General features: G+C 73.2%; 53 protein-coding genes and 6 tRNA genes (2 of these 59 running past the window's edge). 32 read left to right on the top strand and 27 right to left on the bottom strand.

Features of this window, described 5'->3' with window-relative positions:
- Positions 1-1428, bottom strand: the 5' portion of a protein-coding gene (locus tag ACH4SE_RS00875; protein WP_398541106.1) for a transglycosylase domain-containing protein. Its footprint begins 858 nt before the window's first position; 1428 of the gene's 2286 nt are visible here — the first part of the coding sequence; it begins with the start codon at positions 1426-1428; its stop codon lies off the left edge, out of view.
- Positions 1429-1790: 362 nt separating this feature from the next.
- On the opposite strand from ACH4SE_RS00875, the gene ACH4SE_RS00870 reads away from it, so the two are divergent.
- The gene (locus tag ACH4SE_RS00870; RefSeq protein ID WP_398175842.1) at positions 1791-2123 is read left to right on the top strand and encodes a WhiB family transcriptional regulator; all 333 of its coding nucleotides are present in this window, start codon (positions 1791-1793) and stop codon (positions 2121-2123) included.
- Positions 2124-2169: 46 nt separating this feature from the next.
- On the opposite strand, the gene ACH4SE_RS00865 is transcribed toward ACH4SE_RS00870, so the two are convergent.
- The gene (locus tag ACH4SE_RS00865; protein ID WP_398541105.1) at positions 2170-3507 is read right to left on the bottom strand and encodes an ArsA family ATPase; all 1338 of its coding nucleotides are present in this window, start codon (positions 3505-3507) and stop codon (positions 2170-2172) included.
- Between the two features lie 13 nt (positions 3508-3520).
- On the bottom strand, positions 3521-4612 hold the full coding sequence (locus ACH4SE_RS00860; RefSeq protein WP_398541104.1) for an ArsA-related P-loop ATPase: 1092 nt from the start codon (positions 4610-4612) through the stop codon (positions 3521-3523).
- Positions 4613-4760: 148 nt separating this feature from the next.
- On the opposite strand from ACH4SE_RS00860, the gene ACH4SE_RS00855 reads away from it, so the two are divergent.
- From ACH4SE_RS00855 to ACH4SE_RS00835, 5 genes are all read left to right on the top strand, one after another.
- Positions 4761-4925 (top strand): DUF4177 domain-containing protein, encoded by a 165-nt coding sequence (locus ACH4SE_RS00855; protein ID WP_398541103.1) that lies wholly within the window; start codon positions 4761-4763, stop codon positions 4923-4925.
- Positions 4922-5389: a RidA family protein gene (locus ACH4SE_RS00850; RefSeq protein ID WP_398541102.1), complete on the top strand. Its 468-nt coding sequence runs from the start codon at positions 4922-4924 to the stop codon at positions 5387-5389. Before ACH4SE_RS00855 ends, ACH4SE_RS00850 begins: the two co-directional genes overlap by 4 nt.
- Positions 5390-5469: 80 nt before the next feature.
- Complete coding sequence (locus tag ACH4SE_RS00845) at positions 5470-6366, top strand: NUDIX hydrolase (RefSeq protein ID WP_398541101.1); 897 nt, start codon at positions 5470-5472, stop codon at positions 6364-6366.
- Positions 6363-7196: an MBL fold metallo-hydrolase gene (locus ACH4SE_RS00840; RefSeq protein ID WP_398541100.1), complete on the top strand. Its 834-nt coding sequence runs from the start codon at positions 6363-6365 to the stop codon at positions 7194-7196. The genes ACH4SE_RS00845 and ACH4SE_RS00840 overlap by 4 nt, the downstream gene beginning before the upstream one ends.
- A complete protein-coding gene (locus ACH4SE_RS00835) occupies positions 7193-8428 on the top strand; it encodes a cytochrome P450 (RefSeq protein ID WP_398541099.1) in 1236 nt (411 codons plus the stop codon). Before ACH4SE_RS00840 ends, ACH4SE_RS00835 begins: the two co-directional genes overlap by 4 nt.
- Positions 8429-8443: 15 nt before the next feature.
- Here ACH4SE_RS00835 and ACH4SE_RS00830 read toward each other — a convergent pair whose 3' ends face one another.
- On the bottom strand, positions 8444-9235 hold the full coding sequence (locus ACH4SE_RS00830) for a diacylglycerol kinase (protein WP_398541098.1): 792 nt from the start codon (positions 9233-9235) through the stop codon (positions 8444-8446).
- A gap of 190 nt (positions 9236-9425) precedes the next feature.
- Here ACH4SE_RS00830 and ACH4SE_RS00825 point away from each other — a divergent pair, with 190 nt between their 5' ends.
- Positions 9426-10709, top strand: coding sequence for an adenylosuccinate synthase (locus ACH4SE_RS00825; protein ID WP_398541097.1), 1284 nt, complete (start codon positions 9426-9428; stop codon positions 10707-10709).
- Between the two features lie 69 nt (positions 10710-10778).
- On the opposite strand, the gene ACH4SE_RS00820 is transcribed toward ACH4SE_RS00825, so the two are convergent.
- Positions 10779-12437, bottom strand: coding sequence for a serine/threonine-protein kinase (locus tag ACH4SE_RS00820; protein WP_398541096.1), 1659 nt, complete (start codon positions 12435-12437; stop codon positions 10779-10781).
- A gap of 210 nt (positions 12438-12647) precedes the next feature.
- Between ACH4SE_RS00820 and ACH4SE_RS00815 the strand changes: the two genes are divergently transcribed.
- Together ACH4SE_RS00815 and ACH4SE_RS00810 are read left to right on the top strand one after the other, a co-directional pair.
- Positions 12648-13343 carry a GntR family transcriptional regulator gene (locus ACH4SE_RS00815; RefSeq protein WP_398541095.1) on the top strand — a complete coding sequence of 232 codons (696 nt, stop codon included), beginning with the start codon at positions 12648-12650 and terminating at the stop codon, positions 13341-13343.
- A gap of 55 nt (positions 13344-13398) precedes the next feature.
- Entirely contained in the window at positions 13399-14052 is a 654-nt protein-coding gene (locus ACH4SE_RS00810) for a hypothetical protein (protein WP_398541094.1), read from the top strand.
- Between the two features lie 19 nt (positions 14053-14071).
- On the opposite strand, the gene ACH4SE_RS00805 is transcribed toward ACH4SE_RS00810, so the two are convergent.
- On the bottom strand, positions 14072-14881 hold the full coding sequence (locus ACH4SE_RS00805; RefSeq protein WP_398541093.1) for an SLATT domain-containing protein: 810 nt from the start codon (positions 14879-14881) through the stop codon (positions 14072-14074).
- Positions 14882-15072: 191 nt separating this feature from the next.
- On the opposite strand from ACH4SE_RS00805, the gene purD reads away from it, so the two are divergent.
- The 4 genes from purD to ACH4SE_RS00785 all read left to right on the top strand — a co-directional run bounded on the left by purD (position 15073) and on the right by ACH4SE_RS00785 (position 22338).
- Positions 15073-16332, top strand: coding sequence for a phosphoribosylamine--glycine ligase (gene purD, locus ACH4SE_RS00800; protein ID WP_398541092.1), 1260 nt, complete (start codon positions 15073-15075; stop codon positions 16330-16332).
- Between the two features lie 1113 nt (positions 16333-17445).
- Entirely contained in the window at positions 17446-19086 is a 1641-nt protein-coding gene (locus tag ACH4SE_RS00795; protein WP_398541091.1) for a hypothetical protein, read from the top strand.
- 700 nt (positions 19087-19786) lie between these two features.
- Positions 19787-21277: a N,N-dimethylformamidase beta subunit family domain-containing protein gene (locus ACH4SE_RS00790; protein WP_398541090.1), complete on the top strand. Its 1491-nt coding sequence runs from the start codon at positions 19787-19789 to the stop codon at positions 21275-21277.
- A 149-nt stretch (positions 21278-21426) separates the two neighbouring features.
- On the top strand, positions 21427-22338 hold the full coding sequence (locus ACH4SE_RS00785) for a phosphoribosylaminoimidazolesuccinocarboxamide synthase (RefSeq protein WP_398541089.1): 912 nt from the start codon (positions 21427-21429) through the stop codon (positions 22336-22338).
- A gap of 52 nt (positions 22339-22390) precedes the next feature.
- Here the strand turns inward: ACH4SE_RS00785 and ACH4SE_RS00780 are convergent.
- The 4 genes from ACH4SE_RS00780 to ACH4SE_RS00765 form a co-directional block, all read right to left on the bottom strand.
- A tRNA-Gly gene (locus ACH4SE_RS00780) sits at positions 22391-22466 on the bottom strand.
- Between the two features lie 124 nt (positions 22467-22590).
- Positions 22591-22666 (bottom strand) — tRNA-Gly (locus ACH4SE_RS00775).
- An 84-nt stretch (positions 22667-22750) separates the two neighbouring features.
- Positions 22751-22822 (bottom strand) — tRNA-Gly (locus tag ACH4SE_RS00770).
- A gap of 142 nt (positions 22823-22964) precedes the next feature.
- Entirely contained in the window at positions 22965-23282 is a 318-nt protein-coding gene (locus ACH4SE_RS00765) for an Lsr2 family protein (protein ID WP_398541088.1), read from the bottom strand.
- A gap of 421 nt (positions 23283-23703) precedes the next feature.
- Between ACH4SE_RS00765 and purS the strand changes: the two genes are divergently transcribed.
- Genes purS through purL form a run of 3 tightly spaced genes read left to right on the top strand, consistent with a single transcriptional unit; the run spans position 23704 to position 26872 of the window.
- On the top strand, positions 23704-23949 hold the full coding sequence (gene purS, locus ACH4SE_RS00760) for a phosphoribosylformylglycinamidine synthase subunit PurS (protein ID WP_398541087.1): 246 nt from the start codon (positions 23704-23706) through the stop codon (positions 23947-23949).
- Complete coding sequence (gene purQ / locus ACH4SE_RS00755) at positions 23946-24626, top strand: phosphoribosylformylglycinamidine synthase subunit PurQ (RefSeq protein ID WP_398541086.1); 681 nt, start codon at positions 23946-23948, stop codon at positions 24624-24626. Before purS ends, purQ begins: the two co-directional genes overlap by 4 nt.
- On the top strand, positions 24623-26872 hold the full coding sequence (purL, locus tag ACH4SE_RS00750) for a phosphoribosylformylglycinamidine synthase subunit PurL (RefSeq protein ID WP_398541085.1): 2250 nt from the start codon (positions 24623-24625) through the stop codon (positions 26870-26872). Before purQ ends, purL begins: the two co-directional genes overlap by 4 nt.
- Positions 26873-26935: 63 nt before the next feature.
- On the opposite strand, the gene ACH4SE_RS00745 is transcribed toward purL, so the two are convergent.
- Positions 26936-27676, bottom strand: a complete 741-nt coding sequence (locus tag ACH4SE_RS00745; RefSeq protein ID WP_398541084.1) for a hypothetical protein — start codon at positions 27674-27676, stop codon at positions 26936-26938.
- 126 nt (positions 27677-27802) lie between these two features.
- Between ACH4SE_RS00745 and ACH4SE_RS00740 the strand changes: the two genes are divergently transcribed.
- Positions 27803-28240 (top strand): GNAT family N-acetyltransferase, encoded by a 438-nt coding sequence (locus ACH4SE_RS00740; RefSeq protein WP_398541083.1) that lies wholly within the window; start codon positions 27803-27805, stop codon positions 28238-28240.
- Between the two features lie 10 nt (positions 28241-28250).
- Here ACH4SE_RS00740 and ACH4SE_RS00735 read toward each other — a convergent pair whose 3' ends face one another.
- On the bottom strand, positions 28251-28862 hold the full coding sequence (locus ACH4SE_RS00735; RefSeq protein WP_398541082.1) for a Uma2 family endonuclease: 612 nt from the start codon (positions 28860-28862) through the stop codon (positions 28251-28253).
- 322 nt (positions 28863-29184) lie between these two features.
- Here ACH4SE_RS00735 and ACH4SE_RS00730 point away from each other — a divergent pair, with 322 nt between their 5' ends.
- Positions 29185-29628: a hypothetical protein gene (locus tag ACH4SE_RS00730; RefSeq protein WP_398541081.1), complete on the top strand. Its 444-nt coding sequence runs from the start codon at positions 29185-29187 to the stop codon at positions 29626-29628.
- Here the strand turns inward: ACH4SE_RS00730 and ACH4SE_RS00725 are convergent.
- Positions 29613-30077: an ATP-binding protein gene (locus tag ACH4SE_RS00725; protein WP_398541080.1), complete on the bottom strand. Its 465-nt coding sequence runs from the start codon at positions 30075-30077 to the stop codon at positions 29613-29615. The genes ACH4SE_RS00730 and ACH4SE_RS00725 overlap by 16 nt on opposite strands.
- A gap of 125 nt (positions 30078-30202) precedes the next feature.
- On the opposite strand from ACH4SE_RS00725, the gene ACH4SE_RS00720 reads away from it, so the two are divergent.
- From ACH4SE_RS00720 to purM, 7 genes are all read left to right on the top strand, one after another.
- Complete coding sequence (locus tag ACH4SE_RS00720) at positions 30203-31069, top strand: Scr1 family TA system antitoxin-like transcriptional regulator (protein WP_398541079.1); 867 nt, start codon at positions 30203-30205, stop codon at positions 31067-31069.
- Positions 31032-31241: a DUF397 domain-containing protein gene (locus ACH4SE_RS00715; protein WP_398541078.1), complete on the top strand. Its 210-nt coding sequence runs from the start codon at positions 31032-31034 to the stop codon at positions 31239-31241. Before ACH4SE_RS00720 ends, ACH4SE_RS00715 begins: the two co-directional genes overlap by 38 nt.
- 286 nt (positions 31242-31527) lie before the next feature.
- Positions 31528-32790: an MFS transporter gene (locus ACH4SE_RS00710; protein WP_398541077.1), complete on the top strand. Its 1263-nt coding sequence runs from the start codon at positions 31528-31530 to the stop codon at positions 32788-32790.
- A gap of 100 nt (positions 32791-32890) precedes the next feature.
- Positions 32891-33094: a DUF4177 domain-containing protein gene (locus tag ACH4SE_RS00705; protein WP_398541076.1), complete on the top strand. Its 204-nt coding sequence runs from the start codon at positions 32891-32893 to the stop codon at positions 33092-33094.
- Between the two features lie 424 nt (positions 33095-33518).
- On the top strand, positions 33519-34325 hold the full coding sequence (locus tag ACH4SE_RS00700) for a sterol carrier family protein (RefSeq protein WP_398541075.1): 807 nt from the start codon (positions 33519-33521) through the stop codon (positions 34323-34325).
- 660 nt (positions 34326-34985) lie between these two features.
- Positions 34986-36503, top strand: coding sequence for an amidophosphoribosyltransferase (gene purF / locus ACH4SE_RS00695; protein WP_398541074.1), 1518 nt, complete (start codon positions 34986-34988; stop codon positions 36501-36503).
- 41 nt (positions 36504-36544) lie between these two features.
- The gene (purM, locus tag ACH4SE_RS00690) at positions 36545-37612 is read left to right on the top strand and encodes a phosphoribosylformylglycinamidine cyclo-ligase (RefSeq protein WP_398541073.1); all 1068 of its coding nucleotides are present in this window, start codon (positions 36545-36547) and stop codon (positions 37610-37612) included.
- A 92-nt stretch (positions 37613-37704) separates the two neighbouring features.
- On the opposite strand, the gene ACH4SE_RS00685 is transcribed toward purM, so the two are convergent.
- Together ACH4SE_RS00685 and ACH4SE_RS00680 are read right to left on the bottom strand one after the other, a co-directional pair.
- Positions 37705-37980, bottom strand: coding sequence for a DUF3073 domain-containing protein (locus tag ACH4SE_RS00685; RefSeq protein WP_398541072.1), 276 nt, complete (start codon positions 37978-37980; stop codon positions 37705-37707).
- Positions 37981-38277: 297 nt separating this feature from the next.
- Positions 38278-39381 (bottom strand): Leu/Phe/Val dehydrogenase, encoded by a 1104-nt coding sequence (locus tag ACH4SE_RS00680; protein WP_398541071.1) that lies wholly within the window; start codon positions 39379-39381, stop codon positions 38278-38280.
- Between the two features lie 241 nt (positions 39382-39622).
- Here ACH4SE_RS00680 and ACH4SE_RS00675 point away from each other — a divergent pair, with 241 nt between their 5' ends.
- Positions 39623-40471 (top strand): hypothetical protein, encoded by an 849-nt coding sequence (locus ACH4SE_RS00675; RefSeq protein ID WP_398541070.1) that lies wholly within the window; start codon positions 39623-39625, stop codon positions 40469-40471.
- 464 nt (positions 40472-40935) lie between these two features.
- Positions 40936-41142 carry a developmental transcriptional regulator BldC gene (gene bldC, locus ACH4SE_RS00670; RefSeq protein ID WP_003949541.1) on the top strand — a complete coding sequence of 69 codons (207 nt, stop codon included), beginning with the start codon at positions 40936-40938 and terminating at the stop codon, positions 41140-41142.
- Between the two features lie 500 nt (positions 41143-41642).
- Here the strand turns inward: bldC and ACH4SE_RS00665 are convergent.
- Both ACH4SE_RS00665 and hrpA read right to left on the bottom strand, forming a co-directional pair.
- A tRNA-Asp gene (locus ACH4SE_RS00665) sits at positions 41643-41717 on the bottom strand.
- A 68-nt stretch (positions 41718-41785) separates the two neighbouring features.
- A complete protein-coding gene (gene hrpA, locus ACH4SE_RS00660) occupies positions 41786-45751 on the bottom strand; it encodes an ATP-dependent RNA helicase HrpA (protein ID WP_398541069.1) in 3966 nt (1321 codons plus the stop codon).
- A gap of 160 nt (positions 45752-45911) precedes the next feature.
- On the opposite strand from hrpA, the gene ACH4SE_RS00655 reads away from it, so the two are divergent.
- On the top strand, positions 45912-46937 hold the full coding sequence (locus ACH4SE_RS00655; protein ID WP_398541068.1) for an ABC transporter permease: 1026 nt from the start codon (positions 45912-45914) through the stop codon (positions 46935-46937).
- Positions 46938-47002: 65 nt separating this feature from the next.
- Here the strand turns inward: ACH4SE_RS00655 and ACH4SE_RS00650 are convergent.
- The 4 genes from ACH4SE_RS00650 to ACH4SE_RS00635 all read right to left on the bottom strand — a co-directional run bounded on the left by ACH4SE_RS00650 (position 47003) and on the right by ACH4SE_RS00635 (position 48670).
- A tRNA-Phe gene (locus ACH4SE_RS00650) sits at positions 47003-47076 on the bottom strand.
- A 4-nt stretch (positions 47077-47080) separates the two neighbouring features.
- Positions 47081-47155 (bottom strand) — tRNA-Asp (locus ACH4SE_RS00645).
- 199 nt (positions 47156-47354) lie between these two features.
- Positions 47355-47804 carry a nucleoside deaminase gene (locus ACH4SE_RS00640; protein WP_398541601.1) on the bottom strand — a complete coding sequence of 150 codons (450 nt, stop codon included), beginning with the start codon at positions 47802-47804 and terminating at the stop codon, positions 47355-47357.
- Positions 47805-47860: 56 nt separating this feature from the next.
- Positions 47861-48670 carry an LLM class flavin-dependent oxidoreductase gene (locus ACH4SE_RS00635; protein ID WP_398541067.1) on the bottom strand — a complete coding sequence of 270 codons (810 nt, stop codon included), beginning with the start codon at positions 48668-48670 and terminating at the stop codon, positions 47861-47863.
- Between the two features lie 94 nt (positions 48671-48764).
- Between ACH4SE_RS00635 and ACH4SE_RS00630 the strand changes: the two genes are divergently transcribed.
- Positions 48765-49226 (top strand): Lrp/AsnC family transcriptional regulator, encoded by a 462-nt coding sequence (locus tag ACH4SE_RS00630; protein WP_398541066.1) that lies wholly within the window; start codon positions 48765-48767, stop codon positions 49224-49226.
- A gap of 68 nt (positions 49227-49294) precedes the next feature.
- Here ACH4SE_RS00630 and ACH4SE_RS00625 read toward each other — a convergent pair whose 3' ends face one another.
- Positions 49295-49909 (bottom strand): YbhB/YbcL family Raf kinase inhibitor-like protein, encoded by a 615-nt coding sequence (locus ACH4SE_RS00625; protein ID WP_398541065.1) that lies wholly within the window; start codon positions 49907-49909, stop codon positions 49295-49297.
- 158 nt (positions 49910-50067) lie between these two features.
- Here ACH4SE_RS00625 and ACH4SE_RS00620 point away from each other — a divergent pair, with 158 nt between their 5' ends.
- Complete coding sequence (locus ACH4SE_RS00620; protein ID WP_398541064.1) at positions 50068-50967, top strand: helix-turn-helix transcriptional regulator; 900 nt, start codon at positions 50068-50070, stop codon at positions 50965-50967.
- A gap of 270 nt (positions 50968-51237) precedes the next feature.
- Here ACH4SE_RS00620 and ACH4SE_RS00615 read toward each other — a convergent pair whose 3' ends face one another.
- Both ACH4SE_RS00615 and ACH4SE_RS00610 read right to left on the bottom strand, forming a co-directional pair.
- Positions 51238-52125: an LLM class flavin-dependent oxidoreductase gene (locus tag ACH4SE_RS00615; protein ID WP_398541063.1), complete on the bottom strand. Its 888-nt coding sequence runs from the start codon at positions 52123-52125 to the stop codon at positions 51238-51240.
- Between the two features lie 42 nt (positions 52126-52167).
- Positions 52168-52665, bottom strand: a complete 498-nt coding sequence (locus ACH4SE_RS00610; protein WP_398541062.1) for an NUDIX domain-containing protein — start codon at positions 52663-52665, stop codon at positions 52168-52170.
- A 220-nt stretch (positions 52666-52885) separates the two neighbouring features.
- Here ACH4SE_RS00610 and ACH4SE_RS00605 point away from each other — a divergent pair, with 220 nt between their 5' ends.
- Positions 52886-53185, top strand: coding sequence for a putative quinol monooxygenase (locus tag ACH4SE_RS00605; RefSeq protein ID WP_398541061.1), 300 nt, complete (start codon positions 52886-52888; stop codon positions 53183-53185).
- 163 nt (positions 53186-53348) lie between these two features.
- Entirely contained in the window at positions 53349-53555 is a 207-nt protein-coding gene (locus ACH4SE_RS00600; RefSeq protein WP_398541060.1) for a hypothetical protein, read from the top strand.
- A gap of 1 nt (position 53556) precedes the next feature.
- Here the strand turns inward: ACH4SE_RS00600 and ACH4SE_RS00595 are convergent, their stop codons facing one another.
- The 3 genes from ACH4SE_RS00595 to ACH4SE_RS00585 all read right to left on the bottom strand — a co-directional run.
- Positions 53557-53874, bottom strand: a complete 318-nt coding sequence (locus ACH4SE_RS00595; RefSeq protein ID WP_398541059.1) for a putative quinol monooxygenase — start codon at positions 53872-53874, stop codon at positions 53557-53559.
- A 73-nt stretch (positions 53875-53947) separates the two neighbouring features.
- The gene (locus tag ACH4SE_RS00590; RefSeq protein WP_398541058.1) at positions 53948-54406 is read right to left on the bottom strand and encodes a hypothetical protein; all 459 of its coding nucleotides are present in this window, start codon (positions 54404-54406) and stop codon (positions 53948-53950) included.
- Positions 54407-54585: 179 nt separating this feature from the next.
- A protein-coding gene (locus ACH4SE_RS00585) for a beta-galactosidase (protein ID WP_398541057.1) crosses the window boundary here: on the bottom strand, positions 54586-54721 show its end. 1922 nt of this gene lie beyond the right edge of the window; the window shows 136 of its 2058 coding nt (coding positions 1923-2058); its start codon lies beyond the right edge, outside the window — the gene reads right to left on this strand; the stop codon is at positions 54586-54588.

Here is a 54721-nt window from a genome sequence, read left to right as displayed (position 1 = left end):
GTGCTTGAGCGCGTCGGGCATGGAGTAGGGCCCGACCTCGCTCGGGCTCTCGTTCTGCGTGCCCTCGTCCGCCCCGGCGTGGATGGTCGCGCCCGAGCAGGTGGTGACGTCGGGGTAGCGGTCCATGTGGTACGGGGACGGGTACGTCTGGTCGGGCTTGAAACCGGCCTCCAGGGCGGCGGCGGCCGTTATCGGCTTGAAGGTCGAGCCCTGCTGGAAGCCGACGCTGTTGCCCATGACCTTGTCGACCGACAGGTTGATCTGGGTCTGGTTCTTGCCGAAGCCGTACGGCTTGCTCTGGCCCATGGCGATGATCTCGCCGGTGCCGGGGCGCACCATCGTGTCGGCGGCGACGAACTTGTCACCCTGGTAGACGTGCTCGCTGAGCCCGTGCAGCAGCGACTTCTGCGCCTTCGGGTCGAGCGTGGTGGTGATCCTGAGGCCGCCGGTGTCCCAGGCCTTCTGCCGGTCGGACTTGGTCTTGCCGAAGGCGGCGTTCGTCAGGAACGTGTTGCGCACGTAGTCGCAGAAGAAGCCGGCGCCGTTGACGGCGGTGATGCAGCCGTTCTTCGACTGCTTGTACTTCAGGCCGAGCGGCTGCTTCTGCGCGGCGGCCGCCTGCTCGGGGGTGATGTCCTTGAGCTGGGCCATCCGCATGAGCACCGTGTTGCGCCGGGTGAGGGCGGCGTCCGGGTTGCTGACCGGGTCGTAGCGGCTGGGCGACTGCACCAGGCCGGCGAGCATCGCGGCCTGCGGGAGGGTGAGCTTGCTCGCGGAGGTGCTGAAGTAGCGCTGGGAGGCGGCCTCGATGCCGTACGCCTGCTCGCCGAAGAAGGTGATGTTGAGGTAGTTCTCCAGGATCTTCTTCTTGCCGAGCTCCTTCTCGACCTGGATCGCGTACTTCATCTCCTTGATCTTGCGGCCGATGGTCTGCTGGGTGGCCTGGGCGACCTTGTCGGGGTCGTCGCCGGCCTCCTCCACGAAGACGTTCTTGACGTACTGCTGGGTCAGCGTGGACGCGCCCTGGGTGCCGCCGTCGGAGGCGTTGTTGCTGAGGGCGCGCAGGATGCCCTTCAGGTCGAGGGCGCCGTGCTCGTAGTACCGCGCGTCCTCGATGTCGACGATGGCGTTCAGGATGTTCGGGCTCATCTTGGTGATCGGGACGATCGTGCGGTCACGCGAGTAGACCGTCGCGATGAGGCCGCCGTTGCGGTCGAGGATCTTCGACGCCTGGCTGAGCGGCGGCTGCTTCAGCTCGCCGGGCAGGTCCTCGAAGCCGGACGCCGTGCCCTTGGCGGACAGGCCTATCGCGCCGACCGCGGGCAGCGCGATGCCCGCGAGGACGGCGCCGGCCAGAACACTGACGCCGAGGAACTTGGCGGCCTGCTGGGCCGTGGTCAGCCCCCCGCCCGAACGCTTGTGAGCCATGGAGGCAGCCTACGTGGCGAATCCCCGGACGTACGCCCAGGTGTTCGCCTAGTCTGTAACAGACATGGTGCGAACGTCGGCGCACGCGTGTCCAGAGCTTGCCTTTCATCATCACCCTTGTGGGTGATGACTGTTGGCGTGCGCGCGCGTCTGGGATACATCGCACCTTATGCCCGGAACGCGCCGCGGTCACTCCGTTGGGTGATCTGCCGCGCACGCATAGTCCATTCGGGCCATGCAAGATTGGGCCTGAAAGGGCTGTTGCGCCGCGCCTACCTTCCGTAACGTCCTCATCTGGCAGCGGTGAATATGCCGCTTGCCGCCGTGGGGGAGCCTCGAATTCGGGAGAGGACGGCGCCAGCATGAGCAGCTGGGTAACCGACTGGAGCACGCAGGCGGCTTGCAGGACGACGGACCCGGACGAACTCTTCGTCCAGGGCGCGGCGCAGAACCGGGCGAAGGCGGTGTGCACCGGATGCCCGGTACGCACCGAGTGCCTCGCCGACGCGCTCGACAACCGGGTCGAGTTCGGGGTGTGGGGAGGCATGACCGAGCGCGAGCGCCGGGCACTGCTGCGCCGCCGCCCGACGGTCACGTCCTGGCGCAGACTGCTGGAGACCGCGCGGACCGAGTACGAGCGCAGCACGGGCCTGCTGCCACTCGGCGACGAGGACGACTACGCCGCTGCGGGCTGATCCCCGCGCCCTCGCGCACGGGTAGGCGGCCGGCCGCCGCGCACGGCTACGCCGCGCTGGGGCCGCCCTCCGCGAGCTCGCGTCCGATCGCCCGCAGGCCGTCCAGGTCGTGCACGTCTCCCGGCAGGGCGGTGACGTCGACCATCGGCACCTCCGGGTGGACGGACACGAAGCGGTCGCGGGTGCGTCGTTCGCGCGCGACCACCTGCATGCGTTCGGCGTGCAGGCGCAGCAGTCCCGCGGCGAGCCGCTCCGTGCCGGAGGCGTCGTCGCTCGGGTGGCCGGTGGCGTCGGCCGTACCGGCGTCGTCCGGTCGGTCCTGCCGGGAATCAGCATGCCCGGCCCCGTGATCCACAATGCGGCCCTCCGTCTTTTTTTCGGTGAGAGCCGCGTCACCCCCGCCCGTCTCCCGCTCAGCGGCGCCGTTCTCCGCGGCTTCCGCCGCCGCGTCCTCCAGTGCCTCCGCCGCCGCGAGCGCCCGCTCCGCCGTCAGCTGGGCCGCGCCGCTGCCGTGCACCCGGTTGAGGACGAGGCCGGCGAGCGGCATGTCCTCGTCGGCGAGCCGCTCCACGAAATACGCCGCCTCGCGCAGCGCGTCCCGCTCGGGGGCCGCGACGACGAGGAAGGCCGTGCCGGGCGCCTGGAGCAGCCGGTAGGTGGCGTCCGCGCGGGTGCGGAAGCCGCCGAACATGGTGTCCATCGCGGCCACGAAGGTCTGGATGTCGCGCAGCAGGCTCGCGCCCATGACCTTGTTGAGGGTGCCGGTCATCATCGACATCCCGATGTTCAGGAACTTCACCCCGGCCCGTCCGCCGACCTTCGCGGGCGCCATCAGCAGTTTGATGAAGCGGCCGTCGAGGAAGGAGCCGAGCCGCTTGGGGGCGTCCAGGAAGTCCAGTGCGCTGCGGCTCGGCGGGGTGTCGACGATGATCAGGTCCCATGCGTCCTGCGCGCGCAGCTGGCCGAGCTTCTCCATCGCCATGTACTCCTGCGTACCGGCGAATCCGGCCGACAGCGACTGGTAGAACGGGTTCTCCAGGATGGCCCGGGCGCGCTCCGGATCGGAGTGCTGCACCACGACCTCGTCGAACGTCCGTTTCATGTCCAGCATCATCGCGTGGAGTGAGCCGCCGGCCGACCGATCGATTCCGGCCACCTCACGCGGAGTGTTGTCCAGCTCGGTCAGTCCCATCGACTGCGCGAGCCGCCGCGCCGGGTCGATGGTCAGCACCACCGCCGTACGGCCGCGCTCGGCGGCCCGCACGCCCAGTGCCGCGGCGGTCGTGGTCTTGCCGACGCCGCCGGAGCCGCAGCACACCACGATCCGGGTCTTCCGGTCGTCGAGCAGCGGATCGATCTCCAGCTCGGGGCTCTCCAGGCTCATGTCACCACTCGCTTCACGCGTCGTCGTCCTCGGCCACTGCGGTGTCGTCCGGGTCGTCGGCCACGTCGCCGGCCACGGGTACGCCGGGCACCGCCTGCTTGCGCAGGCTGTCGGCCAGCCGGTAGAGCCCGCCCAGGTCGACGCCGTCGCCCAGCAGCTCCAGCTCGCGCACCGGAAGGCCCAGCGCGGCGATCTCGGCGCGCTGCTCGCGCTCCAGCACCACCCGCTGGGCGTGCTCGTGGGCCTGCGCGAGCAGCGGGTCCACCAGCCGCTCGGCCACCCCGCCGCGCCGCGCCCCGCCCAGGCCCGCCTGCGACAGGGCCTTGGCCACCGCCGTACGCCGCTTGCCCGCGGCCACCGCGCCGCTGTCGGCGGCGGCCTTGGCGATGTCGCCGTCGGCCAGCAGCACCGGCCGCACCATGTTGACGATCACGGCGCCGACCGGCAGCCCGGCCGCGCGCAGCTCGGCGACGCCGTCCATCGTCTCCTGGACCGGCATCTCCTCCAGCAGCGTCACCAGGTGGATCGCGGTCTGCGCGGACTTCAGCACCCGCATCACCGACTGCGCCTGGTTGTGTATCGGGCCCATCCGGGCGAGCCCCGCGACCTCGTCGTTGACGTTCAGGAAGCGGGTGATGCGGCCGGTCGGCGGGGCGTCCAGCACCACGGCGTCGTAGACCGGCCAGCCCGCCCTGTCCTTGCGCCGGACCGCCTCGCACACCTTGCCGGTGAGCAGCACGTCCCGGATGCCGGGGGCCACGGTGGTGGCGAAGTCGATCGCGCCGAGCTTGCGCAGGGCGCGGCCGGCGCGGCCGAGCTTGTAGAACATGTCCAGGTAGTCGAGCATCGCCAGCTCGGCGTCGATGGCGAGCGCGTTGACCTCGCCGCCGCCGGAGGCCGAGGCGATCCTGCGCTCCTCGTAGGGCAGCGCCTCCGTCTCGAAGAGCTGCGCGATGCCCTGCCGCTCCTCGACCTCGACCAGCAGCACCCGCCGGCCCTCCGCCGCGAGGGCGAGCGCCAGCGCGGCGGCGACCGTTGTCTTACCCGTGCCGCCCTTGCCCGTCACGATGTGGAGCCTGACGGCGGATGACTGTTGAGCGCTCACCTGGCGAGCCTAATTCCTTCCCCGCGGGAGGGTGGTGCCGGGTGAGATGCTCGTGGCGGTTTCGCGTGCGACGGACGTCACGTTTCCGGGCCCGCACGCCCCGCCCCGGCGCCGGGCCCGGGGGCGGGGGAGGCGATAGGGTCGCGCCATGGCGAAGAAGTGGGAATACGCGACCGCGCCGCTGCTGGTGCACGCGACGAAGCAGATCCTCGACACCTGGGGTGAGGACGGCTGGGAGCTGATCCAGGTCGTGCCCGGCCCCAACAACCCCGAGCAGCTGGTGGCCTATTTCAAGCGGGAGAGGGAGGCGTGAGCGGCGTCGTCGCCACCCGGCTCGCCGAGCTGGGCCTGACGCTGCCCGAGGTCGTCCCGCCGCTGGCCTCCTACCAGCCCGCCGTACGGTCCGGGGCGTACGTCCACACGTCGGGCCAGCTGCCCATGGTGGACGGCAAGCTGCCGGCCACCGGCAAGGTCGGGGCCGAGGTCTCGCCCGAGCAGGCGAAGGAGCTGGCGCGGGTGTGCGCGCTCAACGCCCTGGCGGCGGTCAAGTCCGTCGTCGGCGACCTCGACCGCATCGCGCGTGTCGTCAAGGTCGTGGGCTTCGTCGCGTCCGACCCGTCCTTCACGGGCCAGCCCGCCGTCGTCAACGGGGCGAGCGAGCTCCTCGGCGAGGTGCTCGGGGAGAAGGGCGTGCACGCGCGCAGCGCCGTCGGGGTCGCCGTCCTCCCGCTGGACGCGCCCGTCGAGGTCGAGATCCAGGTCGAGCTCGTTCCCTGACGCGGTCCTCCGGCGGCGCAGCCGCGGCCAGGTGAGGGGCACCCTCGTACAAAACGCCGTCGCGACGTAGAGTCCGGCTCATGACGGTGGTGAGCGGCGGGGCAGGTGCGGCGGGCCAGCCGCCGGGGTGGCCCGAGCGGGTGCGGGCCCTGGCCCGGGGGGAGCTGACCCCCGCCGTACCGCGCCGCGCGGCCACCGTGCTGCTGCTCAGGGACGACGCGTCCGGCGGGCGGCCCGCGGTGCACCTGCTGCGCCGGCGGACGTCGATGGCCTTCGCGGGCGGGATGTACGCCTTCCCCGGCGGCGGGGTCGACCCGCGCGACGAGCGTCCGGTGCGCTGGGCGGGCCCGGAGCTCGCGCAGTGGTCGGCGCTGCTCGGCCTGGAGCCGGCCGCGGCCCAGGCGGTCGTGTGCGCGGCGGTGCGCGAGACGTTCGAGGAGTCCGGTGTGCTGCTGGCCGGCCCGGCGGACGGCCCGGGCCTGGTCGGGGACACGACCGGCGCGGACTGGGAGGCCGACCGCACCGCCCTGGTGCGCCACGAGGTGGCCTTCGCCGAGGTCCTGGAGCGCCGTGGCCTGGCCCTGCGCAGCGACCTGCTGCGGCCGTGCGCCCGCTGGGTGACGCCGGAGTTCGAGGAGCGGCGCTACGACACCTGGTTCTTCCTCGCGGCCCTTCCCGCGGGCCAGCGCACGCGGGACGTGTCGGGCGAGGCGGACCGCACGGTGTGGCTGACGGCCGCCGAGGCGGTCGCGGCCTTCGACCGGGGCGAGCTGACGATGCTGCCGCCGACCGTCACGATGCTGCGCGACCTGCTGCCGTACGGACGCGCGGCGGAGGCCCTGGCCGCGGCGGGGGAGCGGGACCTCGGCCCGGTCATGGCGACGGCCACCGTGGACGCCGCCGGGACCGTCCTGCTGAGCTGGCCCGGCCATGTGCAGGGCGGCATACGCCGGCACCCGAAGGCGGCGGGGCGGTGAGCGCGGGCACGGCCCCGGGGGCGCCGCAGGCGGCGGTCGGCGGGTGGGCGACGCCCCGCGCGCTGTGCGTGCTCGCCCCGAACCCCTCGCCGATGACGCTGGACGGCACCAACACCTGGATCGTCGCCGAGCCGGATTCGGACCTGGCCGTCGTCATCGATCCGGGCCCGCTGGACGAGGGCCACCTGGCCGCGGTCGTCACGGCCGCCGAGCGGGCCGGCAAGCGGGTCGCGCTGACGCTGCTCACGCACGGCCACCCGGACCACGCCGAGGGCGCCGCCCGCTTCGCCGAGCTGACGGGCACCGCGGTGCGGGCGCTGGACCCGGCGCTGCGGCTGGGGGACGAGGGCCTGGCGGCCGGCGACACGGTGACGACCGGGGGGCTGGAGCTGCGGGTCGTGGGCACGCCCGGGCACACCGCGGACTCGCTGTCCTTCCTGCTGCCCGCCGACTCCGCGGTGCTCACCGGGGACACGGTGCTGGGCCGCGGCACGACCGTCGTGGCCCACCCGGACGGGCGGCTCGGCGACTACCTGGACTCGCTGCGCCGCCTCCGGGCGCTCACCGTCGCGGGGGAGGCGGACACCGTGCTGCCGGGCCACGGGCCGGTGCTGGACGACGCGCGCGGCGCGGTCGAGTTCTACCTCGCGCACCGCGCCCACCGGCTCGCCCAGGTGGAGACGGCGGTGGAGGCGGGCCTGCGCACGCCGGCGGACGTCGTCGCGCACGTCTACGCCGACGTCGACCCGCTGCTGTGGCCGGCCGCCGAGCTGTCGGTGCGCGCCCAGCTGGACTACCTGCGAGAGCACGGACTGATCGAGCTGCCATGACCACCACCGACCCGACCGCCGTCTTCACCCCGCGCGAGCCCGGTTTCGCCGCCGACCCCTACCCGGCGTACCGGGAGCTGCGCGCCGCGGGCCGCGCCCTGTGGTTCGAGCCGACGCGGCAGTGGCTGATCCCGCACCACGACGACGTCAGCGCCCTGCTGCGGGACCGCCGGCTGGGGCGCACGTACCTGCACCGCTACAGCCACGAGGACTTCGGCCGCACCCCGCCGCCGCCCGAGCTGGAGCCCTTCACCGTCCTCAACGACAACGGGCTGCTGGACCTGGAGGCGCCCGCGCACACCCGTATCCGGCGGCTGGTCGCCAAGGCCTTCACCCCCCGGCGGGTGGAGGAGCTGGCGCCGGTCGTGCAGCGGCTCGCGGACGAGCTGGTCGGGGCGCTGTACGCGCAGGGCGGCGGCGATCTGCACGCCGCGGTGGCCGAGCCGCTGCCGGTCGCCGTCATCGCGGAGATGCTGGGCATACCGGCCGCCGACCGCCCGCTGCTGCGGCCCTGGTCGGCGGGTATGACGGCGATGTACGAGCTGAATCCGGGCCCGGACGCGGCCCGTGCGGCGGTGACGGCGAGCGAGGAGTTCTCCGCCTACCTGCGCGAGCTGATCGCGGCCCGGCGCACCGACCCCGGGGACGACCTGATCAGCGCGCTCATCGCGGTGCAGGACGACGGCGACGTGCTGAGCGAGCAGGAGATGGTCTCCACCTGCGCGCTGCTGCTCAACGCCGGGCACGAGGCCACCGTGAACACCACCGCGCTGGGCTGGCTGCACCTCTTCCGGCACCCGGACCAGCTGCGGCTGATGGCCGCGGCCGCGGCCTCCCTGGGCGGGCTCGCGGACGGCGTCGAGGAGATCCTGCGCTACGACACCCCGCTCCAGCTCTTCGAGCGGTGGGTGCTGGACGACATCGAGGTCGGCGGCACGGTGATCCCGCGCGGGTCCGAGGTGGCCCTGCTGTTCGGCTCGGCCAACCGCGACCCGGCGCGCTTCGCCGACCCCGAGCGCCTCGACGTCACCCGCCCGGCGGCCGGGAACAGGCACGTCAGCTTCGGCGCCGGCATCCACTACTGCCTGGGCGCCCCGCTGGCCCGTCTGGAACTGGCCGCCTCCTTCGGCGCCTTCCTGCGCGACGCCCCGGGGATGCGGCTGGTGGCGGAGCCGTCCTGGCGGCCCAACTACGTCATCCGCGGGGTCCGCGAGCTGCTCGTCACCTGGTGAGCCCGCGCCCCGGGCTCAGTGCCGGGGGACCGTCAGCCGCCACGCCGCGCGCTCGACCGTCCACGTGCGGGTGCGGACGGGGCCGGTCACGGCGGAGTCGGCGCGGTAGCGGAAGTCGCGGCCCGAGACGGTGACGGTGCGCGCCCGCGCCCGGACGGGCCCGGCTCCCTCCGGGCGGCGCACGCAGACCTCGGCGAGGCCGGCGGGCGCCGGGCGGACGGACACCTCCTGCACCGGCTGGTCCAGATCGGCCAGCAGCACCCCGTCCGCCTCGACGCGCAGCCGCTGCCGCGCCGGGTGGCCGCCGGTGGGTATGGGCGCGGTCAGGGTGCGCACGAGCTGGCGCGCGGTCTTCTCGACGGGGGTCCACCAGCGCGCGGTGGTCTGGGGGAGCGGTGCGCCGCACGGGATGCTCAGGGCGCCCAGCACGATCCCGCCGCTCTCGTCGACCAGCAGGTCGAGCTCGCGGTGGGCGCCGTCGAGCACCGCGCGGGCCGCGGCCGGGACGTCGGCGGGCACGCCGAGGCCGAGGGCGAGCGCCGAGCGCCGGCCGATCGGCACCAGGCCGAGCGGTGCCTCGTGCAGGGTGCGGTCGCGGTGCAGGGCCCGTACCGTGCGGAGCAGGGCGAGGTCGTCACCGAGCAGGACGGGGCGGCGCCGGCCGCGGTGGGCGAGGGCGCGCTCGGCCTCCTCGTCGGACTCCGGGAAGACGATCTTGACCGAGCGGGCTCCCGCACACAGGACATCTTTCGCAATTCGGACGGACTCGCCGTCGGCCGCCCGTGCCGCCGGATCGACGACCAGCAACAGGTCCGACCTCCGGACGGAGTCCGGCGGGGGATGCCCGGGAGGGTGAGCCGACACCTTGGTCCTTCCTCAGGTAAAATCTCGGTGCAAGAGCCCCTTGCGCCGTTGCGTCAGGGGCTTCGTCTATTCCGGGGCAGGTTTCGACGGCTCTGCACGTTGGACATGCCCCGCCCGGAAGGGGTGTACGCCTGTGCCCGCACTTGTGCTGCTCGGTGCTCAGTGGGGTGACGAGGGCAAGGGGAAGGCCACCGACCTGCTCGGCGGCTCCGTCGACTACGTAGTCCGTTACCAGGGCGGCAACAACGCCGGACACACCGTCGTCGTCGGCGACCAGAAATACGCGCTGCATCTCCTCCCCTCCGGCATCCTCTCGCCCGGGTGCACCCCGGTGATCGGCAACGGAGTGGTCGTCGACCCGGCCGTCCTGCTCTCCGAGCTGAGCGGGCTCAACGAGCGCGGTGTCGACACCTCCAAACTGCTGATCAGTGGTAACGCCCATCTGATCACGCCCTATCACCAGACCATCGACAAGGTGACGGAGCGCTTCCTGGGCAAGCGCAAGATCGGCACCACCGGGCGCGGCATCGGCCCGGCGTACGCGGACAAGATCAACCGTGTGGGCATCCGCGTGCAGGACCTGTTCGACGAATCGATCCTTCAGCAGAAGGTCGACGCGGCGCTCCAGGACAAGAACCAGATCCTGGTGAAGATCTTCAACCGGCGCGCGATCAGCACCGACCAGGTCGTCGAGGAATACCTCGGCTACGCCGAGCTGCTCAAGGACTACGTCGCCGACACCGCGCTGGTCCTCAACAACGCGCTGGACGAGGGCAAGGTCGTGCTCATGGAGGGCGGCCAGGGCACGCTGCTGGACGTCGACCACGGCACCTACCCCTTCGTCACCTCGTCCAACCCGACGTCCGGCGGAGCCTGCACCGGCAGCGGCGTGGGCCCGACGAAGATCACCCGGGTCATCGGCATCCTCAAGGCGTACACAACGCGTGTGGGCTCGGGACCGTTCCCCACGGAGCTGTTCGACGAGGACGGCGAGCGGCTGCGCACGGTGGGCCACGAGTTCGGTGTGACCACGGGCCGCAACCGCCGCTGCGGCTGGTTCGACGCGGTGATCGCGCGCTACGCCACCCGGGTCAACGGCCTGACCGACTTCTTCCTCACCAAGCTGGACATCCTCACCGGCTGGGAGCGGATCCCGGTGTGCGTCGCCTACGAGATCGACGGCCGTCGCGTCGAGGAACTGCCCTACAGCCAGACGGACTTCCACCACGCCAAGCCGGTGTACGAGTACCTGCCGGGCTGGTCGGAGGACATCTCCAAGGCCAAGACCTTCGCCGACCTGCCGAAGAACGCGCAGGCCTACGTCAAGGCGCTGGAGGAGATGTCCGGCGCGCCGATCTCCGCGATCGGCGTCGGCCCCGGCCGTACCGAGACGATCGAGATCAACTCGTTCCTGTGAGCCGCGCCTGACGCCCCTCCCGGTGAGCCCCGCGCACCATGTGCGCGGGGCTCACCGCTGCCCGGGCGGCTACGTGGCCGGCTGCTTCTCGTAGACCGGCGGCTGCTTCTCGCCCGCGACGCCGAGGCGCCTCAGGTGCGTGGCGTCGATCAGCACGAGGGTCGTGGGGCTGCCGGGGGAGCAGGCCGCCTCGGGCTTGCCGTAGACCACGGACGACGGGCTCAGCCGGGCCGGGGAGGCCGCCTCCGTGACCGACATCAGCCACTGGCACCGGTAGAGGGTGCGCGTGCCGTCCGTGCGGTCGCCGCTCAGCGTCACCGTGCCGTCCGGGCCGATGACCAGCGTGCGGGAGTCGGTCACGCCCGCGGCCGTCCCGTAGGTCGCCCGCCAGGTGCCGACCAGCTCCGCGGGCGCCCCGACGGGCGGGGGAGACGCGTCCCGCGTGGCCTTCGTGCCCGTGGCGTCCGTGACCGGCTCCCGCGACGCGCCCGGCGTCGCGGGGGGCGCCGTGGACGAGGTGCCGGCCAGGGGCGAGCCCTGCGCGCCGCGGCCGCCCTCACGGACGAGGACGTACGCCGTGGTGCCGCCCGCGGCGACCGCGAGCAGCGCCAGGACGGCCACCAGCGCGCCCCGGCCCCCTCGGCGCCGCGCGGGCGCGGGCGGCGGGGCCTGCACCGCGGTGGGCGCCGCGGCCGCGGCCACGGACACCGGCGCCCCGGTTTCCGCCGGGGACGGCTCCCGCGCCCCGGACGCCGGCGGGGTGCCGCCGTCCGCCGCCGCTGCGCCCGGATCCGCCTCCGCACCGGCCTCCAGCTCCAGCAGCCGGACGGCGTGCCGCCCGAGCTGGGCGACGATCGCGCCCGGCAGCCACGGTTCGGCCCTTCCCTCGTCGGCCTCCCCAGCCGCCGCCCCGCCGACCAGCTCCAGCACCCCGGTGGGGGAGGGGCGGTCCGCCGGGGCCTTGGCCAGGCAGGCGGCGACCAGACCGCGCAGGCCCTCCGGCACGGCCTCCAGGTCCGGCGGCTCCTGCACGATGCGGAACATCTGGGCGTGCACCCCGCTGCCCGCCGCCCCGAAGGGCTGCAGCCCGGTCGCCGCGTAGGCCAGGACGGAGCCGAGGCAGAAGACGTCGCAGGCAGGGGTGACGCGGTCGCCGCGCACCTGCTCGGGCGACATGAAGGCGGGGGAGCCGACCATGCCGCCGGTGTGGGTGAGCGGGCCGCTGCCGTCCGCGACGGTCTCCAGGGCGCGGGCGATGCCGAAGTCGATGACCCGCGGCCCGTCGATCGTGATCATCACGTTGGACGGCTTGAGGTCGCGGTGCACCAGGCCCGCGGCGTGGATGTCGGCCAGCGCGTGCGCGAGCCCCGCGGCGAGGACCGCGACCGAGCGCTCCGGCAGCGGCCCGTAGTCCCTGACGACCTGCTGGAGCGAGGGGCCCGGCACGTAACCGGTGGCCACCCAGGGGATCTCCGCCTCGGTGTCCGCGTCCAGCACGGGCGCGGTCCACTTCCCGCCGACCCGCCGCGCCGCGCGCACCTCGCGCCGGAAACGGCCGCGGAATTCCTCCTGCGCGGCCAGTTCGGGGCGCACCAGCTTCACCGCGACCGTGCGGCCGCGCTCCGAGCGCGCGAGGAAGACCCGGCCCATCCCGCCGGTGCCCAGCCTGCCGAGCAGCCGGTAGGCCCCGATCCGCCGCGGATCGTCGGCTCTGAGCTGGTCGACCATGCGTTCCCCCCCGTCTCCGCGCCGTATGACGTGCGCGCCGCCCCCCTGCACGAGCGAAGAATATGCGTACGAAATCCCGTACGGACGTCCGGTGCCGGGCGCACCATTGCCCAGGCTCGCCTATCGTGTCCGGCGGCGGGAATCACCGCCCGGCGCGGGAACGGCGGGCGGCACGGCAGGCACGGTGGCGAGGCGAGCGAGGAGGCGGGGATGCCGGAGAGCGGTGGCCCGGCCGCACCCGTGCGGCGCAGCAGTCTGCGGCAGCAGATCGCCGACGCCCTGCGCGACGAGGTGCTCACCGGCCGCCTCCAGGCCGGACGGCACTTCACCGTCAAGGAGATCGCCGAGCTGTACGGCGTGTCCGCGACCCCGGTCCGCGAGGCGCTCGTCGACCTGGCCGCGCAGGGCCTGCTGGACGTCGAGCAGCACCGCGGCTTCCAGGTGCGGCAGTTCACCGCCGCCGACTTCCGCTCCCTCACCGAGGCCCGCGCCTTCGTCGTCGAGGCCTTCTTCCGCGAACTGGCCGGGCAGGGCGGCGTGGGCGACGTGCCGGCCGACGTCCTGGCCTCCGTACGCCGCCGCGCCGAGGCCGCCGCGCAGGCCGCCCAGGCCGGGAGCCTGGACGTGCTGGTGGGCTGCGACCTGCGCTTCTGGCGCGAGCTGTCGGCGATCCGCGGCAACCCGCACATCTGCGACTTCCTCGACCGCCTCCGCACCCAGACGTGGATCTACGCCGTCCCCCACCTGCGCGCGCTCGCCGACCCCGCGGGCGTGTGCTGGTCCGGCCACGTCGCCCTCGTCGACGCCGTCGCCCGGGGCGACATCGCCGCCGCCCACGCCCTCGTCGCCGAGTGCAACGCGCACACCCGCGCCCTGATCGAAAAGCTCGCCCCCGCACGCTCCTGACGCGACGGGCGCGGGCGACTTAGGCTGTACGCCCCCGACCGGATGGAGTTCGTACGTGGCCTGCGACCTGTGGCTGGTGCCGCTGGTGGACGTCCTCTGCCACAGCCCGGAAAACCCCTTCTCCGAGGAACTCGCCCGCTACGACAAGGCACTCGGCGACGCCGGGCAGCCGCCCGTGCCCGTCTACGCCTACATGCCCGGGCTGTCCGGCGACGTCGCGCCCGTCGCCTGCTTCGACTACGACGCCCTGCACTTCCTGCGCCGCGCCTACCTGCTGCGCCTCCAGGGCCTCGAAGTCTCACCCGTCGACGAACTCGGCGGCGACTACGAGCAGTTGCTGGAGATGTTCGAGAGCACCGCGCAGGCCTCGCACCTGGTGTGGCACTACGACCACGCGGGCGCGTACGTCCCGCTGGACTTCCCGCACCCGGTCGTCAACGACGAACTGCTGGAGAACGGCGGCCCGCTGGGCTCCAGCCACGGACTGCTGCGGGAGCTGGAGTTCGTCGCGCCCGCGATCGGCATCGACCCCGCCAACCCGCCGCAGGCCCCCGCCCCGCCCGGCCGCCACACCACGCTGGAGGAACCCGCCCTCCCCGCCGCGGACCCGGCAGCCGGCCCCTTCGCCCGCGAGCACCACGTCTGGCTCGGCCTGCACGCGGCGGCGACCCGCTCACTGGGACAGGGCTCGATGATCGTCTTCAGCTGAGCGCCGGCCGCCGGCCCGGCTACGGGCTCTCCGGAGGGCGCTGCCGCGGCATGTTCGGCCGCGCGCTCGGGTGCGGGACGCGCGGCGGCGGCGGGGGCTCGGTGCGAGCCGGGGTCCACGCGGGCGACTGCGTCCGCAGCGGGGTCCCGGCCGCGCCCTGGCCGAAGTCCACCATCCAGTCCGCCGTCTCCATCCGGACCAGGTCGGCGACGTCGTCGCAGAAGCGCCGCAGGATCGCCAGACAGCGCTCCGCGGCCTCCCCCGCGGTGCCCTCCGCCGGACCCAGCACCTCCCGCACGCTCTCCGACGCCCAGTCGAAGCGCAGCTGCTCAAGGCGCCGCTCCACACCCTGCGCGGTGCCCACGTCCCGCATCCAGCCCGCCGTCAGCCCCAGCACCCGGTCCGCGGCCACGCACACCGTGGCCAGCAGCAGCGCCAGATAGCCCCACGCCACCGGCGAGCCCCCCGCGCCCACCAGCTCCGCGAGCGGCAGCGCCGCACCCACCGCCGCGAAGGCCGCCGCCCCGCAGCGCAGCGTCCGCGCCCCGCGCCGCTTCCACACCCGGTCCCGCAGGTACCAGTCGGCGGTGCGCAGCGCCCCGCACTCCGCCCAGCGGTACAGCTCGTCCAGGCGCTGCGCGGGCTCCCCCCAGTCCCCGTGCGGAAACGGCAGCGGCCGCAGGTCCTCGCGGCGCGCCCGGCGCGGGGCGGCGACGGCGTCGTCCGGCTCCTCGCACGCGTCGCCTTCCTGCTCGTGCCGGGGGTGCAGCGCCCGCCGCTCAGGCTCCTCCCGAGGGGACTCCTCGGGACACATGTCCTGCTGGCCCACCGCACACTCCCTCGCTCCGCTCCGTGACCACCGTGACGAAGCTCTCTTCTTAGCGCCGAACGGCTGAGCCCGGCGGGGACGATCCGCGGTTTCCGCCCGTACGGGCTGCGTGATCAGGTGTGGGACCCGGACGGCGGTCGCCCGAAAGAGTGAGGTCGGCGGTGCCGGTGCGGGCCACTACCCTGGTGCGCGTGAAGGTCCTTGTCATCGGCGGCGGAGCCCGCGAACACGCACTGTGCCGTTCCCTGTCCCTCGACCCCGACGTGACGTCGCTGCACTGCGCCCCCGGCAACGCGGGCATCGCAGACGTGGCCGAACTGCACCCGGTCGACATCCTCGACGGCGCCGCCGTCGCCGGGCTCGCCGAGAGCCTCGGCGCCGACCTCGTGATCGTCGGCCCGGAGGCCCCCCTCGTCGCCGGCGTCGCCGACGCCGTCCGCGCCCGCGGCATCGACTGCTTCGGCCCCTCCGGGGAAGCCGCGCAGCTCGAAGGCTCCAAAGCCTTCGCCAAGGACGTCATGGCCGCCGCCGGGGTGCCCACCGCGCGCTCCTACGTCTGCGCCACCGCCGACGAGATCGACCACGCCCTCGACGCCTTCGGCGCGCCCTACGTCGTCAAGGACGACGGGCTCGCCGCCGGCAAGGGCGTCGTCGTCACCGACGACCCGGCCGCGGCCCGCGACCACGCCCTCGCCTGCGTCGCCGCGCCCTCCGGGCGGGTCGTCATCGAGGAATACCTCGACGGCCCCGAGGTCTCCCTCTTCGCCGTCACCGACGGCGAGACCGTCGTCCCCCTCCAGCCCGCCCAGGACTTCAAGCGCGCCCTCGACGGCGACGAAGGCCCCAACACCGGCGGCATGGGCGCCTACTCGCCGCTCCCCTGGGCCGACCCCAAACTCGTCGACGAGGTCGAGCGGACCGTCCTCCAGCCGACCGTCGACGAACTGCGGCGCCGCGGCACCCCCTTCTCCGGCCTCCTCTACGCCGGGCTCGCCATCACCTCCCGCGGCGTGCGGGTCATCGAATTCAACGCCCGCTTCGGCGACCCCGAGACACAGGTCGTCCTCGCCCGCCTCCGCAGCCCCCTCGCCGGCCTCCTCCGCGCCGCCGCGACCGGCCAGCTCGCCACGCACCCCGCCCTGCGCTGGAGCGACGACGCGGCCGTCACCGTCGTCGTCGCCTCCCACAACTACCCCGGCACACCCCGCACCGGCGACCCCATCACCGGCCTCGCCGACGCCACGAGCGACACCGCGTACGTCCTCCACGCCGGGACCCGCCTCGACGAGTCCGGCCGCGTCCTCAGCGCCGGCGGCCGCGTCCTCTCCGTGACCGCGACCGGACCCGACCTCACCGCCGCCCGCACCTCCGCGTACGCCGCGCTCGCCGCGATCCGCCTCGACGGCTCGCACCACCGCACCGACATCGCGGCCACCGCCGCCGCGAACTGAGCCCACTCCGGCGGTGCCCTCGCGGTGGGGCTTGCGGCTGCCCCGCCGCGGGGGACGCGCTTCGGGCGGTGCCCTTGCGGTGGGGCTTGCGGCTGCCCCGCCGCGGTGGTGCTGCGCCTGGCGGCGCCGCGCTCGGGCGGTGCCCGGTTGCCGGTACGTGGGCGGCTTGCCCGCCGTGGTGGACGCTTCGGGCGGTGCCCGCCCGGGGTGCGTGGGCGGCTTGCCCGCCGCGGGGGTTTCCCGCGCCTGGCGGCGCGGGGTGTTCCCACCCCCACCACCCGTGCAGATTCGACGTCGGCTCACGGTCCACCTGTGGGGCGCATTCGCCGTCGGGGGCGAACCGCAGTCCCTCAAGGACTTCACCCCCACCGGCAGGCAGCCGCCATACCGGCCCGGGAGGGGGACGATCCGGGGGTGCCCCCGCAGGAATGCGCACCCCGCCGCCCCGCGGACACGGAAGACGTCAGACGCGCATTCCGAGGAGGTACCCCCGGAGTGGCACCCGACCCCACCCCCCGAGGAAGGGCGCGATGCCCCGCCGGGCAACCCGGGGGCGCGAGGAACTGCGCGACCAGCCCCCACCGGGCGAATGGCGGACCGCCCACCGCAAGCGGCACCCCCTCAGGGGCGCGGGGAACTGCGCGCTCAGCCCCCCACCGGGGGAATGGCGAACCCCCACCGTAAGTGGCACCCCCCAGGGGCGCGAGGAACGGCGCGAGCAACCACCCACCGGCGGAACGGCGAACTGCCCGCCGCAAGCCGCACCCCCCAGGGGCGCGGGGAACGGCGCGAGCAACCACCCACCGGCAGAACGGCGAACTGCCCGCCGCAAGCCGCACCCCCGAGGGGGCGCGGGGAACTGCGCGAGCAGCCCCCACCGGCGGAACGGCCGCGCAGCGTATCGCGCAAAGTCCGGGGGAAGCCACTCCAAGGAGTGATGGCTCGGCCGTATGGCTGACCCGCTCGCGGGACGCGAACTAGGGTGCCGCGGAGGCGCACCGCAGGACATTGCGGCAAACAGCCGTACGGCCATTGCGATGTCGGTGGGCGGTGCGACAGTGGGGGGAGGCCGTCACCGGGGCGGTCACCGACGCGCAGGGGGTGAGCCGCCCGATGGCCGGAGAAGCAGGCGAGGCATTCGCGCGGGCCCGCGCCCTCGCGGTGCTGCGCGTCCGCGGCGCCGCGCTCGCCGCGGCCCTGCTGCCCGCGGCCGCCGCCGTCCTGCTGCATGTCGCCGCGGCGACCGGCCGTCTTTCCGGCGGCGCCTGGGAGGGCGTCCGCTGGGGCGTGACCGGCGCGGCCCTCGTCGTGCTGGCCGTCACCGCGGCCGTGGCCGCGGTGATCGCGCGGGCCCGGCCCGCGGTGAGCCCGGCGGTTCCCGTGCCGGAGACGGCCGCCCCGGACCTGCACCGCATGGTCGCCGACCTGGCGGAGACGCTTCAGGTGCCGGCCCCGTCCGGTATAGAGCTGACGCCGGATTGCGACAGCTGGCTGGAGGACCGCAGGCCTGCGGCCGGCGCGGTGGAGCGGCGTCCTGCTCCGGTGCTGGTGATCGGCTCGCCGTTCTTGTGGTGGATGCGTGTCGCCGAGTTGCGCGCGCTGCTCGCTCCCGTGGTCGCGGGCACGGGTGCGGCGGCGGATCCGGAGATATTCGCCGCCCGGCGCTTCGTCCGCGGTCTCGACGCGGCCGTCGCCGTCGCCGAGCAGGGCCGCCGTGAGCGGTCGCTGCTGCTGCGGCCGGCGTACGGGGTGCTGGGCGGGTCGGCGCGGTTGCTGCTGCGCGGGTGCCGCGCGCATGTCGCGGAGATGGAGCGCGGGGTGGCCGCGGGCGCGTCCGAACGGGCGCAGGCCGTGGATTACGGGCTGCGGATAGTCGCCCAGGAGCAGGTCGGGCTCGCGTACGCGGGCTGGGACCGGCTGCTGACGCGGGTGGCGCTGCCCGCGTGGCGGATGGGCCGCTGGCCCTCCCGGCTGGACGCCGGGGTGGTTTCCGCGCTCACGGAGTTGTCCCGCAGGGACCGGCTCGCGGACGGTTTCGAGACCCGGCTCGGCGAGCGGCCGGCGTGCGATCTGCTGGAGGAGCCCGGTGTGGTGGACGAGGCGGTGTCGCTGCTCGCGGCCCGGCTTTTCCACGGTGGCGCCCGGTGCGCGGGGCCCGACTGGGCGCCGGTGAGCTGGGCGCGGTATCCCGACGAGGTCGTGGACCGCATCTGGCGGGCGGAGGCGGCGCGGCTCATACGGGTGCTGGACGAGGTGCGGCCGGGTCGCCGTGCGGCTCCGGCGGGAGCCGCCTCCGAGTACGGTCCACCGGCCCGTGGGCGGGGGGTGCTGCTGGACGCGGAGCCGGGGACGGCGACGCTCGCCCGGGTGATCGACCGACTCGCCGCCGGGGGCAGTGAGGAGCTGGCCGCGCGGATCGGGGCGCTCGTCGCCGCCGACGAGACGGCGGGGGCGGCCGCCGCGGCGGGGGCGGCCGGGGCCGCGCCCGTGTACGAGTTGCTGCCGCCGCGGACGGGGCGGGAGCTTCTGACGGAGCACGTCACGGCGATCGTGTGCTGTGCCGCGGTGGACACCGCGGGGGCCGGGGCGGGTCTCGACTGGCTCGACGGTCCTGCCCTCGTGGTCGACGGTGCCCGTCGCGGTGACCTCGGGTGGCCGGTTCTGCGCCTCGTCGAGAACGGCGACGCGGCGCCGCTGCGGGCGTGGCTCTCGGCGCTGGGGGTCCGCCCGGAGGAGTCGCTCCGCCTCAACTGACGCACCGCGCGCGTGGGGGCTCGCTCGGAGCCTGCTGGCGCTTTGCGCGTGGCGGCTCGCTCCGGGTCGGCTAACGGTCCACGCGTCGGGCGGCTCGCTCCGGCTCAGCTGACGCCCGCGCGCGTGGGGGCTCGCTCCGGTTCGGCTGACGCTCTGCGCGTCGGGCAGCTCGCTCCGCCTCAGCTGACGCCCGCGCGCGTGGGGGCTCGCTACCGGCTCAGCTGACGTACCGCGCGCGTCGGGGCTCGCTACCGGCTCAGCTGACGTACCGCGGCGTGGGGGCTCGCTCCGGCTCAGCCGACGTCCGCGCGCGTCGGGGCTCGCTCCGGCTCAGCCGACGTCCGCGCGCGTCGGGGCTCGCTCCGGGCCCGCGGGCGCTCTGCGCGTCGGGGCTCGCTCGGGGCCTGCGGGCGCTTTGCGCGTGGCGGCTCGCTCCGGCTCAGCGGGCGCACCGCGCGTCGGGCGGCTCGCTCCGGCTCGGCTGGCGCACCCCGCGCGAGGACCTCCGACGTACCCCGCGCGAGGGACCTCGCGCGCGGCCCGCCCCCACCGGCCACCGGGAGGGGGAGGCCCGGTGCGTGCCCCTCGGGGCTGAATTCGGCACGAAACGTGACCGGGAGGGCGCAATCTGTGATGTGCTGGTCAGAGCACACCGCACCGTTGCCCCGGGTGACGGGGCGCGCGGGATGGAGGGTTGGGTATGGGGGCGGATCGGATCAGGCGGTGGGAGTCGGGGGCCCTGGCGCACGGCGTGTCGGACCCGTTCGGGCAGGGTCCGCTGCCGTGGCTGCGGGGGGAGTCGGCGTACGGCGACGGCGGTGAGCCGGCGGTGCCGTGGTACGTGGACCTGGCGGCGAGCAGCGGGGAGGCGCCGCGGCGCCCGCATCTGCCGGGGCCGCGGATGGCGGACGACGTGCGGCGGCAGATCAAGGGCTTCGCGTCGGCGGGGGGTGTCGCGCCGGGTGGGGCGATCGATTTCAGGATCACGGTGGATCCGCCGCAGGAGTTCACCGTGGACGTGTATCGGATCGGGCACTACGGCGGTGACGGCGCCTCGCTGGTGAGCGCGAGTCCGCGGCTGTCGGGGATCGTGCAGCCGGCGCCGCTGGCGGCGGGGCGGACGGTGTCGTGCCACCACTGGTGGCAGTCCTGGCGGCTCCAGGTGCCGCCGAACTGGCGGACGGGGGCGTACGTCGCCGTGCTCACGACGGCGGACGGCTACCGCAGCCATGTGCCGTTCACGGTGCGGGATCCCGCGGCGTCCGCGGATCTGCTGCTGCTGCTCCCGGACGTGACGTGGCAGGCGTACAACCTGTACCCGGAGGACGGCCGGACGGGCGCGAGCCTCTACCACGCCTGGGACGAGGAGGGGCGGCTGCTCGGCGAGGCGGACGCGGCCGGCACGGTGTCCTTCGACCGCCCCTATGCCGGTGCGGGCCTGCCCCTGCACATCGGGCACGCCTACGACTTCGTGCGTTTCGCGGAGCGGCACGGCTACGACCTGGCCTACGCGGACGCCCGCGACCTGCACGCCGGGCTGGTGGATCCGGAGCTCTACCGGGGGCTGGTCTTCCCGGGGCACGACGAGTACTGGTCGGCGCCGATGCGGAGGGCGGTGGAGCGGGCCCGCGATGTGGGGACGTCCCTGGTGTTCCTGTCGGCGAACACCATGTACTGGCAGGTGGAGCTGTCGGCCTCGGCGTCGGGTGCCCCGGACCGGCTGCTGAGCTGCCGCAAGCACCGTGGGGAGGGGCGCGGGGGGAAGGTCAGCCTGTGGCGGGAGCTGGGGGAGCCGGAGCAGCTGGTGCTCGGGGTGCAGTACGCGGGGCGGGTGCCGCAGCCGTCGCCGCTGGTGGTGCGGAACGCCTCGCACTGGCTGTGGGAGGCGACGGGGGCGGGGGAGGGGGACGAGATCGAGGGCCTGGTCGCGGGGGAGGCGGATCGCTACTACCCGCGCACCCCGCTGCCGGATTCGACCGAGCGCATCCTGCTCGCGCATTCGCCGTACGAGTCGGCGGACGGCCGGCGGCGGCACCAGGAGACGTCCCTGTACCGGGCGCCCAGCGGGGCGTACGTCTTCGCGTCGGGCACGTTCGCGTGGTCGCCCGCGCTGGACCGGCCGGGGCACGTGGACGCGCGGATCCAGCGGGCGACGGCCAATCTGCTGGACCGCATCTGCAAACGGGACTGATCCGGCGGGCCCCCGTGCGCCGGATCAGTCCGGCGGATCAGTCCGGCGGGCCCCCGTGCGCCGGATCAGTCCGGCGGGCCCCCGCGCGCCGCATTCTTCTCCGTACGCGAGAATCAGGGGCTGAACCGCCTATTTGGGGAGGACGACCCATGCCCGGATTCGTCGACAAGCCGGAGCCCGTGCAGGTGCCGGGACTGGTCCATCTGCACACCGGCAAGGTGCGCGATCTGTACCGGGACGCCGACGGGAACCTGGTGATGGTCGCCAGCGACCGCATCTCGGCGTACGACTGGGTGCTGCCCACCGAGATCCCCGACAAGGGGCGGGTGCTCACCCAGCTGTCCCTGTGGTGGTTCGAGCAGCTGAAGGACCTGGTGCCCCACCACGTGATCTCCACCGACCTGCCCGCGGGCGCGCCCGCGGAGTGGGAGGGCCGGACGACGGTGTGCCGGGCGCTGGAGATGGTGCCGGTGGAGGCGGTCGCCCGCGGCTATCTGACGGGCTCGGGCCTGCGCGAGTACGACGAGCACCGCACGGTGTGCGGACTGGCCCTGCCCGAGGGCCTGGTGGACGGCTCGGAGCTGCCCGCGCCGATCTTCACCCCGGCGACGAAGGCCGCGGTCGGGGAGCACGACGAGAACGTGCCGTACGAGGAGGTCGCCCGCCAGGTCGGCGCCGAGACGGCGGCCCGGCTGCGGCAGCTCACCCTCGCGGTCTACGGCCAGGCGCGGGACGTCGCCAGGGAGCGCGGGCTGATCCTGGCCGACACGAAGTTCGAGTTCGGCCGCGTCCAGGGTGGGGAGGAGGGTGATCTCGTCCTCGCCGACGAGGTCCTGACCCCGGACTCCTCCCGCTACTGGCCCGCCGACGAGTGGGAGCCGGGCCACGCGCAGCCGTCCTTCGACAAGCAGATCATCCGCGACTGGCTGACCTCGCCCGCCTCCGGCTGGGACCGCACCGGCGACACCCCGCCCCCGCAGCTCCCGCCCGAGGTCGTCGAGCACTCCCGGGCGCGCTACGTCGAGGCGTACGAGCGCCTCACCGGCACCCCCTGGTCGTAGCCGGCGGGCATGCGAAAGGCCCCGGTCGTGATGACCGGGGCCTTCGCTTCACTGGAGCGGACGACGAGATTCGAACTCGCGACCCTCACCTTGGCAAGGTGATGCTCTACCAACTGAGCCACGTCCGCAGGTGGTGCAGATACTATACCCGATCGGCTCAGCGGACCGGAAACGCCTTTCCCGCCGGGTCCCGGGCGGGGCGGCAGGGCATGCGAAAGGCCCCGGTCGTGATGACCGGGGCCTTCGCCTGACTGGAGCGGACGACGAGATTCGAACTCGCGACCCTCACCTTGGCAAGGTGATGCTCTACCAACTGAGCCACGTCCGCAGGTCGTGCAGACCACTCTACCCGATGGCCCGGGGGACCCGGCCGGGAGGCCGGTGACCGAGGCGCCTTCGTGGAGGCGATCCGAGCGGGCGACAGGAATTGCACACTGCCCCTCCCCCCTGGAAGGGGGGCGCTCTGCTACTGAGCTACACCCGCATGACAACCGCTGACCTGGGCTTTTCCGGCCCCGCCCTCGGCGTGATCCCCACATTAGCGGAAAGGTGGGGGTGGATGTCCAATCAGCGGGGCCCGGCCGCGTCGCCGCCGCGGGCCGGGCCCCCGCGGGCCCGGCGGTGCCTCAGCTCGCCTTGCTGAACGCCTCGTAGACCTTCTTGGGGATGCGCCCGCGTGCCGGCACCTCGAAACCGTTCGACTGCGCCCAGGCCCGGACGGTGGCCGGAGTGGGCGCGATCGGCGTGCGCTTGTAGGCACGGCCGGAGAGCGTACGGCGGCGGCCGGCCTCGACGTACGGGGCGAGGTCGCTGCGCAGTTTGTCGGCGTTCGCCGCCGAAAGGTCGATCTCGTACCACTGCCCGTCGACGCCGAATGCGATCGTTTCCGCGGCCTCGCCTCCGTCGAGATCGTCGGCGAGGGTGACCAGTACGCGTTGCGCCATAGGAATCGGTCCTTTCGTGGCGTCGGCGTGCGGCAACGGGTCCGCGCCGCTGGGGCCTTGGGCGGTCCGCCCGGTGGCGGCCGCGGGCCGGCTCCGCTGGTGCGGGCACGCCGACGCGCAGGGGTGTCGACAAATGTGCATTCAGGGCGGTGCTGTGCGGTGTCACGGAATGTACGGTGCCGGGACGGCAGATGTTACTGATAATTCCCGGCCCTGTGTCATCCCAAGCCTGTTCGTCATCGGGACCCTATGATTTTCCGCCGGGTTTCCCCAGGCATTTCGGCAGCCGATACATAAACGTGATGCATGATCAGCGGCTCATCCGAAGGCGGAGGACTCCCGAACCGCATATCTACTCGCGTAGAAAATCGAACCGGGTACGCTGGAGGACACCTCACGTACCACACCACCGGGAGTGCCAGTGGCACGCGTCGTAGTCGACGTCATGCTCAAGCCGGAGATCCTCGACCCGCAGGGCCAGGCTGTGCAGCGCGCGCTGCCCAGGCTGGGCTTCGACGGGATCTCCGACGTCCGCCAGGGAAAGCGCTTTGAACTCGAGGTGGACGGGCCGGTCGACGACGCCGCGCTCGCCCGCATTCGGGAGATGGCGGAAACCTTTCTCGCCAACACCGTGATCGAGGACTTCGACGTAAAGGTCGAGTCGTGACTGCCCGCATTGGTGTCGTCACATTCCCCGGCACGCTCGACGACCGCGACACCCAGCGCGCGGTCACCCTCGCCGGCGCTGAAGCCGTGCCGCTGTGGCACCGGGACAAGGATGTCAAGCAGGTCGACGCCGTCGTTCTGCCGGGCGGCTTCTCGTACGGCGACTATCTGCGGGCCGGGGCGATCTCCCGCTTCTCGCCGGTGATGGCGACCGTTATCGAACAAGCGCACGCGGGAATGCCGGTGCTGGGCATCTGCAACGGTTTCCAGGTGCTGTGCGAGGCCCACCTGCTGCCGGGCGCGATGCTGCGCAACACCGGGCTGCACTTCGTGTGCCGCGACCAGAAGCTGCGCGTCGAGACCTCCGCGACCGCCTGGACGGCCGACTACGCCGCCGGCGAGGAGATCTCCGTCCCGCTCAAGAACATCGACGGCCGCTACACCGCCGACGAGCGCACCCTCGACGAGCTGGAGGCCGAGGGCCGGGTGGTCTTCCGCTACCTGGACGTGAACCCGAACGGCTCGCTGCGCGACATCGCCGGCATCAGCAACGCCGCCGGGAACGTCGTCGGCCTCATGCCGCACCCCGAGCACGCGGTGGAGCCGCTCATCGGCACCGGACGCACCGACGGTCTGGCGTTCTTCACCTCGGTCATCAAGAAGTTGGTCAGCGCATGACTCTCGACACTGTCAAGCACGCGGCCGAGACGCCGGACGCCGCGCAGCCCTGGAAGGAGCTCGGCCTCAAGGAGGACGAGTACGAGCGCATCCGGGAGATCCTGGACCGCCGCCCGACCGGCGCCGAGCTGGCCATGTACTCGGTCATGTGGTCCGAGCACTGCTCGTACAAGTCGAGCAAGGTGCACCTGAAGCAGTTCGGCGAGAAGGCCCCGCAGACGGACGCGCTGCTCGTCGGCATCGGCGAGAACGCCGGCGTGGTGGACGTCGGGCAGGGCTACGCCGTGACGTTCAAGATCGAGTCGCACAACCACCCGTCGTACATCGAGCCCTACCAGGGCGCGGCCACCGGCGTCGGCGGCATCGTCCGCGACATCCTCGCGATGGGCGCCCGGCCGGTCGCCGTCATGGACCCGCTGCGCTTCGGCGCCGCCGACCACCCCGACACCAAGCGCGTGCTCCCGGGCGTCGTCGCGGGCGTCGGCGGCTACGGCAACTGCCTGGGCCTGCCGAACATCGGCGGCGAGGTCGTCTTCGACCCCTGCTACCAGGGCAACCCGCTGGTCAACGCGCTGTGCGTCGGCGTCATGAAGCACGAGGACATCCACCTGGCCAAGGCCTCCGGCGCCGGCAACAAGGTGATCCTCTACGGCGCCCGGACCGGCGGCGACGGCATCGGCGGCGTGTCGGTGCTGGCCAGCGAGACCTTCGACTCCACCGGTCCCTCGCGGCGCCCCGCCGTGCAGGTCGGCGACCCCTTCCAGGAGAAGCTGCTCATCGAGTGCACCCTGGAGCTCTTCGCGGAGAAGCTGGTCGCCGGCATCCAGGACCTCGGTGGCGCGGGCCTGTCCTGCGCGACCTCCGAGCTGGCCTCGGCCGGCTCCGGCGGCATGCGCGTCGAGCTGGACACCGTGCCGCTGCGCGACGCGACGCTCTCGCCGGAGGAGATCCTCATGAGCGAGTCGCAGGAGCGCATGTGCGCGATCGTCGAGCCCGACAAGGTCGACCGCTTCCTGGAGATCTGCGAGAAGTGGGACGTCATCGCGACCGTCATCGGTGAGGTCACCGAGGGCTCGCGGCTGGAGATCTTCTGGCACGGCGAGCAGATCGTGGACGTCCCCCCGCGGTCGGTCGCGCACGAGGGCCCGACGTACCACCGCCCGTACTCCCGCCCCGACTGGCAGGACGCGCTCCAGGCCGACAGCGCGGACGAGCTGGCGCGCCCGGGGGACGGCGACGAGCTGCGGGCGCAGGTGCTGCGGGTCGTGTCCTCGCCCAACCAGGCCTCCAAGGCGTGGGTCACCGACCAGTACGACCGCTTCGTGCAGGGCAACACGGTGCTGGCGCAGCCGGAGGACTCCGGCGTCGTCCGCATCGACCCCGACACCAACCTCGGCGTCGCCCTCGCCACGGACGGCAACGGCCGCTTCGCGAAGCTCGACCCCTACACGGGCGCGCAGCTCGCGCTCGCCGAGGCGTACCGCAACGTCGCGGCGACCGGCGCGAAGCCGCTGGCCGTCTCGGACTGCCTCAACTTCGGCTCGCCCGAGGACCCGGCGGTCATGTGGCAGTTCGCCGAGGCCACCCGCGGCCTCGCGGACGGCTGCCTCGCGCTCGGCACGCCGGTCACCGGCGGCAACGTCTCCCTCTACAACCAGACCGGTGACGCCGCCATCCACCCGACGCCGGTCGTCGCCGTCCTCGGCGTGATCGACGACGTCTCGCGCCGTACGCCCATGGCGTTCGCGGAGCAGGGCCAGCTCCTGCTGCTGCTCGGCGACACGCGCCCGGAGTTCGGCGGCTCGGCGTGGGCGCAGGTCGTCCACGACCACCTCGGGGGGCTCCCGCCCGCCGTGGACCTGGAGCGGGAGCGGCTGCTCGCGGAGATCCTCATCTCCGGCTCCCGCGACGGCATGATCGACGCCGCGCACGACCTCTCGGACGGCGGCCTGGTCCAGGCCGTCACCGAGTCCTGCCTGCGCGGCGGCAACGGCGCCCGGCTCGTCGTCCCCGACGGCCTGGACGCCTTCACCTTCCTCTTCTCCGAATCCGCGGGCCGCGCGATCGTCGCCGTCCCCCGCTCGGAGGAGCTCCGCTTCACCGACATGTGCGCTGCCCGCGGCCTCCCCGTGACCCGCGTCGGCGTCGTCGACGGCGACGCGGTGGAGGTGCAGGGCGAGTTCACGATCCCCCTCGCCGAACTGCGCGCGGGGTACGAGGGCACGATCCCGGCCCTGCTGGCCTGAGCCGAGCCGCCGCGGCGCGCCCCCCTCGAACGGGAGGGGGGCGCGCCGCCGCGTTTTCCCGGCTCAGGCGCCGCCCGCGGCCCTGGCGAGCTTGGCCGCCTGGGCGGTGACGACCGCCGTCGGGACGGCGGCCGGGTCGCCGTCCATCGCGAACTCGGAGAAGGTGGCGATCGTGGCACCGCAGCGGACGACCACGACGTGGTACAGCCCGTGCCCGGCCGCGGTCACGTCGTCCGGGTCCTCGCCGGGAATGGTCTGGACGGTGCGGTAGGCGAGGGCGTCGTCACCCGCCGCGGGGTCCTTCAGGCGCTCGGTGTGGCTGTACGTCTCGCCCTCGACCGCGGAGTCGAAGCGAGCGGGGCAGGTCTTCAGCGACGTGCGCAGGTCTGCCATGAGCTGCGCCGCGTCGGCCGCGGTGTACGTACGCAGGACCACCGTGACGTCGTGCTCCCCGGACGTCACCGACTCCTGCACCGCGCCCCGGTCCCGCTGCCGCCCGGCGCCCAGCTCCGCCGTCATCCCGTACAGCGCCCGGCACGCGGGATCCGGCACCTGCCGCCGCGCTCCGGCACCGGCCCTGCGCGGTCCTGACGCCTGCCACCCGTGCAGATCGGCCCCCGTCACGGCGGCCGCCGCCAGCTCCGCCTGCGTCAGCGTCCGTGCGTCCACGACCGGCCGGGCGCTGTGCGTCGCAGGAGCCTTCCCGTCCGCCGCCTTCGCGCCCCCGCCCCCGCATGCCGCCGTGCCCGCCAGCGCGGCCACGACCGCCGCGACAGCCACGGCCTTCGACGCCGTAACGCCCATGGTGCCCCCACCCCTTGTGCCCCTCGCACGTGCTGTGCGGGAGCCATGAAAGCACGCCGGGTGGGCGCCTGGCGTCCTGGCGAAAACCGCTGGCCCGGCGGCGTGGCGGGCTGGTTGGCTGCCGGGATGGGAAACAGTGAGCTTCCGGGCGGGTACGAGATATCCGCCGACCTCGCCCGGATCGACATCGCCCGCGTGCACGCATGGCTGTCGGAGGACACGTACTGGGCGCGCGGGCGGGCCCGCGAGAAGCAGGACGCGGCGATCGCGGGGTCGCTGAACTTCGGGGTGTACGACAGCGCGTCCGGCGAGCAGTGCGCGTACGCGCGGGTCATCACGGACAAGGCCACCTTCGCGTGGCTCTGCGACGTCTACGTGGACCGGTCCGCCCGCGGCAAGGGCCTGGGCACCGCCATGGTCGCGGCGATCCGCGACCACCTCTCCCAGTACGGCCTGCGCCGCATCCTCCTGGCGACGGCGGACGCGCAGGGCGTCTACGAGAAGATCGGCTTCGCGCCGATCGAGAACCCGGAGCAGTGGATGGTCCACGGACAGCAGATGTAGCGGCCCGCCGTCACCCCTCCTCGGTGACCCAGCCCAGCAGCTGCTGGGTGTCCAGCTCGAAGCCGACGGGCTCGGGGAGGGGAACGGTCTTGCCGAAGGGCACGGTCAACCGCAGGGCGTACGCGCCCTCTTCGGGCCGGCTGTGGACGGTGACCTCGCGGGTGTCCCGGTCGACGAGCAGGTAGACGGGGATCCCGGACTCCGCGTAGGCACGCGGCTTCTCCACGCGGTCGCGCTGCGTGGTGTCGCGGTCGAAGGACGTGACCTCGACGACCATGAGCACGCCGTCCGGGTCCGCCCACTCGCCGGACCGGACGAAGTGCCCGACCGGGGCGAGGGTGCCGTCGGGGATAGCCCGTCCCTTGCGGTAGGCCTCCACTGCGAGACCTTGCCCCACGTGGAGGTCCCACTGCGGGCGCTGCTGCATGCACTGTCGGACCAGCCACATGGTCATGGCTGTGTGCAGCCCGTCCGGCACGGCTTTGACCACCGCCTTTCCACCCAGGAATTCCAGGCGGAGGCCCTCGGACCGGTGCGCCGCGTCGGACGCCAGGTTCTCGAACTCCTCCGTCGCCATCTGCGCGTGATCCCGTGTCTGCGGCCGGTCGTCCACAGCTGTCACCCTGTACCTCCCTGTGCCCGGTGCTTCACGCTGTGCACTCACCCTAATGGATCAGTGAGGCGGAACGTGACCGGATGATCACACTCGGCGGTTGTCTGGTCCCTGCGTCTCACGGACGAGCGTAGCCGCGGGGCCGGGTCGCCGCCGGGACGTACGGCGCGCTTCGGCGCTCGGTCCGCGAGGTCTCGCGGGGGCCGGGCCGGCGGCGGGTGCGGGGCCGTCGCAAGGGGGAGGGCGTGGGGGCCCGCCCGTGGGCGGATGCGGTGTCGGTGGCCGCTGTTAGCGTCCGGCCGTCAGGAGAGAACTGAGGGGGAGGGGCCGCATGGGCGCGTCGGGTTGGGACTACTCCGTGCCGTACCAGGAAGACCTCGCGGGCGCGTTCGAGGCGTTGAAGCGGAAGGTCTTCGAGGAGCGGGACTACTACTGGGTGTCGGGGGCCGACTGGCGGCCGGTGGAGGAGCGGCTGCCCTGGCCGCGGACCGTCGAGGAGCTGTGGGAGGACGAGCTCGTCCGGGAGTGCGGGACGCATTCGATCCTCGACATCTTCCGGATCGTCGGCCCGGACGAGGAGCGGGACTACTTCACGCTGCAGCCGGTGTCCGAGGAGGAGGCGCTGCGCGTCCTCGGCACGCGGAAGCCCACGCGGGCCGACATGCCGAGGTTCGAGGACTTCCCGCACTCGCGCTGGCAGGGCCGGTGCGTCGTGCTCCACGACGACGCGGGAGAGCCCCGCGAGCTCCACTTCTTCGGCTACTCCGGCGACTGAGCCGCGCCCGCCGCGAGGGCGCCCGCCCCGGCGGGCGCCAGGTCCAGGACGAACCACACGACCTTGCCGACGTGGCGGCGCGGGTACGTGCCCCAGTGCGCCGACAGGGCCTCGACCAGCAGCAGGCCGCGGCCGCCCTCCGCGTCGGGGGCGTCCGCCGGGCGGGGCACCGGCGGGGCCTCGCAGGCGTCCGCGACCTCGACGCGCAGGAGCCGTCCCGGGGCCAGCTCGACGTCCACCGCGACGAGGCGGCCGGCCGGACGCACGGCGTGGCGCACGGCGTTGGTGACCAGCTCGCTCAGCAGCAGCTCGGCGGTGGCGCTCACCGCACCGTCCACACCCCACTCCGCGAGCTGCGCCACCAGCAACCGCCGCGCCCGCTTCGGGGACCTCGCGCTCCGGCTGAACGTCCACCCCGTGCACACGCCGGAGCCCTGCACCGTGCTCATCCGATTCCCACCACTTTCCGTCACGCCGGACATCACCGTCTGTCCCCCAAGCGTTGCGGTGTGCAGCTAGGCTCGACAACTGACGCGAACTCAGCTCTTGCGCTGTCAGGAAAGGCCGGTCCGCCATGGTGCAGCCCAAGGACCTCAACCCGTTCGAATCCCCCCAGGCCTTCTACGGCGCCGAGTTGCGCCGTCTCCGCGAGGCCGCGCTCCTCTCGCAGGAAGGCCTCGGCGAGCTGGTCTTCTGCTCCGGCGCGTACGTCGGCCAGCTCGAATCCGCCAACCGCAGACCGCAGCTCGACCTCTCGCAGCGCTTCGACGCCGTCCTGAAGTCGGACGGCCACCTGGAGCGGCTCTGCAGGATGGTTCTCAAGGCGACCAAGCACGCCGAGTACTTCGCGGATGTCGTTGACCTGATCGCAGGGGCGCTGACGATCCGCCAGTTCTCGACGACCCTGATTCCCGGGTTGCTCCAGGCAGAGGACTACGCGCGCGCCCTGTTCGAGGCGTCGGACCCGTCCCGGCCCGCGGACAAAGTCGCGGAGATGGTCAGCGCCCGCTTGTCGCGAGCTTCGCTTCTGGGCAACCCAACAGCGCCCAAGCTGTGGGTCATCCTGCACGAAAACGCCCTGCGGATGCCCGTTTGCGACCGTGCGGGCATGGGCGAGCAGCTCAATCACCTCGCCCAGGTGGTGCGTTCCCGGCGTGTGACCTTTCAGATTCTGCCGGCGTCTGCGGGAGCGCATCCGTTGATGGGCTGCGAACTCACGCTGCTGACCTTCAAAGACGCCCCACCGGCGGCGTATGTCGAGGGCGCCCGCTCAGGTCACCTGTTGGACTCACCGGAGATGGTTGGTCGCTACGCCGAGGACTACGATTTCGCGCGGGCAGTCGCTCTCTCGCCGGAGGCGTCGCTTCGCCTGCTCGAATCAATGGCCGAGGAGTACAGCGCGCATGAGCACAGCACCGGACCCGACGAAGGCGTGGCGTAAGTCGTCGTACAGCAACGGCGACGGCGGCGAGTGCGTCGAGGTCGCGGACGGGCTCACCGGCGTCGTGCCCGTGCGCGACTCGAAGGACCCCGAGGGCCCCGCCCTCCTCTTCGGCGCCGACGCGTGGGTCGCCTTCGTCGGGGCCGTCAAGGCGGGGGAGTTCGCGGGCTGACCGCCAGTGCGGGGGACTGCCAGCTTCCCGGCCCGGGGCCTGACCACGTCACGGGCGGAGCCGAACCCCGCTCCGACCTGCGCGGGGGAGGAGAACGCGGGATCACGACCTCCGGCCGCGCCAGGACGCGGGCAGGCCTGAGCGCCCGTGCCCGCGGGACGCGGTGCCGCGCTCCACGGCGTACTCGCCGCTCACCGGCCGGACGACGGCTTCGCCCCCGATGTCCGGGAGGGCGGGAGCTCCTCACCGTGGACAGCCCCAGGGGGCCGGTGCCAGCATCGGGACGGTGACCGTCAAAGGGGAGAGCCTGCTCAGGCACCGGGACTTCGTCCTGCTGTGGGCCGGGCAGACCGTCAGCGAGGTCGGGTCGCAGGTGTCCGTGCTCGCGCTGCCGCTCGTGGCCGTCGTCGTACTCGGGGCGAGCGCGTGGCAGGTGGGGCTGCTGTCAGCGGCGGGGACGTGCGCGTACCTGCTGGTCGCGCTGCCCGCCGGGGCCGTCGTCGACCGGGTGCGGAAGCGGCCGCTCATGCTGGGGTGCAATCTCGGGCTGCTCGTCGTGATGGGGTCGGTGCCGGTCGCGCACGCGCTGGGGGCGCTCACGCTCGGGCAGCTCTACGCGGTCGAGTTCGCGAACGGGGTGCTGTCCGTCTTCTTCGTCGTCGCCTACCAGAGCCTGCTGCCGCACCTGCTGCGCGAGGAGCAGCTGATGGACGGCAACGGCAAGCTCGCCGCGTCGCAGTCGGCGGCGCAGATCGCCGGGCCGGGGCTCGGGGCCGGGCTCGTCGCGGCGGCCGGGGCCGCGACCGCCGTCATCGCGGACGCGGCCTCCTTCGCGGTGTCCGCGCTCACCCTCGCCGGGATCCGGACGCGGGAGCCGCGGCCGGTCAGGGCGGCTGCCGGGCCGTCGCTGCGGACCGAGGTCGCGGAAGGGCTGCGGCATGTGTGGCGCGATCCGATCCTGCGCAATTCCGTCGCCTTCAACGGCACCGCCAACTTCTTCGTCGTCATGGTCGAGACCCTCGGCCCGGTCTTCCTCATCCGCACCCGGCACGTCGACCCCGGCCTCGTCGGGCTGCTGCTCGCGCTCGGCGCGGTCGGCGGGGTCGCGGGCGGTGCGGCGGCCGCGTCGCTCGCCCGGCGGGTCGGTTCGGCCCGCATCAGCTGGATCGCCATGACCGTGCTGGCCCTGCCGGGGCTGCTCATCCCGCTCGCGGGAAGCGGCCCGCGGTCGGTGCTCTACGGGATCGGGTGGAGCGCGTGGACCTTCTCCGCCGTCGTCACCGGCATCTCGCTCACCAGCTACCGGCAGGCGACCTGCCCGCCGGGCATGATCGGCCGGGTGAGCGCCGCGGCGCGCTGGATCACCTGGGGCACGCTGCCGCTCGGCGGCCTGGCCGGCGGCGCGCTCGCGAGCGTGCTGGGGGTACGGGCCACGCTGTGGATCGCCGTCGCCGGCGGTTGCTCCTCGGGGCTGTGGCTGTTCTTCTCGCCGCTGCGCCGCATGCGGGACATCCCGCTGGGGGCGGGGGCGGTGGGGGCCGCCGCCTGACCGCGCGCCGCGGCCGGGAACCCTGACACCGCGCGGGTGTTCGTGGTTGGGTGGGCCGGTCACGTGCGGCACGCACCACGCATCCGAGCGAAGGCAGAGCATGTACGAGTACAAGGTCGTCACCTTCCGCGAGTCGCTGATAGGCGACGCGCTCGACAGCGACAAGCTGGAGAAGACCCTCAACAAGCACGCCGCGGAGGGCTGGGCGCTCAAGGCGATCACCGCCGCCGACGTCAAGGGGCGCATCGGGCCCGGGGCCGTCGAGGGCCTGCTCCTCACCTTCGAGCGGCCCCGCCAGGGCTGAGGCCCGGGCCCGGGAGCCGTTCCCGCGTCCGGCGCGCGGTGCCGTTCCCGCCTCCCGCGCGGGGGTGGGCGGCTCGCGCGCCGGGGCGCCACCTGCGCCGGGCGCGCGGCTCTCCGGCCGGCGGGGCTCGTCGCCCCGCGCCCCTGGAGGTGCCACGTGGGGTGGCCGCGCGGCCTTCCGGCCGGCGGGGGCCCGCGTCTCGCGGCCTTCGTGCCGCGGGGGCCCGGCGCGCGGCTCCGTGGGCTCCCGTGCCGGGTGCGCCTTGCGGTGAGTTTCGCCGCCTTCGCGCCGCAGGGGCTGGTCGCGCGGTTCCGCGCGGCCCCCAAGGGGGCTGCCCCGCGCGGCAGGACGCGCGCCCCTGGCCCGTCGCCGCGCGCGGTGGAGGCGGCCATCCGCTGTCGGACCCCGGCGATACGCTCGGCGCATGACGACTGCCGGCCGCCGACGCGCCCGTACGTACGACCCGGACCGGACGTGGGGGGCGCTGCTCGCCCAGGCCGGGCTGGTGCGGGACGCGGTGCGGGGGCTCGCGCCCGGGGATTTCGGGCTGCCCTCCGGGCTGCCGGGGTGGGACGTCGGGCTGCTGGTCGCGCATGTCGTGCGGCAGATCGACGCGCTCGGCGAGGCGCTCGCCGCTCCGGAGCCGCTGCCCGGCGGGCGGCTGATGGGACTGGACGCCTGGACGCAGGCCACCGAGCCGGTCGCGGCGAGGCTGGACGCCGGGACGCGGGAGACGGCCGCCGGAATGGGCGAGCCGGTCGCCGCGGTCGAGGCGGCCGTGGAGCGGCTGCCGGGGCTGCGGGCGGAGGCGCTGCGGCCGGGGCGGCTGCTGCCCGAGCCGTTCGGGGGGATGCGGGCGCTGGACTTCACGGTGACGCGGCTGGTGGAGCTGGTCGTGCACACCGACGACCTGGCCCGCGCGACGGGCACCGAGCCCGTCCTCGACCGGCAGGCGCTGGCAGCGGCGGTGCGGGTGCTCGCGGACGGGCTCGCCGCGAAGGCGCCGGGCAACGCGGTGGAGGTGCGGGTGCCGCCCTACGCGGCGGTGCAGTGCATCGAGGGGCCCCGGCACACCCGCGGCACCCCGCCCAACGTCGTCGAGACCGACCCCCTGACGTGGCTGCGGCTCGCGACCGGCCGTACGGGCTGGGCCGCGGCCGTCGAGGACGCCGCCGTCTCCGCGAGCGGGGAGCGCGCAGACCTCTCGGCGTATCTGCCCGTGATGCGGTGAATCCTCCCGGGGAGGGCGGCGCCCGCCCGTGCGGCCCGGTGAGGGCACGGAGGGTGACGAGCGCCACGGCGGGGCGGACCCGGCCGCGGTCGGTCAGTCGCTGACACCGAAGTCACCGCATGGCGTGCCCGTCATGCACTGCCGTATCCGTCTCGTCCCGGAATTCCCCCCGCCCGGGATGGCGCAATTACGCCGCCGGGCCGGTGTTCCCTAGGTGCGTCCGGCCCCGCGCTCCTACTATCGATGCGGCGAGACCGGCCGCCGGAACGGACCTTCCGGCCGGGAACGCCCCGGAAGACGCGCCCGCCGGAACCCCCGTACCGGCGGGCGCCTCCGTGCGCGCGGGCCGTCCGCGCACGACGGCCGGCCGGCTGCGCACGGGCGTCCCCGGCTGTCGGGGCGGCTGATTCCGGCCACCCCGGACCGTGCCTTTCACACGCTCTGCGCGATCCGCCCCCGGCGCGAACACCTGAGCCCTATGATGCGGGCGAAGTCTCGTCGGCCGGAGAGAACCCCATGAGCGGCCGGCGGCCCCGCCTTGGGGGGTACGTCACACCCCCGTGCCCCCCAAGGCGCTACGCGCATAGAAGTGCTGTTCGGCAGCGCTCCGTGACCGTCCCCCGTTCGGACGACGGGCGATCCTGCCCTAGACTCGGAAACGTGCCACGTGGTGACGGACGACTCAGCCACGACCTGCTCCCCGGAGAGAAGGGCCCCCAGGACGCGTGTGGCGTCTTCGGTGTCTGGGCCCCCGGCGAAGAGGTCGCCAAGCTCACCTATTTCGGGCTGTACGCCCTGCAGCACCGCGGACAGGAGTCCGCGGGCATCGCAGTGAGCAACGGCTCGCAGATCCTGGTCTTCAAGGACATGGGACTGGTGTCCCAGGTCTTCGACGAGACCTCCCTCGGCTCGCTGACCGGCCATATCGCCGTCGGCCACGCCCGCTACTCGACCACCGGTGCCTCGGTGTGGGAGAACGCGCAGCCGACCTTCCGTGCGACCAGCCACGGCTCGATCGCCCTGGGTCACAACGGCAACCTGGTGAACACCGCCGAACTGGCGGAGATGGTCGCCGAGCTGCCGCAGACCCCGGGCCGGGCCACCAAGGTCGCCGCGACCAACGACACCGACCTGATCACGGCCCTGCTCGCGGGGCAGTGCGACGCCGAGGGCAACCCGCTGTCCGTCGAGGACGCCGCCCCGCAGGTGCTGCCGCGGATCAAGGGCGCCTTCAGCCTCGTCTACATGGACGAGCACACCCTCTACGCCGCCCGCGACCCGCAAGGCATCCGCCCGCTGGTGCTGGGCCGGCTGGAGCGCGGCTGGGTCGTCGCCTCGGAGACGGCCGCCCTCGACATCTGCGGTGCGAGCTTCGTCCGTGAGATCGAGCCCGGCGAGCTGGTCGCGATCGACGAGCAGGGCGTGCGCACCTCGCGCTTCGCCCCCGCCCGGCCCAAGGGCTGCGTGTTCGAATACGTCTACCTGGCGCGTCCCGACACCGAGATCGCCGGCCGCAGCGTCTACCTCTCGCGCGTCGAGATGGGCCGCAGGCTCGCCGCCGAGTCGCCCGTCGAGGCGGATCTGGTGATAGCCACGCCGGAGTCCGGTACGCCCGCCGCGATCGGCTACGCCGAGGCGAGCGGCATCCCGTACGGCTCCGGCCTGGTCAAGAACTCCTACGTCGGCCGGACGTTCATCCAGCCCTCGCAGACCATCCGGCAGCTCGGCATCCGGCTCAAGCTCAACCCGCTGCGGGAGGTCGTGCGCGGCAAGCGGCTCGTCGTCGTGGACGACTCGATCGTGCGCGGCAACACCCAGCGGGCCCTGGTGCGGATGCTGCGCGAGGCGGGCGCCGCCGAGGTGCACGTGCGGATCTCGTCGCCGCCGGTGAAGTGGCCGTGCTTCTTCGGCATCGACTTCGCCACCCGCGCCGAGCTGATCGCCAACGGCATGAGCGTCGAGGAGATCGGTGCCTCGCTGGGCGCGGACTCGCTCGCGTACATCTCGCTGGACGCGATGGTCGAGGCGACCACGATCGCCAAGCCGAACCTGTGCCGCGCGTGCTTCGACGGCGAATACCCCATGGAGCTGCCCGACCCGGAGCTGCTGGGCAAGCAGCTGCTGGAGGTCGAGCTGGCGGGCGGCGCGGACGCCGCCGACGCCCTGCGCAGGCCGTGAGCCCGGCCGCTTCCGCGATCCCCGACACGAAAGTGCCTGCAATGCCTGAGACAAACGGTGCGAGCTACGCTGCCGCCGGCGTCGACATCGAGGCCGGCGACCGGGCCGTCACGCTCATGAAGGAATGGGTCCGCAAGGCGTCCCGTCCCGAGGTCGTCGGCGGTATCGGCGGCTTCGCGGGCCTCTTCGACGCCTCCGCCCTCAAGCGCTACGAGCGCCCGCTGCTGGCCTCGGCGACCGACGGTGTCGGCACCAAGGTCGACATCGCGCGCCGGATGGGCGTCTACGACACCATCGGGCACGACCTGGTCGGCATGGTCGTGGACGACCTGGTGGTGTGCGGCGCCGAGCCGCTGTTCATGACCGACTACGTCTGTGTCGGCAAGGTCCACCCCGAGCGGGTCGCGGCCATCGTCAAGGGCATCGCCGAGGGCTGCGTCCTGGCCGGCTGCGCGCTGGTCGGCGGGGAGACCGCCGAGCACCCCGGCCTGCTGGGCGCCGACGACTTCGACGTGGCCGGCGCCGGCACGGGCGTCGTCGAGGCGGACGCGATGCTCGGCGCGGACCGCATCCGCACGGGTGACGCGGTGCTCGCGATCGAGTCCTCCGGGCTTCACTCGAACGGGTACAGCCTCGTCCGCCACGTGCTGAGCGAGGCCAACGGCTGGGCGCTGGACCGCGAGGTCGCCGAGCTCGGCCGCACCCTCGGTGAGGAGCTGCTGGAGCCGACGAAGATCTACGCGCTGGACTGCCTGGCGCTCACCCGGACGACCGAGGTCCACGCCTTCGCCCACATCACCGGCGGCGGGCTCGCGAACAACCTCGCCCGGGTGGTCCCGGACGGGCTGAACGCCACCGTCGACCGCTCCACCTGGGTGCCCGCGCCGATCTTCGGCCTGGTCGGGGTCGAGGGCCGGATCGAGCGCTCGGAGCTGGAGCGCACCCTCAACATGGGCGTGGGCATGATCGCGGTGCTGCCGCAGGACTCTGTCGAGGTCGCGCTCAGCGTGCTGGCCGACCGCGGGGTGGACGCCTGGGTCGCCGGCGAGGTGGGCGCGCGGGAGGACGGCGACGGGGCCGTACGGATGATCGGCGACTACGCGGGGTGACGGCCGGGCGGTGCGGTCACGACGAAACCCGGTCGGAGGCCAGGCCCCGACCGGGTCACCGCAGGTGGATGGATGCCGGTGTCGTTACCGCGTCAAGCGCGACGGCGTTGCGACGACGCGGATGACGAACCCGAGGACCCGTCGCCCTCGTCCTCGTCGTCATCGTTGTAGAGATCCGCGTACTGAGCGTACGGGTCGTCGTCGTCCAGCTCGTCGTCGTCATCGTCGTCGACAGACTCCGGATTCACCGGCCTCGACGACGATGCGCCCAGCTCGTCAGCCAGACGGGCAAGATCCGTTCCGCCAGTGTTGTACTTCAACTGGCGGGCGACCTTCGTCTGCTTGGCCTTGGCCCGGCCGCGCCCCATGGCTCGACCCCCTTAACGGCGGGGCTCAGCGGCCCCGAGTCTTGACACGCGTTCATGATGCGGAAGGCCTCCGGCGCGGAGGACCTGCCCGTAGGGCCTCAACGGTACCTGCTTCCGACGCCGCACGGTACGTCGCCCGCACGACGCGCGTCGGATCAGGGGCTGTTCAAGGCCCTGTCCTGCCTGGTCAGGCCCGATTTTACCTTCTTCTAGCACCAACTTGCTATCGGGCCGTGCGTTCGGTCACGTGCGTCACTCCCGGCTACTCGCGCATACTCGCGAGTACCCCCTGACCAGTCACGGGCGCAACCACTCCTCGGCCGGTGTCCGGTCGGCCATCCGCTGCTCGGCGAGCCGGTCGGCGGCGACCGCGGGCGGCACCCCGTCGGCGCTCGCGCGCTCGAAAATGGCCAGGGTCGTGTCGTAGATGCGCGTCGCCTTCGCCTTGGCCCGGTCGAAATCGAAACCGTGCAGTTCGTCCGCGACCTGGATGACGCCGCCCGCGTTCACCACGTAGTCGGGCGCGTACAGGATGCCGCGGTCGGCGAGGTCCTTCTCGACGCCGGGGTGGGCGAGCTGGTTGTTGGCCGCGCCGCACACCACCTTCGCCGTCAGGGCGGCCACCGTCTTGTCGTCGAGCGCGCCGCCGAGCGCGCAGGGCGCGTAGACGTCCAGCGGGGTGCGGACGAGCGCCTCGGCGTCGCTCACCACCGAGACACCGGGGTGCCGGCCGGTGACCGCCTCGACCGCGGCCTGCCGCACGTCGGTCAGCACGACCTCCGCGCCGTCCTCCAGCAGGTGCTCCACGAGGTGCTTGCCGACCTTGCCGACACCGGCGATGCCGACCCGGCGGCCGCGCAGCGACGCCTCGCCCCACTGCACCCGGGCCGCGGCGCGCATGCCCTGGTAGACGCCCCACGCGGTGAGCACCGAGGAGTCGCCGGCGCCGCCGTTCTCCGGGGAGCGGCCGGTGGTCCAGCGGTTCTCGCGCGCGACCACGTCCATGTCGGCGACGTACGTGCCGACGTCGCAGGCCGTCACGTACCGGCCGCCGAGCGAGGCGACCGCGCGCCCGTAGGCGAGCAGCAGGGCCTCGGTCTTGTCGCTGTCCGGGTCGCCGATGACCACGGCCTTGCCGCCGCCGTGGTCGAGGCCGGCGAGCGCGTTCTTGTACGACATGCCGCGGGCGAGGTTGAGCGCGTCGGCGACGGCCTCCTCGTCGGAGGCGTAGGGGAAGAAACGGGTGCCGCCGAGGGCCGGGCCCAGGGCGGTGGAGTGGAGCGCGATGACGGCCCGGAGGCCGGACGCGCGGTCCTGGCAGAGAACGACCTGCTCGTGCCCGCCCTGCTCCGATCGGAACAGCTTGGCGATGACACTCCCGGTGTCGGTTACGTCGGTCACGGTGGTGACTCCCATAGTCCGGTGGCCCAGTGCTGCGGATGGCTCTCGCCCCCCGTACGGGTGCGGTTCCTCGACGGGGGCCGATGCTGGGCACAGCGTAGGCCCTCCGGTGCCCCCGGGGCCCTGCCGGCGGGTCGCCCGCAGGCGTGGCCAGTGGCCGGGATCACGTCCCGGGGGTGCGGGGGCGTGGGACGATCGACACCGGACGCCGTGACGGCACGGCGGGCGCGAGGGAGCGGGTGTGAGCGGTTCACCGGTAGTGGTCCCCTACGCGGCGTACTTGCGCGTCTACGAGCCGCTGGCGGCCTTTCCCGAGCCCGAACGCACCCACTGGTACCGCTACGCCGCGGCCGGCACCTGCCGGACCGCTCAGGACGAGCTGCGGCAGTCCCTCGCGGGCCTGGTGCCCGTCCCCCCGATCGCCGTGCCCGTGCACGAGAGCGCCGACGCCTTCGTCGCCGAGATCGGCGGGGTCACCCACATCTGCCCCTGGCGCACCCGGCTGCGCGGCTGGCTGGCGCTGGAGACCTTCGGGCAGCAGCTGCCGCAGCCGGTGCTGGACGCCATGCTGCCGCCGGTCGTCCGCCGGCAGGCGGCCGCCGACCACGAGTCCTGGCGCGAGCGCAATCCGGACGCCCGGCCCTGGATCCGTACCGCGACCTGGCACGTGCCCGTGCGCTGGTTCGTCCTCGTCGGCGACGACGAGCGGGAGTACGAGCCGGCGGGGGAGGGCGAGCGCAAGGAGCCGCTGCTGCGCTACCGCACCCCGATGGTCCAGGCCCGGCGCCGGGTGGCGCGGGGCCTGCGGGTGCTCAAGGACGCGCTGGACGACGGGGGGCCGCTGGTCGACGGGCTCGTCGACGTCGGCCGCTGGCTGGAGGAATTCCACCCGCGCTCGCTCGTCGAGCTGGACTACGGCGGCCTCGTCCACGTCATGGGCCCCGAGCGGCTGGCCGGGGACCGCTCGGCCGCCGACGTCGCCGAGGGCCTCGCCTCGCTCCGGGAGGGCGACTCGGCGGCCGCGAGCGTCGCGTACGAACGGCTGACCGAGCGCTGGCGGGCGGTGCGGGAGCTGCAGTTCTCGAACTGATCTTCCGGTCCGGACACGGGTGCAACCTCCTTGCGGGCGGGGGACGTTCCAGGCGTCCGGCCGGGGTGCGATTCGGATTTTCGGGTCAAGCGTGATGGAGAGCACGTACCTGGAGTCTTGCCTGGATCACCATCTGTCATGCCAAAATGGGACAACGGGTCCGCCTCGGGCTCGATTCGAAGGTGGGGATGTTGCAGTTGATCGTCCTGTGACTGATCGTCACGCTCGCGTGACTGTCCGTTATGACACGGTCCATCGGCTTCCGCCGAGCTTGAACACCTGAGAGGGCAAATCCATCGGTTTGGCCGACGCGGCTGGACGGATGGTGTAGTTGTAGTGCCGAGGACAAGCCGTTCGTCCTATTACCGACTCGGCCCGCGCCTGCCATTTCGGGCAACGCGGGTCAAGGTGCAGAATTCAGAGGAAAGAACCGCGCTGGTTCGGTTCTCTCAAGGAGGCCGCTCATGACCGCTCGCACCCCTGATGCCGAGCCGTTGCTCACCCCTGCCGAGGTCGCGACCATGTTCCGCGTCGACCCCAAGACGGTCACGCGCTGGGCCAAGGCAGGCAAGCTCACGTCCATCCGCACGCTGGGCGGCCACCGCCGCTACCGCGAGGCGGAGGTACGTGCGCTGCTCGCGGGCATCCCGCAGCAGCGCAGCGAGGCCTGACCGGCACTTTTGGACGCCGTCCCCCTTGTCGGCGCCCGGTCCCGGCGGATCGCCTGCCCCCCATCAGGCACCCGGAGGGACCTGCTCCACCGGCTCCGTCAGCAGTGCTTCGGCAGTTGCTTCGTATGACGCGGATCCCGCCGGATCCGCAGCAGCAGGACAGCAGAACCACAGCAGCACCACAGCTTCACCGTGATCGCATCGGACTCCGCCGGGTCCGGTGCGATCCGTTTTTGTGCCGTGTTCTTGCCCTCTTTCGTGCCTTGGCACGACGTCCCGGACGAGGTGCCATTGCACATATTAAATCGACGCCCTTCCGGAGGGCGTCGGGTTCCGTGATTCCGGAACGATTTCCCGTGACTCCCGTCACATGCCGCGGGCTTGTGGATCTTGTCCGCGGTGCGGTAGTGAACTCCCGCGCCGGGAGGGGTGTGTGCAGGACGGAGGCACACAAAAAGACCCGGCTCCTTGCGGAACCGGGTCTCCGGGTCGAACGTGTGCGGTCCTGACGGGATTTGAACCCGCGGCCTCCACCTTGACAGGGTGGCGAGCACTCCAAACTGCTCCACAGGACCTCGCTGCGGGACAGACTCTACAGCAGGTCAGGGGGTGCGGTCGAACCCGATCACGAGAAGGGCCGCGGTCAGCCCCAGGCGGCGTCCAGGGCCTTGAAGACGCGCTTGTCGGAGACGGGGAAGGCCGTGCCCAGCGCGTGGGCGAAGTAGCTCACGCGCAGCTCCTCGATCATCCAGCGGATGTCGCGGACGGACGCCGGGACGGGGCGGCCGGCGGGCTGGGCGGCCAGCAGCTCGGCGTACTCGGCCTGGATCTCGCGGACCTTCTCCATGCGGGTGGCGTCGCGCTGGGCGCCCGTCGGCATCTGCTGGAGGCGGCGGTCCGCGGCGACCAGGTAGCGCATGACGTCCGGGAGGCGCCTGAGGCCCGCCTCGGTCACGAAGCCGGGGCGGATGAGGGCGGCCAGCTGCTCGCGTACGTCCGCGGTGTTGGCGAGGAGCGCGGGGCTCGTGGTGTCCTTCAGACGGCGCTCGCAGGAGTGCCAGGCGGCCAGCACCTGCTGCACCTGGCGGACCGTGCGGACGGTCAGCTCGACCAGATCCGCGCGGACGGCGTCGTAGAGCTTGCGGTAGCCCGCCTCGTCCCACGCCGGGCCGCCGTGGTCGGCGATCAGGCGGTCGGCGGCGGCCGTGGCGCAGTCCTCGAAGAGGGCCTGGACGCTGCCGTGCGGGTTGCGGGACAGGGCCAGCTTCTGCTGGTTGGACAGCTGGTCGGCGACGAACTTCGCCGGGTTGACGGGCACGCCCAGCAGGATCAGCCGGCGGGTGCCGCGCCACATCGCCGCGGCCTGCTCCGGTTCGGTGTCGAAGAGCTTCACCGCGACCGAGGCGCCCTCGTCGACGAGCGCCGGATACGCCTTGACCGGCTGGCCGGCCCGCCGGGTCTCGAACGTGCGCGGGAGCGCGCCGAGCGTCCAGTCCTTCAGGCCCGTGCGCTGCTCCACGGTGGCCAGCGCCGGGTCCGAGGCACGCTCGAAGGCCTTGGTGATGGCCGCGCGCGTCTTCGGCTTCAGGCGCAGCTTCAGCGCCTCCAGGTCCTTGTCCTCGGCGACCGTGCGGCGCCGCTCGTCGACGACCCGGAAGGTGATCTTGAGGTGGTCCGGCACCCTGGCGAGGTCGAAGTCCTCGGCGGTCACGGGTACTCCGACCATCTTCTGCAGCTCCCGTGCCAGCACCGACGGCAGGGGGTCGGGTCCGGCCACCGCGCGTTCGAGGAAGGCCTTCGCGTAGTTCGGCGCGGGCACGTAGTGCCGCCGGACGGGCTTGGGCAGCGAGCGGATCAGCTCGGTGACGACCTGTTCGCGCAGGCCCGGGATCTGCCAGTCGAAGCCGTCCGGGACGGCCTGGTTGAGCACCTGGAGCGGGATGTGGACGGTCACGCCGTCGGCGTCCGCGCCCGGCTCGAACTGGTACGTGACGCGGAACTTGAGCGTGCCCTGCCGCCACGAGTCCGGGTAGTCGGCCTTGGTGACCGCCTCCGCGTTCTCGTTGATCAGCATCGAGTGCTCGAACGTCAGCAGTTCCGGCTCGTCGCGCCGCCGGTGCTTCCACCAGGAGTCGAAGTGCGCGCCGGACACGACGTGTTCGGGGATGCGGGCGTCGTAGAAGTCGTAGAGCGTCTCGTCGTCCACGAGGATGTCGCGGCGCCGGGCGCGGTGTTCGAGCTCCTCGACCTCGCCGAGCAGCTTGCGGTTGTCGTGGAAGAACTGGTGGTGGGTGCGCCAGTCGCCCTCGACCAGGGCACTGCGGATGAACAGCTCGCGGGACACCTCGGGGTCGATGCGCCCGTAGTTGACCTTGCGCTGCGCGACGAGCGGGACGCCGTACAGCGTCACCTTCTCGTACGCCATCACCGCCGCCTGGTCCTTCTCCCAGTGCGGCTCGCTGTAGCTGCGCCTGACCAGGTGCTGGGCGAGCGGTTCGACCCACTCCGGCTCGATCTTCGCGTTGACCCGCGCCCACAGCCGGGACGTCTCCACCAGCTCCGCCGACATGATCCACCGCGGCGGTTTCTTGAACAGCGCCGAACCGGGGAAGACCGCGAACTTCGCACTGCGGGCGCCCAGGTACTCGTTCTTCCCCGCTGTCTCCTTCCCGCCCTCCACCCCGGCGTTCTTCAGCCCGATGTGCGACAGCAGGCCCGCCAGCAGCGACTGGTGGACGCGTACCGGATCGGCCGCGTCGTCGTCCGACCGCGGCTCGGTCACGGTGATCCCCATGGACTTCGCGACCTGCTTCAACTGGCTGTAGATGTCCTGCCACTCACGGATCCGCAGGTAGTTCAGGAACTCGCTGCGGCACATCCGGCGGAAGGCCGAGGACGACAGCTCGCGCTGTCGGCCGCGGACGTACGTCCACAGGTGCAGGAAGGACAGGAAGTCGCTGCCCTCGTCGCGGAAGCGGGCGTGGTTCTGGTCGGCCTGCTGCTGCTTGTCCGCGGGCCGCTCGCGCGGGTCCTGGATCGACAGCGCGGCCGCGATCACCATCACCTCGCGCACGCAGCCGTTGCCCTCCGCCTCCAGCACCATACGGGCCAGCCGCGGGTCCACGGGCAGCTGCGCGAGCTTGCGCCCGGTCTCGGTGAGCCGCTTGCGCGGGTCCTTCTGGGCGGCGTCCAGCGCGCCCAGCTCCTCCAGCAGCTGGATGCCGTCCTTGATGTTGCGGCTGTCCGGCGGGTCGATGAAGGGGAAGCGGGCGATGTCGCCGAGTCCGGCCGCGGTCATCTGGAGGATGACGGAGGCCAGGTTCGTCCGCAGGATCTCGGCGTCCGTGTACTCCGGCCGGGAGAGGAAGTCCTCCTCGTCGTACAGCCGGATGCAGATGCCGTCCGACGTACGGCCGCAGCGCCCCTTGCGCTGGTTGGCGCTCGCCTGGCTGATCGGCTCGATGGGCAGCCGCTGCACCTTGGTGCGGTGGCTGTAGCGCGAGATGCGGGCCGTGCCCGGGTCGATCACGTACCGGATGCCGGGGACGGTCAGCGAGGTCTCCGCGACGTTCGTGGCCAGCACCACCCGGCGCCCCGCGTGCTGCTGGAAGACGCGGTGCTGCTCCGCCGACGACAGCCGCGCGTACAGCGGCAGCACCTCGGTGTTCCGCAGGTTCTTCTTGCCGAGCGCGTCCGCCGTGTCGCGGATCTCCCGCTCGCCCGACAGGAAGACCAGGATGTCGCCCGGCCCCTCCGCCTGGAGCTCGTCCACCGCGTCGCAGATCGCCGTGACCTGGTCCCGGTCCGCGTCCTCGCCGCCTTCTTCGAGCAGCGGGCGGTACCGCACCTCCACGGGATACGTCCGGCCGCTGACCTCGACGATCGGGGCGTTGCCGAAGTGCCGCGAGAAGCGCTCCGGGTCGATCGTCGCCGACGTGATGACGACCTTCAGGTCCGGCCGGCGCGGCAGCAGCTGCGCCAGGTAGCCCAGGATGAAGTCGATGTTGAGGCTGCGCTCGTGCGCCTCGTCGATGATGATCGTGTCGTACGCGCGCAGCTCGCGGTCCGTCTGGATCTCCGCGAGCATGATGCCGTCCGTCATCAGCTTGACCAGGGTCCGGTCGCCGACCTGGTCGGTGAAGCGGACCTTCCAGCCGACCGCCTCGCCCAGCGGCGTCCGCAGCTCCTCGGCCACGCGCTCGGCGACCGTGCGGGCCGCGATCCGGCGCGGCTGCGTGTGCCCGATCAGGCCGCGCACCCCGCGGCCCAGCTCCAGGCAGATCTTGGGGATCTGCGTCGTCTTGCCCGATCCCGTCTCGCCCGCGACGATCACCACCTGGTGGTCGCGGATCGCCTCCAGGATCTCGTCCTTCTTCTGGCTCACCGGGAGCGCCGCCGGATACGTGATCTCCGGCACATTCGCCCTGCGGGCCGCTATACGCTGCTCCCCGCGGTCGACCTCCCGGTCGATCTCGGCGAGCACGGCGTCGCGCGCCTCGGCCTTCCTGATCCGCCGGACGCCTTCCAGCCGCCGTCCGAGCCGCTGCTCGTCGCGCAGAGTGAGCCCCGCGAGGCGGCGGGCCAGGTCGTGGGTCGCGTAAGTAGACATACGCGCCCCATGCTCGCACCTGCGGTGGGCCCGGGGCGAACCCATTTCACCGGCCCGGCGGGCACGGGCTCCCGCCCGCGCGACGCGGTGCGCGGGGGGCGTCGCCCGGCGGGAGTAACAGCAGGGGCGCGGGCCGCGGGCCCTGGCTAGCGTGCACCGTATGAGGGCGAGGGCGGCGGCGGGGTGGAGGCAGCTGCGGCAGTCACCCTTCTGGCCCGCCTGCGTGCTGGTCGTCCTGATCGCCGCGGCGGCCGGCCTGTTCGCCGGCTCGTACACCTACGCCATGGCGAACCCCACCCCGCGGTTCATCCCGACGGCCGTCACCGGCATCCCGACCTCGCAGGTCAAACGGGCGGAGTTCGTGGCCGGGATGGAGAAGGCGCTCGGGGCGTCGCTGAAGCTCCACCACTACGACACCTTCGCGCAGGCGGAGGACGCGGTCGAGGAGCAGCGGGTCTTCGCCATCCTGCGGGAGCCGGGCCGGGCCGAGGTGGGGGAGGCGATGGGCGCACCGCGGCTGTACGTGTCCTCGGCGTCCGGCGCGAGCGTCGCCGAACTGCTCGCGCAGACCGCGCCCGCGGTGGGCGGCGCGATCGGCGTGCCGGTGACCGTCAGCGACATCAACCCGCTGCAGAAGGGCGACCCGCGCGGGCTCGCGATCTTCTACATCTCGCTGGCCGCCGTGATCCTCGGCTTCGTCGGCGCCATCCAGCTGAGCGTGCACGCCCGCGCCCTGAACCCCGCGGAGCGGATCGCCTTCATCGTCGCCTACGCGATGCTCGGCGGCTTCGCGATCGCCGCGGTCGTGGACTGGGGACTGGGCGCGCTGCGACTGCCCTTCGCGGAGTCATGGGCGATCCTGGCGTTCACGATGTTCACGTCGGGCATGGTCTTCACGATGTTCAACACGCTCGTCGGGCGGTGGGCGATGCTCCCGACCTGGGGCCTGATGGTGCTGCTGGGCAACCCGTCCTCGGGCGGCGCGGTGTCGTGGCCGCTGCTGCCCTCGCTGCTGGGGCGGATCGGGCAGTGGCTGCCGCCGGGCGGCTCGGTGAACGCGCAGCACACCGCCGTCTACTTCGGGGGGCACCAGCACGCGTTCCCGTTCCTGGTGCTCGCGGGCTGGGCCGCGGTGTCGACCGCGGTCTTCGTCGTGTGGCGGCACCGGCATCCGGGCGGGCGCTGAGGCCGCAGAAACGCGAAAACGGTGGAGGCCCCGTCCCTTGCGGGAACGGGGCCTCCACCGTGCGGTGGCTGGGGCCGGGGTCGAACCGGCGACCTACCGCTTTTCAGGCGGTCGCTCGTACCAACTGAGCTACCCAGCCGCAGCGGTCCTGACGGGATTTGAACCCGCGGCCTCCACCTTGACAGGGTGGCGAGCACTCCAAACTGCTCCACAGGACCTTGCTGTACTGCTCTACTGCTTGCACTGCTTCGTACTGCTTGTGTGCGGAACAAGTCTGACACATCAGATGCCATGCTCTCGCACTGGTTTTCCGCGACTCCCGAGAGCCTTGCCCTCCGTGACCGGCCGGGCACCGCCCGCAGGCCGTTGTCGCTGGATCAGCGTATCAGACCTGCGAGGGCGTCCCGAAACCCGTGATCACCCCGTGGCGCCGGCGCCGCCGTAGTACGCCTCGACGGGCCCCCGGGCCTCGTCGTAGAGGGCGGGCCCGCCCAGCGGGACGGTCGGCCAGGCCCCCGACTCCGGGTTCAGCGTGACGAGCTGGCCGGTGGACAGCGCGTACACCACCCGCCCGAGCCCCGAGCGCATGATGGCGCCCGCGCACATCGAGCAGGGCTGGCAGCTGGTGTACATCGTGGTGCGGCCGGCCTCCTCCGCGTCCAGCTCGCGGGCGGCCCAGCGGGCGAGCTTCAGCTCCGGGTGGGCGGTGATGTCGTCGTCCCGCCGCACGGTGTTGTGCTCCTCGACGAGCACGGTGCCGTCCGGGCCGGCCAGCAGTGAGCCGAAGGGCGCGTCGCCGATCTCGACGGCGCGGGCGGCGATCGCGATGGCCCGCCGCAGCAGGGCCTCGTCGGCGGGCGTGAGCACGGTGCCGGTGCCGGGATCGGAGCCGGTGCCGGGGTCCTGGGCGGACGAGGGGTCGGTCATGGGGTGGTCCTCCGTAGGGCGGCGAGGTCGGCGAGGGCCTGCCAGGCCGGTTCTGGTGTGCGGGTCTGCTGCGGGTCCCCCTGGTAGGGGTCGAGGACGACGGCGGAGGCGCCGAGGCGCTCCAGCTCGGCGAGGTCGCCGGCTATCTGCTCCAGCGTGCCGACACCGGCGGGGCGGTCGGGGCCGGTGGCGGGCGCGGCGGTGACGTCGAAGGCGATACGGGGTGCGAGCGCGGGCAGGCCGGGGTGCGCGGCGAGGGCGGCGCGCAGCCAGGGCAGGGTGACGCGCAGCGGATGCCAGGCGTCGCCGTGCCGGACCGCTCGCCGGACCGCCGCCCGGCTGCTGCCGCCGACCCACAGCGGTACGGGCGTCTCCCCGCCGGGCCGTGCGTCGTGCAGGGCGGCGAGGTGCTCGTCGGTGAGGCGGCCGCGGTCGGCGAAGGGCACCCCGAGGGCGGCGAACTCCTGGGCGGACCAGCCCGCCCCGACGCCCAGCACGAACCGTCCGCCGCTCAGCCGTTGCAGCCCCCCGGCCATGCGGGCGACCAGCAGCGGGTGGCGGTAGGGGAGCACGGTCACGGTGGTGCCCAGCCGTACGGTGCGGGTGAGGCCGGCCAGCCACGCGAGCGTGGTGAAGGGGTCGTAGAACGGCTCGGGGTAGCGCTCCGCGACGTCCGGGGTGACGGTCACGTGGTCGGACATCATGAGCAGGTCGTAGCCGAGCCCCTCGATCCGCTCCGCCCACTCGCGCAGGACACCCGGGTCGGTGCCCGGTCCGAAGTTCGGGACGTTGACGCCTAGTTGCATGAAGCCGAGGCTATCCGGGCGGATGCGCCGCGATGAAGGGACTTCTCCCCGTCCTGCGGGCCTGTTGTGGTGAATCTCCCGGTAGGATCACCGTATGGCCGTGAATCCCGATGAACTCGACGACGTCGACTGGGCGATCATCGGGCAGCTGCAGCAGGAGGCCCGCGTCCCGCTCAGCGAACTGGGGCGGCGGGTGGGGCTGAGCGCGTCGGCCACCACCGAGCGGGTGCGCAGGCTCGAAGCGCTCGGCGTCGTCACCGGCTACCACGCGGCGGTCGACCTGGCGAAGGCCGGCTATCCGGTGCTCGCCGTCGTGCGGCTGAAGTACCCGGGCAACCGCCACCAGTTGCTGCACCGGCTCCTCGCCGACCGCCGGGAGATCCTGGAGTGCCTGCGCACCACGGGAGACGACTGCTACACGCTCAAGGTCGCGGCGACGTCGATGGAGCACCTGGAGACGCTCGTGGACGAGCTGGCCGGATTCGGCAGCACCTCCACGAGCGTCGTCTACCGGCAGACGCTGCCCTTCCGCGGGCCGGCGCGGCCCGCCCGCTAAGGCGCGCCCGCTAAGGCGCGCCCGGCGCCGCCGGGCAGACGGGATGTGCCGGACACGCCCCGGGGGTGTCACCGGCGGGCGGTCACCGTCATGTCCGCGTGGCCCACGACGTGGCCCGACATCGTGAACGTCGTGACGCTCGCGGGCGTCCCGGCGGGCAGGCCCAGGCTCGGGACGTCCAGCGCGTAGACCGTGATCCGGTAATGGTGCGTGATGTCCCCGGCCGGCGGGCACGGTCCCAGATAGCCCTTCGCCCCGGCGTCGTTGGTGCCGACGACGCTGCCCGCGGGCGGGGTCGCGCCCAGGGCGCGGGCGGACGCCGGGATGTCCCACGTCTCCCAGTGCCAGAAGCCCGCACCGGACGGCGCGTCCGGGTCGTACATCGTGACGGCGTAGCTGCGGGTGGTGGCGGGCGCGCCCTGCCAGGACAGCCGGACCTGCCGGTTGCCGCCCGCACAGCCGAAGGCGTTCGCCCAGGCGTCGGCGGGGAAGGTGCCGTGGTCCCGCACGTCGGGGCTGCTGACACCGAAGCGCGCGGCGCCCTGCGGGATACCCGAGCGGATCTGCTGGTGGCCGTACGCCGGCTGCCGCGGGGTGCTGCCGTGGGCGGTGACGGCGCCGGCCGCGGCGACGGCGACGGTGGCCGCCGCGACGGCGGTGGCGGTGCGGGCGGTGGTCCTCATGGCGTCCTCCGGTGACGTCGTGTTCCTCGGGTGTGCCTCCACGATCGGGCGGCGCGCGATGGGCGGGGAAGGCCGTGCGGAACCTGGCATCCGCAGTGCCAGGCTCCCGCGCGTTTCCCGGTGGACGGGCGCGGGCGGCACCGCGGACCATGGGCGGCATGAGTGTCACGGCGCAGAGCGGGCGGGGGCGGGGCGGCGGGCCGCGGCGCCCCGAACTGGCGGAATTCCTGCGGGCGATGCGCGCCCGGCTCACCCCGCAGGAGGCCGGCCTGCCCGACACGGGACGCCGCCGCACCCCCGGGCTGCGACGGCAGGAGGTCGCCCAGCTCGCCGCCGTCAGCATCGACTGGTACATCCGGCTGGAGCAGGGGCGGGTGGGCCTGCCCGGCACCGCCGTGCTGGACGCGGTGGCCGAAGCCCTGCGGCTCTCGCCCAGCGAACACCAGCACCTGCACCTGGTCGCGCGCGGGGAGGCGCCGCCGATCGCGTACGCACCCGTCCCCGTCGCCGACTCGCTGCGCGTGCTGCTGGACGGCATGCCGCTGTGGCCCGCCTACGTCGTCGACTTCCGGATGGACGTCCTGGCGTGGAACGCCGCCGCATCCGCCCTCTTCGGCGAGGACTTCGGCACGGGCGGGGCCGCGAACACCGCGCGGCTGCTCTTCGCGCCGGACTCGCGGCTGCGCGCCGCCCAGCTCGACTGGAAGCGCGTGGCCCGCGAGACGGTGGGCAACCTGCGGGCCCAGTCCGCCCGCCACCCCGACGACCCGCGGCTGCGGGCGCTGGTGGCCGAACTGCGCTCGGTGAGCCCGGACTTCGCCACGTGGTGGGACGACCACACCGTCCGTACCCGCAGCCACGGCACGAAGCGCCTGCGGCACACGGCGGCCGGTGACCTGACGGTCCGCTACGACGTCCTGGCCACCTGCGACGGCTCCGAGCAGTTCCTCGTCGCCCTCACCCCGGCCGACCCGGCCACCGAACGCGGCCTGCGCCGCCTGCTGTCGGACCGCGGGGAGCTGCACGGGGCGCCCAACGTGCGGGCGATCGGGGCGTAGGGCACGACGGGAAGCCGACCCGCGGGAGCGCCGGGCGGCCAGGCGGCTGGGCGGCTGGGGCGCCGGTCCGCCGGTCCGCCGGGCGGCCGGGCTGCTGGTCCGCCGATCCGCCGATCCGCCGATCCGCCGGGCGGCCGGGCCGCTGGGGCGCCAAGCGGGCGGCGGCGCTGCGGGTGGGTCGGCCGGTGGGTGCGGGTGCAGCACGCGGTGACGTGACGGGTGAGTCGGTCGGTGGGTGCGGCGGCGGCGGGCGGTGGCGGGGCGGGTGGGTCAGCCGGTGGGTGCGGCCTTCGCCCGGGCCGCGAGCAGCGCGGCCATCTGGCGCAGCGGCTCGGGGCCGAAGACGCGCAGGACGACGGTTTCCGCGCCCGCCGCCACCAGCTCGTCCACCCGCGCGGCGGCCTGCGCGGCCGTACCGGAGACGCTGAAGAGCTCGTCCGCCGTCTTGCCCAGCCAGGAGCCCTGGCCCGCCAGGAACTCCCGCAGCGCGCCGGCCGCCCGGCCCGGGTCGTCGTCCACCGCGCCCGCCGCGTAGGCGACGACGCCGAAGCCGTCCCCGGCGCCGCCCTTGCGGGCCAGCTCCCGCGCGGTGCGGACGTCGTCCGGGCCATGGCCCTCGGCGAGCAGCGTGCCGTCCGCGACGCGCCCGGCCAGCTCCAGCGAGCGCGGCTGCACCACTCCGGCGACGATCGGCGGCACCTTGTGCGGCGGGTGCACCAGCCGCACCCCGTCGAGCCGCACCTCGCGCCCGTCCAGCTCCACCTTCTCACCGCGCAGCAGCGCCCGCACGGCCGTGATCGTCTCCTCCAGCATCGCCAGCGGCGACCGCGGGGCGACGCCCACCTGGGCCATCCAGTTGGAGGCGCCGTGCCCGATCCCGGCGACCAGCCGCCCCGGAAACGCCCGCTCCAGCGTGGCCAGTTCCATCGCCAGCAGCGCGGGGCTGCGCAGCGGCGCGGGCGCGATCCCGATGCCGACCCGCAGCCGCGTCGTCGCGCCGAGCGCGATCGCGGCGGCGGAGACGCCGCCGTTCCAGCCCAAATCCTCCACGACCCACAGGTCGTCGAGCCCGGTCTCCTCCGCCTGCCGCGCGAAGCCGGCGAGCCCGGCCGGATCCCAGTCGCGGTCGTACATCACGCCGAGGCGTACGTTCGTCATGCACGGAACCTACGTCGGGCGCGCGCCCGTGATCAACGCCTTTCAGCGCCCTTCGCGCAGCAGCCGGGCGAGGGGTTCGCGCACGTCGGCGGGGTGCAGGCCGAGCGCGTCGAGGTCGTCCGGCCCGGCCCAGCGCAGCTCGAAGCGGTTCTCCGCGCAGTCCTCCTCGGCCTCGGGCCCGGACAGGACGGGCGTGCCGGTGACGTCCGCCATGAGGTAGTACGAGGCGGGCCGCCCGTTGTGCAGCCCCGTCCACAGCAGCTCCGCCGCCCGGCCGCGCAGGGTCGTCTCCTCCGCCAACTCCCGTACGGCGGCGTCCTCGTGGCTCTCCCCGTCCTCCACGTGCCCGCCGGGCAGCACGGCGTAGCGGTGGCCCCGGCACTCGGGGCCCTCCGCTCCCGTGCCCGCGCACATGGCGCAGTCGCCGGCGCGCTCCCGCCGCAGGTACCGCTTGATGAGCAGCACCCTGCCGTCCCGTACGACGACGGCAACACCGCGTGGGATGGGCCCTGTTGTGTTCTGTGCTCCCTGCACCACCATGCCCCGCACCTTAGGTGGTCGGCTCCGGAAGTCCTTCGGGGGTTGACGCCGGAGCCGGTGTCGTGCCTGGTGGCTGGTCAGAAATCGGTCGTAGATTGGCGTCCACGGGGTGGGCCGTGGTTCGCCCGAGGAGCGGGGGGATCCGCGGCACTGCTGCACTTTCGAACACGTGTCCGGTATTCTCCTGCGCGCGTCTCGTTCGTGACCCAAGAGGAGTGACATGCACTACGGCTACATCGGTTCGATGAAGGTCAAACCTGGTCACCGCGCGGAGGTGGTCGCCGTACTGGTCGCCGGCGCTCACGCTCTGCGCACAGCGGGATGCCATCTCTACATCGTGACCGAATCGGCCACCGACGAAGACACCGTGTGGGTGAGCGAGGTGTGGGAGAGCAAGGAGCACCAGGCCGCGTCGTTGCAGTTGCCCGAGGTGAAGGCTTCCATCAGCAAGGTGATGCCGCTGCTGACAGGTGAGTTCACTCGTCAGGAGACGCGCGTCGCAGGCGGTCTCGGTATCTGACCGCGACGGCGTGCCGCCACGTCGTCCTGCCCGACGCGCCGGAGACCAGGTGCGGGCAGGCTGCGGTCCCTCCTGATCCGCTTCTCCCGGTCGGCCTGCACGACGCAGACCACTAGGCTCTGGCCGACTGCCGGAGCGGCAAACGGGGGACGGGGACAGTGCCATGGCGGGAACGGGCAGAGGGCGCGGCAATCTGTCGGGCGGGTGGATCGCGGTCCTCGTGGCGGTGACCCTCGTCGCCTTCGGTGTCGCGATCTACGCCACGCGCGACCACAAGACCCCCGCGGGCTGCCACTACGACGGCCCGATCCGCCGCTGCACCCCGCCGGTGAACACGGTGCCGGACCCCTCCGGCTCCGACGCCCCCTGACTCAGCCCGCCGCGGGCGTGACGTCCCCCGCGGGCACGTACATCCGCACCTCCCGGGCGGTGGTGAGCGGCATGACGCGTCCGAGCCCGACCTCCCGGAAGTGCTCCGACGCCCGGTGCGCCGCGAAGGCCGCCCCGTCCGTGTAGCGCTCGATGCTCACGAACCGCCCCGGCGTGCCCCCGGACCGCAGCACCTCGAACGACAGGCACCCGTCCTCCGCGCGGCACGCGGCCCCGAAGTCCTCCAGCAGCCGGCCGAACTCGTCCGCGTCCTCGGGTCTGCACACCATCTCGGCGACGAGCAGCACATGATCGTCCATGCGCTCAGCGTAGCCGCAGCCCCGCGACGACGGCCTTCCCGCGCACGGCCGCGGTACGGCGTCCTCGCCCGGCCTAGTTGCAGAGCTGGCTCTTCAGCTGCGCCTGGTAGACCTCCATCGTGCTGTCGGGGGTCGGGGGCCCGAAGAGGCTGCTCTCGGTCTGGTCTTCGAGGGGCTTGAGGGCGGCGATCAGGGTGTCCATGGCCTTGCGGAGCTCGGGGGTGATGTCCTTCGCCTCCAACTCCTCCGTGTGCAGGCGCCATTGATTGGCGTCGGCGTGGACCTGTGCGATGTACGTGGCCTGCATGGGGTCGTCGAAGGGCCCGCTCCTGCTGTTGAGCGGGCGGGCCAGCTGGAGGTTGGAGCGGATGTCGATGACGTAGCGGTCGGCGTCGAGGGTGGCGTCCACACAGACCTGGACCTGGTCGGCGGTCTTGCTCTTGCCGCCGGAACCGCTGGAACCGCCGCCGCATGCGGTCAGGCCGGCCGTGGTGATGAGCAGGGCGGCGATGGCCGCGGGCACTGCGCGCATGATGAATCCCCCCGTGTCCCCCGAGATTTCGGGGGACAGTATGGCCGAAGCGGCTGCCCGCCGGGGCGCGAACGCGTCAGGCGGAGAAGAAGTGGGCGGGTGCCCGCGGTCCCGGGAAGCGCCCCCGCGGAGGGGCCGGCGCACCGCCCCGGCGTGGGGCGGGGCGGTGCGCCGGCCGGTCAGGAGGACCCGGGAGCGTCCTGGCGGAGGACCGCGGTGCCGCCCGGGGGGAGGGTGAGGCCGGCGGGGGGGATGGTGCGGGCGGTCAGGAGGTCGTGGCCCGCGGCGGCGACGGTGGCGGGGGCGGCGGTGTGG

This window comes from Streptomyces sp. NPDC020983 (genome assembly GCF_044333485.1).
Classification (GTDB): domain Bacteria; phylum Actinomycetota; class Actinomycetes; order Streptomycetales; family Streptomycetaceae; genus Actinacidiphila.
The sequence above is the reverse complement of the archived record's forward strand: the minus strand, read 5'-3'. Positions and strand labels throughout refer to the sequence as shown.

What these genes read in the sequence shown, in the direction of transcription:
- ACH4SE_RS00705 (WP_398541076.1), top strand. Translation starts at nt 32,891, where the DNA reads ATGTACGAGTACAAGGTCGTCACCTTCCGCGAGTCGCTGATAGGCGAC.
- ACH4SE_RS00795 (WP_398541091.1), top strand. Translation starts at nt 17,446, where the DNA reads ATGGCCGGAGAAGCAGGCGAGGCATTCGCGCGGGCCCGCGCCCTCGCG.
- ACH4SE_RS00625 (WP_398541065.1), bottom strand. Translation starts at nt 49,909, where the DNA reads ATGAGGACCACCGCCCGCACCGCCACCGCCGTCGCGGCGGCCACCGTC.
- ACH4SE_RS00740 (WP_398541083.1), top strand. Translation starts at nt 27,803, where the DNA reads ATGGGAAACAGTGAGCTTCCGGGCGGGTACGAGATATCCGCCGACCTC.
- ACH4SE_RS00745 (WP_398541084.1), bottom strand. Translation starts at nt 27,676, where the DNA reads ATGGGCGTTACGGCGTCGAAGGCCGTGGCTGTCGCGGCGGTCGTGGCC.
- ACH4SE_RS00655 (WP_398541068.1), top strand. Translation starts at nt 45,912, where the DNA reads ATGAGGGCGAGGGCGGCGGCGGGGTGGAGGCAGCTGCGGCAGTCACCC.
- ACH4SE_RS00620 (WP_398541064.1), top strand. Translation starts at nt 50,068, where the DNA reads ATGAGTGTCACGGCGCAGAGCGGGCGGGGGCGGGGCGGCGGGCCGCGG.
- ACH4SE_RS00600 (WP_398541060.1), top strand. Translation starts at nt 53,349, where the DNA reads ATGGCGGGAACGGGCAGAGGGCGCGGCAATCTGTCGGGCGGGTGGATC.
- ACH4SE_RS00820 (WP_398541096.1), bottom strand. Translation starts at nt 12,437, where the DNA reads ATGGTCGACCAGCTCAGAGCCGACGATCCGCGGCGGATCGGGGCCTAC.
- purL (WP_398541085.1), top strand. Translation starts at nt 24,623, where the DNA reads ATGACTCTCGACACTGTCAAGCACGCGGCCGAGACGCCGGACGCCGCG.
- ACH4SE_RS00765 (WP_398541088.1), bottom strand. Translation starts at nt 23,282, where the DNA reads ATGGCGCAACGCGTACTGGTCACCCTCGCCGACGATCTCGACGGAGGC.
- bldC (WP_003949541.1), top strand. Translation starts at nt 40,936, where the DNA reads ATGACCGCTCGCACCCCTGATGCCGAGCCGTTGCTCACCCCTGCCGAG.
- ACH4SE_RS00815 (WP_398541095.1), top strand. Translation starts at nt 12,648, where the DNA reads ATGCCGGAGAGCGGTGGCCCGGCCGCACCCGTGCGGCGCAGCAGTCTG.
- ACH4SE_RS00870 (WP_398175842.1), top strand. Translation starts at nt 1,791, where the DNA reads ATGAGCAGCTGGGTAACCGACTGGAGCACGCAGGCGGCTTGCAGGACG.
- ACH4SE_RS00790 (WP_398541090.1), top strand. Translation starts at nt 19,787, where the DNA reads ATGGGGGCGGATCGGATCAGGCGGTGGGAGTCGGGGGCCCTGGCGCAC.
- ACH4SE_RS00700 (WP_398541075.1), top strand. Translation starts at nt 33,519, where the DNA reads ATGACGACTGCCGGCCGCCGACGCGCCCGTACGTACGACCCGGACCGG.
- ACH4SE_RS00610 (WP_398541062.1), bottom strand. Translation starts at nt 52,665, where the DNA reads ATGGTGGTGCAGGGAGCACAGAACACAACAGGGCCCATCCCACGCGGT.
- ACH4SE_RS00720 (WP_398541079.1), top strand. Translation starts at nt 30,203, where the DNA reads ATGGTGCAGCCCAAGGACCTCAACCCGTTCGAATCCCCCCAGGCCTTC.
- ACH4SE_RS00845 (WP_398541101.1), top strand. Translation starts at nt 5,470, where the DNA reads ATGACGGTGGTGAGCGGCGGGGCAGGTGCGGCGGGCCAGCCGCCGGGG.
- ACH4SE_RS00605 (WP_398541061.1), top strand. Translation starts at nt 52,886, where the DNA reads ATGCACTACGGCTACATCGGTTCGATGAAGGTCAAACCTGGTCACCGC.
- ACH4SE_RS00595 (WP_398541059.1), bottom strand. Translation starts at nt 53,874, where the DNA reads ATGGACGATCATGTGCTGCTCGTCGCCGAGATGGTGTGCAGACCCGAG.
- hrpA (WP_398541069.1), bottom strand. Translation starts at nt 45,751, where the DNA reads ATGTCTACTTACGCGACCCACGACCTGGCCCGCCGCCTCGCGGGGCTC.
- ACH4SE_RS00865 (WP_398541105.1), bottom strand. Translation starts at nt 3,507, where the DNA reads ATGAGCCTGGAGAGCCCCGAGCTGGAGATCGATCCGCTGCTCGACGAC.
- ACH4SE_RS00785 (WP_398541089.1), top strand. Translation starts at nt 21,427, where the DNA reads ATGCCCGGATTCGTCGACAAGCCGGAGCCCGTGCAGGTGCCGGGACTG.
- ACH4SE_RS00685 (WP_398541072.1), bottom strand. Translation starts at nt 37,980, where the DNA reads ATGGGGCGCGGCCGGGCCAAGGCCAAGCAGACGAAGGTCGCCCGCCAG.
- purM (WP_398541073.1), top strand. Translation starts at nt 36,545, where the DNA reads ATGCCTGAGACAAACGGTGCGAGCTACGCTGCCGCCGGCGTCGACATC.
- ACH4SE_RS00725 (WP_398541080.1), bottom strand. Translation starts at nt 30,077, where the DNA reads ATGAGCACGGTGCAGGGCTCCGGCGTGTGCACGGGGTGGACGTTCAGC.
- ACH4SE_RS00635 (WP_398541067.1), bottom strand. Translation starts at nt 48,670, where the DNA reads ATGCAACTAGGCGTCAACGTCCCGAACTTCGGACCGGGCACCGACCCG.
- ACH4SE_RS00630 (WP_398541066.1), top strand. Translation starts at nt 48,765, where the DNA reads ATGGCCGTGAATCCCGATGAACTCGACGACGTCGACTGGGCGATCATC.
- ACH4SE_RS00835 (WP_398541099.1), top strand. Translation starts at nt 7,193, where the DNA reads ATGACCACCACCGACCCGACCGCCGTCTTCACCCCGCGCGAGCCCGGT.
- ACH4SE_RS00590 (WP_398541058.1), bottom strand. Translation starts at nt 54,406, where the DNA reads ATGCGCGCAGTGCCCGCGGCCATCGCCGCCCTGCTCATCACCACGGCC.
- ACH4SE_RS00730 (WP_398541081.1), top strand. Translation starts at nt 29,185, where the DNA reads ATGGGCGCGTCGGGTTGGGACTACTCCGTGCCGTACCAGGAAGACCTC.
- ACH4SE_RS00855 (WP_398541103.1), top strand. Translation starts at nt 4,761, where the DNA reads ATGGCGAAGAAGTGGGAATACGCGACCGCGCCGCTGCTGGTGCACGCG.
- ACH4SE_RS00715 (WP_398541078.1), top strand. Translation starts at nt 31,032, where the DNA reads ATGAGCACAGCACCGGACCCGACGAAGGCGTGGCGTAAGTCGTCGTAC.
- ACH4SE_RS00615 (WP_398541063.1), bottom strand. Translation starts at nt 52,125, where the DNA reads ATGACGAACGTACGCCTCGGCGTGATGTACGACCGCGACTGGGATCCG.